The following is a 50,714-nucleotide window of genomic DNA, read 5'->3' as shown; positions in this document are numbered from 1 at the left end:
TCACCGTCACACTGTTGCCCGACTCGGCACCCGAACCGGCGATCAGCACATCGTTATCTTCCGCGGCATTCACAATACCATCGGTTTCAATTGGCGTGGTGATGGTGACCGCAGATGGTGCTGCATTATCTAGGGTAATGGTTTGTGTCGCAGCCGTGGAGGTGTTGCCCGCCGTATCCGCCTGGGTGGCCGACACCGTCAGGGTGCCATTGTTCAGGCCACTGACATCCAGCTCACTGCCACTCAGCGTCCAGTTGCCTGAGCTGTCGGCGGTCACGGTGCGACTGACAGATGAATTGTTATCCGTGATGGTCACCGTCACACTGTTGCCCGACTCGGCACCCGAACCGGCGATCAGCACATCGTTATCTTCCGCGGCATTCACAATACCATCGGTTTCAATCGGCGTGGTGATGGTGACCGCAGATGGTGCTGCGTTATCCAGGGTAATGGTTTGCGTGGCAGCCGTGGAGGTGTTGCCCGCCGTATCCGCCTGGGTGGCCGACACCGTCAGCGTGCCATTATTCAGACCACTGACATCCAGCTCACTGCCGCTCAGTGTCCAGTTGCCTGAGCTGTCGGCGGTCACCGTGCGACTCACCGAGCTGTTGTTGTCGGTGATGGTCACCGTCACGCTGTTGCCCGACTCGGCACCCGAGCCGGCGATCAACACATCGTTATCTTCCGCGGCATTGACAATACCATCGGTTTCAATCGGGGTGGTGATGGTCACTGCTGACGGCGCTGCGTTATCCAGCGTAATCGTCTGGGTCGCAGCCGTGGAGGTGTTGCCCGCCGTATCCGCCTGGGTGGCCGACACCGTCAGGGTGCCATTGTTCAGGCCACTGACATCCAATTCACTGCCGCTCAGCGTCCAGTTGCCAGAGTTATCGGCCGTCACCGTACGGCTCACCGAGCTGTTATTGTCGGTGATGGTCACCGTCACGCTGTTGCCCGACTCGGCGCCTGAACCAGCGATCAGTACATCGTTATCTTCCGCGGCATTGACAATGCCATCGGTTTCAATCGGGGTGGTGATGGTGACCGCAGATGGTGCCGCGTTATCCAGGGTAATGGTTTGTGTCGCAGCCGTGGAGGTGTTACCCGCCGTATCCGCTTGCGTGGCCGACACCGTCAGCGTGCCATTATTCAGGCCACTGACATCCAGCTCACTGCCGCTCAGTGTCCAGTTGCCAGAGTTATCGGCGGTCACCGTACGGCTCACCGAGCTGTTATTGTCGGTGATGGTTACCGTCACACTGTTGCCCGACTCGGCGCCCGAGCCGGCGATCAGCACATCGTTATCTTCCGCCGCATTGACAATGCCATCGGTTTCAATCGGGGTGGTGATGGTCACTGCTGAGGGTGCTGCATTATCCAGGGTAATGGTTTGCGTGGCAGCCGTAGAGGTGTTGCCCGCCGTATCCGCCTGGGTGGCCGACACCGTCAGCGTGCCGTTGTTCAGACCACTGACATCCAGCTCACCACCGCTCAGCGTCCAGTTGCCAGAGTTATCGGCGGTCACCGTGCGGCTCACCGAGCTGTTGTTGTCGGTGATGGTCACGGTCACACTGTTGCCGGCTTCCGCACCGGAGCCCGCAATGAGTACGTCGTTGTCTTCCGCGGCATTGACAATGCCATCGGTTTCAATCGGCGTGGTGATGGTCACTGCTGAGGGTGCTGCGTTATCCAGGGTAATGGTTTGCGTGGCAGCCGTGGAGGTGTTGCCCGCCGTATCCGCTTGTGTAGCAGACACCGTCAGGCTGCCATTGTTCAGGCCACTGACATCCAGTTCACTGCCGCTTAGCGTCCAGTTGCCAGAGTTATCGGCGGTCACCGTACGGCTCACCGAGCTGTTGTTGTCGGTGATGGTCACCGTCACGCTGTTGCCCGACTCGGCACCCGAGCCGGCGATCAGTACATCGTTATCTTCCGCGGCATTGACAATGCCATCGGTTTCAATCGGCGTGGTGATGGTGACCGCAGATGGTGCTGCGTTATCCAGGGTGATGGTTTGCGTTGCTGCGGTCGAGGTGTTACCCGCCGTATCCGCCTGCGTGGCCGACACCGTCAGGGTGCCATTGTTCAGGCCACTGACATCCAGCTCACTGCCGCTCAGCGTCCAGTTGCCAGAGTTATCGGCGGTCACCGTACGGCTCACCGAGCTGTTGTTGTCGGTGATGGTCACCGTCACGCTGTTGCCCGACTCGGCGCCCGAGCCGGCGATCAGCACATCGTTATCTTCCGCGGCATTCACAATACCATCGGTTTCAATCGGCGTGGTGATGGTCACTGCTGAGGGTGCTGCATTATCCAGGGTAATGGTTTGCGTTGCTGCGGTCGAGGTGTTACCCGCCGTATCCGCCTGCGTGGCCGACACCGTCAGGGTGCCATTGTTCAGGCCACTGACATCCAGCTCACTGCCACTCAGTGTCCAGTTGCCAGAGCTGTCGGCCGTCACCGTACGGCTCACTGAGCTGTTGTTGTCGGTGATGGTCACCGTCACGCTGTTGCCCGACTCGGCGCCTGAACCAGCGATCAGCACATCGTTATCTTCCGCCGCATTGACAATACCATCGGTTTCAATCGGGGTGGTGATGGTCAGCGTCGAAGGTGCCGCGTTATCCAGGGTAATGGTTTGCGTTGCTGCGGTCGAGGTGTTACCCGCCGTATCTGCTTGCGTGGCCGACACTGTCAGGGTGCCATTGTTCAGGCCACTGACATCCAGCTCACTGCCGCTCAGCGTCCAGTTGCCTGAGCTGTCGGCAGTCACAGTACGACTCACCGAGCTGTTGTTGTCCGTGATGGTTACCGTCACACTGTTGCCCGACTCGGCACCCGAACCGGCGATCAGCACATCGTTATCTTCCGCCGCATTCACAATGCCATCGGTTTCAATCGGCGTGGTGATGGTCACGGCAGAAGGTGCTGCATTGTCCAGCGTAATGGTTTGCGTCGCAGCCGTAGAGGTATTACCTGCGGTATCCGCTTGCGTGGCCGATACGGTGAGCGTGCCATTATTCAGGCCGCTAACATCCAGCTCACTGCCGCTCAGCGTCCAGTTGCCTGAGCTGTCGGCGGTCACGGTACGACTGACTGACGAATTGTTATCCGTGATGGTCACCGTCACGCTGTTGCCCGACTCGGCACCCGAACCGGCGATCAGCACATCGTTGTCTTCCGCCGCATTCACGATACCATCGGTTTCAATTGGGGTAGTGATAGTGACCGCAGAAGGAGCTGTATTATCCAGCGTGATACTTTGCGTTGCTGCGCTAGAAGTATTGCCCGCGGTATCAGTTTGAGTCGCCGAGACCGTGAGAGTCCCATTGTTCAGACCACTGACGTCCAGTTCACTGCCGCTGAGCGTCCAGTTACCTGAGCCGTCGGCAGTCACGGTGCGACTGACAGATGAATTGTTATCCGTGATGGTCACGGTCACACTGTTACCCGACTCAGCGCCGGAGCCCGCAATCAACACGTCGTTGTCTTCAGCCGCGTTGACGAGCCCATCTACTTCGATAGGCGTGGTAATGCTAACAGCAGCCACACTGGTGTCGACGGTTACAGAGAGACCTGAACCATCGGCAGTATTACCAGCTGTATCCGTTGAGCGAGCTGTCATGGTATGTGTGCCTGCTGATAAAGCAGACGTTGTGATAGTCCATGTACCCAACGTTGCAGTGCCGGTGCCCACAGTACCATCAATGCTAGAAATCAGCGTGATGTCACCGCCATTGGGGCCTGAACCGGTAAACGTCGCTGTCGTATCGTTGGTTATATTGTCCGTATTAGATGTACCAGTATCACTGCTTGCATCTAGATCAGGTGTGCCAGGCGCAGAAGGCGCGGTTGTATCTATTGTGACACTTAAGCTACTGGATGCCGTACTCTCGTTGCTGCTTGCATCCGTTGCTTTTGCTGTGATGGCGTGCGTTACACCAGCAGTGAGCGCACTTGTAGTAATCTGCCAGTTGCCGCCTGTTGCAGTACCAGTTCCTATTACGGTTGTGCCACCACCTTCCTGATCACTGTACAATCTAACTGTTGAACCGCTTTCAGCTGTGCCACTGAAGGTTGGAGTGGTGTCGTTAGTGTTGTTGTCACTGTCTGACGAACCAGTGTCTGAGCTGGCGTCGAGGTCAGGAGTCGATGGTGCGTTAGGTGCAACATCATCATTCACAGTGATCGTGAACGCTTCTTGGAATGTTGTTGTAGAATCGCTCGTTTGTATACAAACAACGTAACTTCCAGCCGATAAGGCAGCTTGTGTTTCCAGGTTAGACCCATTGATCTGGAAGCTACCGTTGTTGGTGTCAGCACTACAAGTCCCATTGGCACTGGCGCCACTACTAACAATAGAATAAGTATGACTATCGCTGGTATCGGGATCTGTGGTGCTCAAAGTACCTATATTGGCGCCTGCGCCAGTCGCTGACTGATTGATTGATGCCGTATCCAGGCTAATATCGGTTGGATCATCATTTTGCGCAGTAATGGTAACAGATGCCTGATTAGTACCCGTACTATTTGCTGTGCCATCGTTAAAGGTATAATCGAGCGTTACAGATGCCGGTGGCGCTTCTGAGCTGTTCTGATAAGTAATATTTTGCAACACAGAATCAACGATTGCAGATGTTGCGCTGGTGTTGAACGTCAACACTAATGTGCCGGATGAGTTAGTGGTAACTGTACCGACCGTCGTCGAGTTGTAAGTAAAGGTACTGCTCTCAGTCAGGGTGCCCAGCAGGCCATTATTACCAAAAACATCCTGCGAGCTGGCACCGCCGTTGCGGGCAATAGTCAGGGTTGCGTTGTTGTAGTTACCTGCACCGCTGTCGAGCGCATCCAGCTCAGTGTCTGCAATCAAAACATCTGAATCAATCACCACAGCCGAGCCGTTTTCAATGAACGTTTGCCCACCATTGAGGTTACTAAATACAGGAACATCATTCGGCGTAATAAAGGTGATATCGGTATTTGCGCCATTGTCCGCCACCGTAAAATCAAGTGAATTGGCTGGCGCATTTGACAAGCTAATTGCCACTTCAATGGAGCTAAAATCAGTTGCATTGGTATCAACCTGAAGTGTGCTGGTACCATTAAAACGTACATTGCTGGTTGTCAGGCCCGTGACACTATTGATAGTAATAATGTCACCCACACTCAAATCGGTAATGGTGTCGCCATTGAGATCCGATGCGTCGCCAACAAAATTATCGTTGCCGGCGTTACCTGTCATCGAGTCTGTACCACCACCCGGGCGAATGGTGTCGGTCCCGCTACCACCTGTAATGGTGTCGTTACCGTCAAAGTCAGTGGCGGTCATATTAATGGTATCACCGCTAAGCGCGCTGGCATTCAGCGTAATACCACCGGCAAGCGCAAAGCCCGCGGCATTTGAGATAGTGACTGAATTACCATTGGAGTCAAAGTTATCTGTCAGTGTAATGGTAAAGATGTTATTGGTACCAATTGCCAGGTTTTCGATTTCGGAAACGCTGGTATTAGTAAAGTTAAACGTGCCCCCGTCCATGAGCTTGAGCGTTTCAGAGCCTGCAGCACCGGTGATCGCCGTAGTAAAGTTATTTGCCACATTTGCCGCATCAATCGCGACAGTTGCACCACTGGCCAGTGACAAGGTGCCAATATTAGTAAAGCCACCACTACTGACATCTGCACCATCTGAGGCACTCACTGTATCACCGGTAGTCGGGTCGCCGACCAACGAGCCATTGAACGCACTACCCGCTATGTCGAATGTGATTGCATCATTTGACACGGTTGCATCTATGGTGGCCGACGCATTGGTAACTGTAATTGTCCGCGTATTGGTGCTGTCGTCATTTACAGAATAGGTCTCTATGCCTGTGAGTGTTGTAAAATCTCCGTCACCACTGATGGTGATGGTCTCTGAGCCTGCTGCTGTCACTGTGCCGGTAAATGCTGCATTTTGCGCCGGGCTCATGGTCACTGATGCACCACTGGCCAGAGTCAGATTAACGATATTCGAAAGCGTACCGCCGGAGATATTTGCCCCTGAAGACATAGACAAAGTATCTGCCGTTGTGCCATCCCCCGTGAGTGTACCAGTGTAACTCAAGGTGCCGATATCAAAAGTAACCGCGTCTGTAGATGAAGAAGCCGTTACTGAAGTACCTGCAGCTGCAACGGTGACCGTTCTGCTGTTGGTGGATGAATCTCCAACCGAGAAGCTTTCCACATTCGACAGCGTGGTAAAGTTCCCATCACCCGAAATGTTGATAGTCTCAGTGCCTGCGGCCGTGATTGTGCCACCAAACAATGCTGGCTGGGAGGCCGTCATCGACACACTTGCCCCACCGGCCAGTGTCAGGTTTTCAAAGTTAGACACGGTTGCACCAGCTATACTGGCGCCCGAACTCATCGAAAGCGTGTCTGTGCCACCTGCGGCATTGAGTGTTCCGGTTGCGGTTAAGGCAGCTATGTTTATGGTGTCGTTACCACTGCTTCCCGTCACACTCTGACCAGCTGAGCTAAGCGTAATACTGTTCGCCGCGCCTAAAACATAAGTTTCGATGGCGCTTGCAGCTGTTAAACCGTCGGTTGCTGCAGAGATAGTTATACTTTCCGTCGCACTGCCGTTAATCGTGCTAAAGGCATCATGTTGTGCCTCAGTCATTGTTACCGATGCATTCGCATCCACAGTCAGGGTTTCAAAGCCGCTTACAGTAGCACCGGCAATGCTGGCCCCGTTACTCAATTGCAGTGTATCGGTACCGCCGCTACCAGCTAAAGTGCCTGTTGCGGTTACAGAGCCTGTTACCAGGGTGTCAGCCGAGCTGCTGCCCGTCACATTTTGTGCAGCACCACCCAATGTAAAGGTAAACCCAGCACCCAGCACGTAGGTTTCAATGTCAGCATCACCAGAAATCGTCGCATCCCCATCGGCACTGCTGAGTGTAAATTGGTTGGTCCCCGCACCATTAATGGTGGTAAATGACTCATGCTGAGATTCGGTCAGCGTTATAGACGCCCCGCTATCTGGTGTGAGTGTTTCAAAGCCACTCAGAGACGTTAAATTGGCCAGGTTAGTGCTGGTTGGCACCGAGAGAACATCGGTACCTGTTCCACCGCTTGCCGTAGAGCCAGTGGTATGGCTGGCATTAGCGATTGTCAGGGTTTCGTCTCCTCCCGCAAAAGTTATGGCTGGCGAGAGGTTGGTGCCGCTGCTTGTGTCAAACCCAGCGGCGCTTGAGCTGGCAGCAGTGACATCTGTCACACTGATAGTAGCAGTGCGCGTTGTACTGTTGGTCGACCCATCATTAATCACTACGGTTACCGAACGCGCAGTTTCATTTGGCGTGCTGGAGGTGTTATTGTATGTGATCGCCTGTAAAAACGTAGCAACTTCAGCGGCCGTTGCGGTGGCCCCCGTGATAGAAATCGTATCTTGAAGTGTAATGTCCGATGCCCCGGATACGCCTGTTAGCGCGTTTTGCGCAGAAGCGCTCACATTCAGACCTTCGGATGCACCATCCTGATCATTGGTCAGTGTAATTGTTATGGTTTTTAATGTATCACTGTCCGCTTCGGTTACTGACGCGCTGCTGGCGATATTGACCGCGCCACTGCCCTCCGAAAAACTGGCTGTGTTGTCATTGCCACCAGTTCCCGAGTTCAAATCAACCTCAGGCGCTGTATTAGGTGTACTGAAATTAAATGTGGTGTCGTCACTGATCCCCAGGAACGAATTTCCTGCCGAATCCTGCACTGCCGTTGCATCAATGCGGATAGCGTAAGTGCGATTACCTGTCAGGTCACTGGTAGGATTTAAATAGACTTTGTCGTTGGTGATACTGACACGCCCAGCACCTGGTGAAGTCGTTGTACCATCGCTTTCACTTGCAACGTCAAATACTTCAAAATCAGTGCTGTCGGTGACATTGCGAATGGTGATATTACCGCTACTCAGCGCAATATTCTCATCAAAGGCAATCTCAATATTGTTGCTCACAGAAACATTGGTTGCATCGTCAGTAGGTGTTGAGCTCGCACTGACAAAAGTAGGCGCGGTTGAATCTGAAGCCGCGGCGTCATCAATCTTGATACTTCTGATAAGATAACGAGAGTCAGCACCCGGACTACGGGTAAACGCCATAGTCACTGTATCAACGTCCTGCCATGCAGCATCAGTAAAATCCGTACCACGGGCCAGAGTAAACAGATCCTGTAACCCCGAGTTTGCTTCACCCCCTTTTGGCAGGGTGATGGTTTCTGTCACTGTTTGAGTACTATTAGAAAAACCAGTTAGTATCAGTTGATACGTTTTATCTGAGTCTCGGGCCGACCCCTGCATAAAGGTAATTTCGTCGAAACTGAAGTTAGTGCTGGATTTTTCATAGAAGCGGAAGCCACGATTATTGAACTCATTAATCATGGTATTTGAGTAAACAACGCCAGCCACAAACCCGAGATCATTCAGGCCTGTATACGCAGGGCTATCCGAGCTAGTGCCCGCATCTAACACCAAAGACACAGCACCCGCATTGGTCAGGGTAACCGAGGGCATACTCCCTGTAACACCAGTCTCCACCTCACTAAAACTCGAGCCTGACCCATTGGAATAGTTGATCGTCTGTTGTGCTGCCCATGCCTCACTAGAGAGCAATGCCGCCGACACCCCTGCTGATGTAACCGCTTTAGCAACCTGACTTAATCTCATTCTTCTCTCCTGACGTTATCTATCCCATTTTTGATGACATCGTCTATTTGTTTTAATCAACTAAAAACGTACGACTATAATAGTCAAAGAGTTAGCACCAAACAATGCTAACCCTTTGTTTTTTGGCTAATTACGCGGTGGAAAAACCCCTTCGGTAGCAATTAACCAATTAACCGGCAATACCGGATTCAAAATATTAAGTGGCGCTGAGCCGCCTGTGTTAGTCACAGTAACAGTCCCACCTGCCGACCCACCACCAGATACAGTAAGCCCTTTAATATCTGTCAAAGTAGCTTGCCCGAAAGTAGGCTTAAAGAAAGCAGCATTCGAGCTTTGTGCAATATACGAATCGCTGTCTGGCGTTGTTGTATTTGCGGCATTAGTTGCGACCTGCATGGTACCTGATACCGGATTTGACCCCCCAAGAGGTGTAAAAATGGCAGTATGTGAGTGCGCAGGCATATGAATGATCTCAATACCTACCAGCTCAGTACCTTGTCTTTCACCCTGACGGTAGTCCATACCACCTGGGCGTACACCTGAGCCCACAGGGCTGCGGCCACGCAGGTCTGGCAACGCGTATGTAGTACGTGCGTCACCACCATAAATAGTCCCTATCAAAGCAAATAAGGCCTGGTTTTGTGAAATGGCCATAGTCTGACCTAAACACATTGCGAAATTTCTGATTGTAAAAGCACCGCCGAAGGTACCCATTGAGCCAATATACGGGTCAGTAGACATATGAATTCCTCTTTAATTGTAAACATACCCTTTAACGATAAATGCTCAGTACAACTCACCTCACAAAGAGATTTATCAACATGTTGCGAATTACTCGCACCTACTACTTTATTTGTTACGCTGCCGAGACGGCATCAAGCTGTTGTAGAGCTGTCTATGCTCAGGGTTAGTCAGGATTTCCTTCTGGCAAATGTGCTGTAAACACGGGTGGAATGAAGAATTCAGGCAACTGCACCCTGCGTGCTTCTCCGCTCAAAACTTTATCAAGACAAACAGTGCCGATATCGTTAATACTGATATCCAAAGCTGCATCGGAATCTTCTTTTGGAAAACGCCAGTACAGCTCTGTGGTTTTATAGCGCAGTAGTGCCATCATCTCGTATTGATCGAACTCACTGGGGCTATCGCAAAACCGCTCGTGACAGTCTTCAAGCTTTTGCTCCCCTAAAAACTGTACTAACAAGCTGCCCATCCCCGGGACTTCAAGGATACTGCTCTCTCCTTGCGCAACGACTAATTCGCCCGTTCCCTCTAACTTCGCAATACGCTGTCCTTCACCACTGGGGTTGACGCCACCATCATAAGGATAGAGCGCTAAATCATAGCCATAGCGGTTCGTTAGATTGATCTTTATGTTCATATCTATCTCGCTTCTGAGTTTAAGTTCAGAGCATAGTTAGAAATGCAGGATGATAAGTACATCGGCCAGGCCACTCACGAGTCCTTCTCAACTAAGCTACCATTGTAAAATTTAGTACAAAGGTATCGGTTTGCAATTGATATATCTCAATCAAACCACCTATATTTTTGCCGTTACATCCGGCTTTGTTGCGAGGCTGCAACCTCTAGTCCCGGTTCAAGCCCGAATAAAATTGCAAAGCGGTAACCGTCGAATACCCCCTGCTCAGTTAACACTGCGTCCAGACGAATGGCGCCATCTATGGTTTTCACCAGTAACCCTTTAGCTCTGTCGAGTTCCAACACTGTACCAGGCTTAATACCAGTCAATTGGCAATCCATAGTACTGGCTTGCATAAGCTGGAGTAGTCCTTCACGAAATTTAAAGCGGGCACCACCAAGTTCGGCATTACCAGCGCGCGCCAGATTAACAATTTCGCCTCCTGTGTGGCGTTGCCAGTCAATCGTTAAGTCTTCAATCTGTACATGGGAGGCATAACGGGGTTCATACCGCTTCCCGTTTACTTCTATGAACTCTTGCTGAGCATGCCAGGTAAGCGTGCCTGCGGCTTGTTGTTGAGTAAACTGTTCAAGCAGTGCGGGTACCATCTGGGCTATCTTTTGATGAAAACACTGCGAGGTATCAAACGGATGCACGGGCAAATCGATGTGTGTGCCAATCTCTCCGGTATCTAGCTTTTCGGCCACCTTGTGTAACGTTACCCTGATAGTCTCTGCGCCATTTTTAAGCTGCCAAAATACAGGCATTGGCCCGCGGTAATCCGGTAGAGCGCTCGGGTGAATGTTAAACAAACGACCAGCAAAATAGTCGATTAGTCTGGCGCGTATTTTGTGTTTAAACAGATAAGCCAAACCACTGTTCGCGCCCAGCCTGTCGAGACCGGCAATCAAGTCTTCGTCTGATGCGGTATTGTATTGCAACATAGGGATCTGGTGATGATGCAAAAATTGCTGCAACTGAACAAGGTCAGGGTTGGGCTCGGCTTCAATCAAAACCACGCAACTTAACTGGCCTCTTTGCAATAAATACTGTACCGCAGCCAGACACAAGCAACTGCCGCTAAACAAAGCATATTTAGGTTCCATGCTGGCCTCCTATACTTTCACAGGTACAAACCCAGGCATACCGCTGAGTTGATAATAAAACTGTACAGTATCCCCGCTGTTGGCAACAAAATGCGTATGTTCCAGCTCTTTAGGTTGCGCATCAACATAGAAATTCATGTCAGGCCTGGGGTGGGTAATCCCCGAATCGTATTGGTCTAAGCCTTCATCATCAAACGTATTTATCTGTGCGTATACCGCCAAAATACGGGACGGCATATCTTCAAAGCCGGTCGGCAAAGTAATCGTGTTAGCAGCAACAACCCTTATGTCGTCTTCCAGCTCAATCTCTTCCATCTTCAACAGCGCTGACTTGTCAATGCGCATCAGCTCGCCCAGCTCAATTCGCTCCTGCAAGGCGCTGCTATTGAGATTGTCCGAATGACAGTACTGCGTATCTTTCCACTGCTGATTAAATTCCGTTTCACCATGAACCATCATACCCTTGATAGATACAGAGCGCGGTATCATCCATCCATCAAGCGTCAGGAATTTAACCAGATGCTTTGCAATAGCCAGCTGCCCTTCGCGGGTAAAACCATGTTGCATAGCCTCCAGGACCAGCAAGTCGATACTCTCTTGGGGTTCATAAACAGTCGCATCTTCTTCAATGATGTCTGCAACAAACTCACCCAACTGCAGATCATTGATGAGCTGTCTGAGCGTCACAATAGCGCCTGGGTGTGTATCAACAAATAACACCTTAATTTGCTCATGATTAAACTCGTTCTGGTCTTTATAGTAGCTCAGCAAAGGCAATAGCAAAGGCGCAAACGGACCACAAGCGGGATACAAAACAGTAATAGAGTCCTTATGAGAGAGCATGCCACGTATTGCCTTGTCAATGCCCTTTGCATAACCCTGAATACGGTATATGTCTTTGATTGTATGGCGACAGTTATATGGCGACATGACCAGGCCCGTCGGAGAAATATACTGACGGGTTAAAAGCTCTTCGCTTAACTCGGCCATAGACATTGACTGAACAGCCTGATCATACATGGCCTCAAAAGCAGCCGTCAGCTGAGCGTGAGTAGCAACCGTGGTGCCGAGGGTTAATGCCATGGCATTTACGAAGCTTTGGGTTAGCGCTTGTTGACGTTGAGCGGTGGTAAGTTTCGCCTTAAGTAAAGACTCAAGTTGGTTACGGACGGTGTGTTTTAATAGTTGATCGACTTTTGGATCTGCATAATCAGCCTTTAGCACATTATGCGTTTGATGTTTTTCCATCGGCGCTACCTAAGTATGATAATTCCATAATTACAAAGCGTTAAGTGCAACTTTACCGCTGTGCACTTAACCCCGTCAGCGTTCATGATTCAGTTTAGTTGAGTGCCGTCAATTTGCGAGCTTCTAGGTTAAAAATCCACTTTCTATCGCCCAGTTGCCCACCCGTGATTACAATCTGCTCTGTACCATCCAGTGCTTTATATATAGGCTGCTTACCCAAACGGGTTTGACCATATGAATATAAAAACGCGCCGTTATTGCCAAATACTTTAACGCTGGAAGTACCTGACTCAAGCACATGCACGCGGCCATCACCGTCAAGCGTCAAACTTTTTGGCCCATTTAACTGCGACACCACTTCAGTACCAAACTCGCCGATTTGGGCAAGTTGTTCACCGAAAAAGTTCGCCACAATAACCTGGTGATGACCACGCTCAATAAAGTAAAGCAGCTGCTGGTTGGGTTCGACCGCAAAATCGCTCACATTGGAGAACCCCTGAGGCAACTTAATTGTGCCAATGGTGGTGCCAGACAGATCAAAGACCGTTATTTCATTACTCATTTCAAAATAAACATATATAAATGTGTTGTAACGCCTGACAACAGAGGGACGCAAAGTGACCTGAACACTTTCTCCACTTGGTGCTTCCATTGAGACAGAAGGCGCATGGCGAGCAATCTCTTCAAGTAAGTTGCCACTAACACGTTGGGTATTCTGTTCTGAATTTGTAAATGCAATGCTATCTGCAGCAAGTGCACTGACAGGCAGCACACCACTCGCACACAAGTACGAGCTTGTTTTAAGAAAAGTACGACGTTCCATCTTTAACCACCTTAAGCTACCTAAAAACTGGCTCATTATCACAAACTACTGAATAATTGAACATTACACTATATTACACGGCAAACAACATCTACCAATTTAGTACTGGATTACCTTAAAAACATAGGAATTTAGCGCTTATTAACCATGATTTATTCCAATCCTTAGCCAGAAGCAATTGACCCTCTATTGATAATCGGTAAAGATTACCAGCCGAGAACTACAGCATGCTTCAGACTAATCAGTAACTATTGAAATTATTGAAATTTACTCAAGTGACGAGATAAGTTGCCGATAATCAATACGACCTTCATCTTAGTGAAATCTGTCTGATGTCAAATAAAACGATGCTAATGGCAAGGATGTTGAAAAAACATTGTAATAATCGTAATTCTTAACAATAATTTAGAGCTTAGGTTCGAGCCCTGTTAACAAATTAGATAAAAATAAAAGACTATGCCACTAACTCAATTTTCTGATCCTTACATTCAGGATCGCTTTCAGTCGACGCAATATGAGCTCATCCACAAGATAGGCGAAGGCGGCTTTGGTAAGGTTTACAAAGCGAAGAATAAAAACACGGATCAGGTCGTGGCAATCAAGTTTCTGGCACTTGAGCCTCACCTTGACGAAGCCAAAAAGCATCGATACGTTGAGCGATTCAAACGCGAAACCTCTCTCAGCAGCCAGCTGCAGCACCCGCATATTGTGCGCCTGCTGGATAAAGGTCAGGTAGACGAAAACCTGCTGTACGGCGTGTTTGAATATGTGGAAGGTCAGTCACTGCGCGAACACCTTATCCAGGAAGGCGCGTTAGACGCAGTAGACGCCACCGACATTATGTTGCAGGTACTGGATGCCCTGATCCATGCACACCAAAAAGGCATAGTCCACCGGGACATTAAACCCGCCAATATCATGCTGACCCAGGCAGGCGCAAAAACCTACGCTAAAATTCTCGACTTTGGTATCGGCACGCTCAGTCAGGAAAGCCGCCATCAGGACTTTGCCACACTGACACTCACCCAGGAAACTCTGGGTACACCTTCGTACAGCGCCCCCGAGCAATTGCGCGGTGAACCAGCTTCTGCCAAAACGGATATCTATGTTTGGGGCCTAGTATTTTTAGAGTGTCTGACGGGGTTACCAGCCGTTACCGGCTCCAGTATTGCCTCGATTTACCACAAGCAATTGAGCGATGTTCATATTCCGCTACCCAGTGCCTTGCTTGGCCACCCGCTATCGGGATTGTTGCGTCGTGTACTACAAAAAAATGCCACAGAGCGGGTTATCTCAGGGGAAGAAGCCTTCACCGAACTGAACTCTATGAATGTGTCGAACCTGGTGGGCGTGCTGGCAGACGTACAGGCGCAACATGGTTACGACGATGCCACTGTGGTGCTGCGCACCGATGACCCTAGTCACCCCGGCCAGCAAGATTACACCACGCTGACAGAGCGCAAACAGATCACCGTTATGGCACTGCGCCTCAGCGCTAAAATGCTCGATGAAAACGCCAAAGATCTGGATGTAATCGATACCCTGTTTAAATCACAGCGCAACACCTGTATTGATATAGCCACCCGCTTTGGTGCTTATCATGTGGGCAATCTGGCCGATACTGCGCTGTTCTACTTTGGTTACCCCATTGCCAGCGACAACGACACGCGGCTGAGCGCACGTACCGCGCTGGATGTGATCAGCGAACTGGGCAAGCGTAATGCGCTGATGCAGGAAGCCCACGGCGTGCAACTCAACGCCCATATTGGCCTGCACTCGGGTATTTTTGTCACTTACGCCAATGCCGTACCAGAAGGCCATATTGCTAACACAGCCATGCAACTGGCTCGCCATGCTGGCGAACGTCAAATTTTGTGTACCGCAGAGTCACGCGCCATCCTTGAGCCTTACAGTGAGTTCGATTATTTCGACAATATGCAACTGGGTATGGCGTTTGAACAGCAAGCCATTTATAACCTTAAAGGCGAAAAACGCGTCGAAGCCTTTGGTTTTATGCGTGGTACGCGCCATCACCACAAGCTGATTGGCCGTCAGAGCGAGCTGGATAAAACACTATCTATCATTAATAACGAACAACAAACCACTCGGGTTGCCCATATTTACGGTGAAGCCGGCATTGGTAAGTCGCGATTACTGCAAGAAATTCGTGCCAACGCCGGCAAATACCAGCATCTGGTTGCCCAGTGTTTGCCGGAGCACCAGAACAACGCGCTCTACCCTGTTCTGACGCTGGTACGTTACCTGTTTAATACCAGCAATCTCAGCAATACCGAGGTCATAGACCTGTTTGTTTCGCTGCTTAATGAACAGGACAGCACACTCAACACAGAGACCATTTTGCCAATCCTGCTGGTGTGGCTGAACATTGAGTTGCCCGAAGACATGCAGCCATCGTCACTGGCGCCGGATGCACAGAAAGAGTTACTGTTCAAAGGCCTGAGTGCCCTGCTGCTGTCGCACAAATTCAGCCTCAGCAATCATAAGCTGTACATCATTGAAGACATTCACTGGGCAGATTCCACTACTTTGGAGTTTATCCACCACTTTGCAGCTAACCTGAGCGATGGCAGCGTGCTGATCAGCACCTCGCGCCAGCCTAAGCCAGACAGCCTGCACGACCTGACATTGCTGGAGCTGGAGCTACACAAGCTCACCGCCAAAGCAACCGAAGACTTTATCGAGCAACTGTTCGAAGGCAAAGCCGTCTCGAAAAACGTACGCGATATCCTGGTTAGCCGCACCGATGGCATCCCGCTGTTTATCGAAGAGCTGGTTGACATGCTGAAACAAAAAGCACTGGTCAGCGAGCAAAGCGGCGAAATCAACTTCGTCAGCCCGGATAAACTCGATCAGGTCCCCAGCAGCTTGCGCGAATCGCTACAGCAAAAACTCGACAGCCTGGTGCACGCCAAAGAAACCGCACAACTCGCCGCCACCATAGGCCGCGAATTCGAATACGACCTGCTCGTCGCCGCGTCATCACTCAGTGAAGATCAGATCCAAAACGACCTGAATGAACTGATCGAGAAAGACCTCATCATTCAACAACGCCGGGTTGAAAATGATAGCTATATCTTTAAACACGCGCTGGTAAGGGATGCGGCTTATGACTATGCAAGCACTAAAAGTAGAGAGCAAAACCACATAAGTATAGCTAACAGCTTTTCAACTTTATCCAAAAAGTCCAAAGAGGAAATATCTTATATAGTAGCTATTCATTACGCCAAAGGTATGGAATTTGAAAAAGCCGTCACAAATGGGATTATTGCTCTAACAAGCATGAGCAGAAATGCTGCCTACCGCGAATCCGTAATATACTTTGATACATTGGCAGAGTGGAATTCCAAAAGTGAATCACAAGAGTTTAAGCTAAATTCAGAGCTAGAGTGCTTAGAATTAATTTTACCCGCAGTAATGACTTTGGATGGTTATGGTGGAGAAAGAGTAAAGTATATTAGCGGTAGAATTGAGAAGTTAATAGCTGACAACTCAATGCTTGAAAGCGAAGATATTGACGAGCTTATAATGAAAGTTGAATGGTCACTATTCTTGAATGCACATTATAGCTCTAAGAGAAGCCAAGCTATTGAAATTGGGAATAGAATTATTTCTCGCGCACAGGCCAGTAATGACAAGCAAAGAGAAATGCTTGTTTTAACACACTTGGGTCAAGCTCATTTGGTGGATGGTGACCTAGAAAAATCGATTATATGCCACCAGAAATCTCTTTCTATGTACGAAGATAAAAGAGATGCGAATTTGTTTCACCAATTTGGAACAGATCCAAAATCTCAAAATCTATCTATGCAATCACTTACATACTTACACAGGGGACAGCTTGAAGAAGCCTTTAATAGTGCAGAACTGGCAATGGTACATGCAGAATTAATAAACCATGATGTTTCTATTACTTTTGCTCATTTATTCAAAGCTCTGCTTTCATACTTTGTGAATGACAAAGAAACCGTGAAAAAAGTGGTAGATAGGTATGAACGTAGTTACAAAGATAAAAAAGATCTCGTTTGGATCAACACTTTCCTATATATGCTTTATGATTGGGCAAATGGTGAAACTGAATATGCTGAAAATAGTATTGAGCAGCAGATTAGTTCAGGCCAATACTTCGCCCTAGGGTGGTATGAGCCCTCCTTGGCGGATACTTATATTGAAAAAGGGTACTTAGATAAAGCCATTAAATTAATGGAAAGCTCCCTCGAGCGTATATCAAAAAATAAAGAACATTCAGCGGCTCCGTTTATAATCAATAAGCTTGTGGAATGTTATATTAAGAAAGACGGTTACTTGACCGAAAAAAGCGAAAAACTACTAAATTCATCAATAGAACTAGCTGATTCTCAAGGAGCATTATTTTTCCATATGATGGCTTATTCCACTTATTGTCATGCCAAGAATGAAAAGCGTGTTAAGGAAAAATACCTAGAGCTGTTCGAAAAAATTTCTCATAGTAAAGAATCCAAGAACTTATTACTTACACTTAAATTATAGGTGACACATGAAAAATACTAATTTAGGCGCTGAGATTGGCGATCCAAGTACAGTCGATAACATTAGAGCAATACAGGATTGGCAATTAGCTTGGTCAAGACTTGTTGCTTATGCTTGGGAAAACTGGGAAAAAGAAGAAAATGGGGAAAATATAGTTGATAAAATAACTAGCAACCCTGAGTTTTACTTGAAACAGTTCGGTTACTCGGGCAATTTTGATACAACAAGAATAGTGGTTGTAAGAGAGCAAAATGGCGGGAAGAAATCGGTTGAATTAAACAACTGGACAGAGAACGACCAACAAAGTTATAAATCTCCAACTGTAAACAATAACGTAAACGAAGAAGCTGCTCCGGAAACACTCACAAATGGGTGGAATGAGGCATATCAAAACAACCAATTAGCCGGTGCGTTAGTAGTTGTTTTGCCATCACCTCCGGAAAAGGACCAAGCTTTGGCGCTTTCTGACTATATGGCTATTAGCAACTATCAACCGTTTACATGTACTTAATTAAATAACTAAGTAACTGCCTCCTCCAAGACCTATACTGAGGAGGCAAATCCTGAAAACGACTACGGAACATTAGTTTGAGTAAAATTATTGATTGTGACAGACATGTCATTGAGCCCTTGGAAATATGGGATAAGTATACAACAAGCAGTACAAGAGAATCTTTTCCTGTTTCAATGACATTCGATAATGAAGAAAAACGAGAAGAGAGACTAAATAAATACGGTATAGATATACCTTTGCCTCCGACTTATATGCTTAAAGACTCTCAAATTCTTAGTAATTGGGACACAAGACATCAAATAGCTTCAGCACTTATTAATAATAACAGTAAGTCAGAAAGAGCAAAAGCTATGACCCCAGCCGGTCAAATTGACTCTATGAATACCTCAAATGTAGACATTGCTATGATCTTCCCCACATTTGCTGGTTATATTGTCAACCATAAACATATTACGCCTGAAGCCTCTTTAGATTATGCTAATGCTTACAACCGCTGGATTGCAGACTACTGTTCGTATGAATCAACACGTCTCAAACCAGTAAGCCTCATTAGTAGGCATGATCCAGCAACTCTTGTAAGCCAAGTAGAACAAACAGTGCGTCGAGGATGGTCAGCAATCACCCTTAGACCTGAGCCGATTTTAGGAAAAACACTTGGAGATCCCAGTTACGAGAGATTCTGGCAAGCATGTGCTCACCATGAAATAGCGGTCTCATTCCATGGTGGAACCCACTTACAAGGGCAAACAGTTGGAATGGACAGGTTCAACAATCGCTTTTCTTTGCATGCTTGTTCACACCCTATGGAAGCGCAAATGGCATTCGTGACTCTTTTAGAGTCTGGTGTATTTGAGCGAAACCCCAATCTAAAAGTTGCATTTCTTGAAGCTGGCTGTTCATGGGTACCACATTGGCTATGGCGCTTGGACAATATTTGCTATGACGAATTTCCTAGCTTAACAAAAGACAACATTAAAGTATTACCATCCGAATACTTTATGAAAAATTGTTGGGTAGGTGTAGAAATTGGAGAGCCATTAAATGATACACTGGCGATGATCGGTCATAGTAAGCTGATATTCGGCAGTGATTATCCCCACCCAGATCACCTTCACTTCGACCTAGCAAATATATCTGAAGAAATGCCTAGTTTGAGCAACTCTCAAATTTCTGACATTCTAGATGAGAACCCTAGAAAATTATTTAATTTATGACTATAAATTTAGAATCTGTCATAAAATGGCAACCTCAAATAAGAGCTTTTTCACTCGATGGTGGCGACACTATTGTTGTCTCAACAGATAATGAAATACTTTTTGATAAAAAAAACTTTCCTTTATTTCAATATATTGATGGTATTCAATCTGTTAAGGAAATTATAGGAAAAGCAATAGATCAACGAGATGTGAGCTTATTTTTGTACAAAGCTGGTCGCTTTTTGAATGACAATGTATATCTAACACTTCAAAATTCAGATAAAACACATCTAGTCGCAAATTCAGTTTTGCCTGAAAAATTAAGCCGTAATATCTACTCGAACATATCACAGAAGAGGTTAGTTGAAGAGCCTTCCTTTATATCAAAACTAACTGCTGACTTTTCGCACATTACAATCGTTTTCACTACAGATATATTCACGATTTCTTTTGATTCCTGGTTAAAAGAACGCAATGTTCCTTTTATATGTATTGAGGCAGGGCTAAGCAGTCTTAAAGTTTCTCCAGTATTCCGAAGTTTTAATTCTTTCATCAGTTACAAAAAAGCAGTATTCAGAAATAAACCAGTCGCTCAATACCTGTCCAACAAGTTTCCTGGCATATGTACTCGCCCTAAATTCAGCGAGTGTAATGACAAAGTCATACCCGATGCTATATCAGTTATGCTACATCAGGCGATATCAGAGCAAGTCTCTTCATCCAAGAATCTTTTACTTCAAATTCACTTAGACTCTTGTGAACTGCAAGCCCACCAGGTTAGTGACGATTTAAGTTCCAATAGCAAACTTTCTACAGCAATTAAGTTAAAGTCATCGCCAGCACCTTATAACAATGATGGAGGTTCTCGAACTCAACAAGCTGCGGAAACTGTTAGCAGGTTAATAACATATGTAAGTCCTTTATCTGGATTGATCACTCATATAGAGCCTGTCAATCAGCATACTCCAAGTCCAGTGACCATATATAGAACAGCATTCTTCAAAATACCTTCAACCCAGATTTCAAAACCCTTAGATACAGACAGCTTTGTCCAGGTCTGCCTTGGCAAAGGCGTCACGCACGAACAGTCCAAAGCCAGCGCTTTGTGTGAAGCAATAGAGCGCAAGAACGCTCAGTATATCGGCGATGAGCCCAGTCATGTAACGCAGGCTCAACAGCTGGATGCACGCAGTTATGACTTTGCGCAGTTGTTGCCCTACAGCGAGCAGCAATACGCACGTTTCTCAGACCCCGCTGATTCTGAATCTCAGCGTAAACAAGCTGCGTTGCCTTATACTGAGGAAGCCGTCAATTGGACCGCACTGTGGTCGCTCACGCTCGATGAAAAGGTTTACGTACCTACCGTTTGCTGCTTTGCCAACACGCCGTTTGAGGAAGACCGCTTTGGTAAATGGCATTCCAATGGCTGTGCCGCTGGTAATAATCTGGAAGAGGCCATTTTACAGGCTTTATTTGAGTTGCTTGAGCGTGATGCAACCGCTATCTGGTGGTACAACCGCCTGCCGCGCCCACAGTTTGAGTTAATCGGTCTGGACCCGAATTATCTGGCACCGCTGCACGAAACCATCACCGCTGAACACGACTACTGGGTGCTGGACCTCACTGTGGATACCGGCGTGCCCGTAATGGCAGCGATTGGCCGTAACAAAACAACCCAGGGGTATGTATTTGGATTTGGCTGTCATTTAAAACCAGAAATGGCGGCACAAAGAGCGCTCACTGAGTTATGTCAGCTTATTCCTATCCGCGACCAAAATGGTGCACCGTTTGATTTTGATGCCATTACAGATGACAGCTTTCTTTTACCAAACGAGCAGGCACCAAGGGGAAGTTATAAACTGACTCAAAGCGGTGACCTGAAAGATGACATTCTAGCCATTGTTGAACACCTACACAGCCTGAATATGGAAACACTGGTACTGGACTACTCCCGCTCGCCCATTCCGCTGAGTACGGCTAAAGTCTTTGTACCCGGACTGTGCCATATCTGGCCACAACTAGGTAATTCAAGGCTTTACCAGACACCGGTAACACTAGGTTGGTTAGAGCAGGCATTGACGGAGCAGACGATTAATCAACAAGGGTTGTATATATAACCCACTACTTTCATAGAAAACAAGGATATAAAAATGAAAAACAGCCTCAATAAGCTCGGAACACGGTATGGGTTTGCAAGCACCAAAGAAGGAGAAGAAATAGAAAAACAAGGTGGTCCAAACCCAGTCGAAAATATGCTGGCAATTAGTGCCTGGCACTCGGCACTGAGCAGAATGATAGCCTATGCGTGGAAAAACTGGGAGAATGACAAAGAGCTAGAATACATTGTCAAATTCCCAGAGTATTACTTAGCAAAGTTTGGCTTTTTTCCTCAAATCCCTGCATACCAAACTAAAGTCCGTTTTGTCATCAAAAAGGGCGATTCTGTTACATTCACTTATGGCAGTCAGGAGGAAGGTGGATTTATCCGAGCCTCAGTGCAAAACGACAGCGAGACAAAAGAGATTATCGAGCAGCTCAGCCCCTCACCCACTTACATGGTGGAAGAAGAAGAGAACCCAACGAGCAGTGATATAAAGTCTGTAGCCTCAATCTGTGGTGATTCAAATAAAACTCCTACAGATCAAGAAATAAGGGATAAACTGAGAGAAGAGCTAGGCTTGGAAAACCCAGAAGGGAACTTTGATGACTCGGCCTTATCACTCTACAACGGATGGAAGTTCGAAAATATGAGTGAATTAACAGGCTGCTTCATAGTAACTATTCCACCAAAACCTGATCTGGGACATGTTGCATGTGCGGACCAAAAGGCCATGGTAGAAACTCAAGCGATTAATGACTTCATGGATATATGTCGAAGCCACCCTTTCACATCTTGCTAAAATAAAAAGGAGGGTTTCCCCTCCTTCACACCCGTATAATTATAATGAAAAGGCATCAGAAATGGCCAATTTTATAAACGCTGGTTTTGATATATTCAGTGACGTTTATATAGATGAAGACCTCCTTGACTCAGCCCACCAACAAATTGGTCGCATAATTAATGGACACAGCGATACTGGACAATCACATTGGGGCATTGTAAACGGCATCGACAATAACTCGTTGACCAGAATTGCTCAGCCTCATTTTTGTAGCCAGGCGTTTTATCAGCTCTTAACTGAAAGCGACATAGGACCTTTGATCGCTGACGTTTTAAAATGCCGCAAGTTAAAGGTTTGGGGCAGCCAGCTTTATATTAAGCCACCAGGTCACTCTCCTTCACTCAACGTTGGCTGGCACCGAGATTCTCAGCATATGCCCTTTTTTAAATCAGGCGTTGCAACTTTGTGGATCCCATTTTGTGCGACCTCTTTGGATACGGGCTGTTTGAAATATATTGGCGGTTCACAAAACACAAAAGAGTACGTTCAGCCTTTGGGAGGTCAGGAGCTTAATCTGAAAGCAGAAACTCAACGCCTTGCACATTTTTCAACTGGAGAATACTCAGAGACACCTGTGGAAGTTCCTCTTGGTGGTTTCTCGTTACACCACTGGGATCTGATTCATGGCAGTGATGCAAATACCGCTGATAAAGCTCGAATCGCTTTATCCGTTGGCGTGTATACAGAAGATTTATGTGTAGACAGCAGCGCTCCCGACTATGGGTATAGTGACATACTAAATAACCCTCGCTTTTGCCCATCATTAATATAAGAGAAAAAGACTAATGAGCAGCTTTATAATGTGGAACCCTAAGTTTACCGTCATCACGGACAAACAAGGGAATGTATTTCTAACACATTACAATCAAAATTATGTCTTGGAACGCAATCGGTTTCCACTTTTTCAGTACATTGATGGTAAACACACCACCCAAGAGATTGCTCTTAAATCTAACGATCCACAAGAATCAGCCTTGTTCTATTATTATCTTGATAACCTGATCCAAGCAGGGCTTGTAATATCACTGCAAGGACCAGAAGAAGTATGGGAACAGGGCATAGAGTGCTCCGAGGTTGCGCTTGTTGAAAACCGTGATATCAGAAAAGCCGACTTATCTGGTTGTAATTTAGTTATAACAAAAGATATTCTAGAACTATCGGCACAAACGTTTCAGGCACATAATAAATGCCTGGTTATAGTCGAAGACTTCTTCAATCTGCTTGTTATTAGCCCGCCCTTAAAATCAGCAAGTGATTTTGAATATTATGTAAAACTCAGGGCCAATAACCTGCCCATGAATTCCTATTTTTTAAAAAACTCTGATAATGCAACAACACGGTACTATCGCAAATCAAGCAACTTTATTGACAAGGCACTCGCGCTAGTTGTGTCCAAACAGCAGCTGTCCAATGATCAAGTATGTATCGTATCTGATGACTTAAAGATAGATACTTTTCCATTTAGCTCCTGCCATGAGAATGCAAAGCAATGGTCAACGAAAATTGCACTAGAAAACTGCCCGATAGTTTTTGGTCGTGATGGCGGCTCGAGAAGCATGAAACCAGAGCTAACAAACAGCAAAATCTCTCCCTATATCAACCGATGCATTGGCCTAATTAATGAGCTTTCAACTCTGAGTGATTCACAAACAATAAAAATATACCGTAGCGCATTTTTCAAATGCCCGAATAAAAGCTTACCCACGCTCAATGTCGATGAATTCAATCAAACCTGCCTTGGCAAAGGCGTCACGCACGAACAGTCCAAAGCCAGCGCTTTATGTGAAGCAATAGAACGCAAGAACGCTCAGTATATTGGTGATGAGCCAAGTCAGGTGGCGCAGGCTCAACAGCTGGATGCGCGCTGTTATAGCTTTTCTCAGTTGTTACCCTATAGCGAGCAGCAGTATGCCCGTTTCTCGGACCCCGCTGATTCTGAATCTCAGCGTAAACAAGCTGCGTTGCCTTATACTGGGGAAGCTGTCAATTGGACTGCTCTGTGGTCGCTTACACGCGATGAAAAAGTCTTTGTGCCCACCGTTTGCTGCTTTGCCAATACACCGTTTGAGGAAGACCGCTTTGGAAAATGGCATTCCAATGGCTGTGCGGCCGGTAATAACCTAGAAGAAGCCATTTTACAGGCTTTATTTGAGTTGCTTGAGCGTGATGCAACCGCTATCTGGTGGTACAACCGCCTGCCGCGCCCACAGTTTGAGTTAAACGGTCTGGACCCAGATTATCTGGCACCGCTGCACGAAACCATCACCGCAGAACACGACTATTGGGTGCTGGACCTCACCGTAGATACCGGCGTGCCCGTCATGGCTGCCATTGGCCGTAATAAAACCACTCAGGGGTATATATTTGGGTTTGGCTGTCACCTAAAACCAGAAATGGCGGCACAGCGAGCGCTCACTGAATTATGTCAGCTTATTCCTATCCGGGACCAAAACGGTGCACCGTTTGATTTTGATGCTATTACAGAAGACAGATTTCTACTGCCTGCTGCGCATGCACCAAGGGGAAGTTATAAGCTGACTCAAAGCGGTGACCTGAAAGATGACATTCTGGCCATTGTTGAGCAGCTAAAAAGACTGGATATGGAAACACTGGTACTGGACTATTCCCGCTCGCCCATTCCGCTGAGTACGGCTAAAGTCTTTGTTCCTGGTCTTTGCCATATCTGGCCACAACTAGGTAATTCAAGGCTTTACCAGACACCGGTAAAACTGGGTTGGATGGATACAGCTTTGACAGAGCAGACTATTAATCAACAGGGATTGTATATTTAATTACTTTGGCCCTGGTGGACGGGAATAACCCAAACTGAAACACCCACTCGCCATTGAAAAGATACCGGCTCACGGCCGGTATGACTGTATAGAATGAGTATATTTGAAGTGAAAAAGGAGCGTATTTGTAGCGAGAATACTCTGTTTACATAGCCCCAGAGTCCAGGTTCGATGGACCCCAATTTCAGTGCTCTACTCTCAATACACAACTAAAGCCCGCAGGTAGTTCACCTACCGGGCTTTAGTAACACTTGGCTACCTATCCCTTGGCAAACTTAGCGCGTGCGGCGTGTAGCTTTTTGTAGCTGTCGATTAAGCGCAGGTGCTTGTCCAGGCCTTCCAGTTGCATGTTGGTTGGTGTCAGGCCATAGAATTTCACATCACCATTGATTGAGCCGATCACTGCATCCATCACTTCTTTGCCGAACATGCGGGTAAAGCTGTGGATGTAGTCTTCAATTTCCAGCTCTTCGTCTAGCGCTACTTCCAGCGTCGCGTGCATTGCCTGATAGAACAAGCCGCGTTCAACGGTGTTATCGTTGTATTGCAGGAAGGTTTCGACCAGCTCAATAGCGGCTTCAATGTCGCCCAGCGCCAGATAGATGAGGATCTTCAGCTCTAAGATGGTCAGCTGGCCCCAAACCGTGTTTTCATCAAATTCCACGCCGATCAAAGTGATGATGTCGATGTAGTTATCAAGCTGGCTTTCTTCCAGGCGGTTAACCAAATTGGCCAGTGCTTCGTCTTCCAGCGAGTGAATATTCAGAATATCTTCGCGGTATTGCAGGGCTTTGTTGGTGTTATCCCAGATTAAGTCTTCTGCCGGGTAAACCTCTGAGTAACCAGGTACCAGAATACGGCAGGCGGTGCCCATATCGGTAAACTCAGCGATATAAGCTTCTTTACCTAAGTCTTTCAAAATGGCGAACAGTTTGTCGCACTCTTCTTCGTTGGTACCCGTGAAGTCCCACTCCACAAACTCATAATCATGCTTGGCACTGAAGAAACGCCAGGAGATTACACCAGTAGAATCAATAAAGTGCTCTACAAAGTTCTCCGGCTCAGACACTGCCATGCTGTTAAAGGTCGGCTTTGGTACGTCGTTCAGACCTTCAAAGCTGCGGCCCTGTAACAGCTCGGTCAGGCTGCGCTCCAGCGCAACTTCCAGACTTGGGTGAGCGCCAAAAGAGGCAAACACACCGCCGGTTTTCGGGTTCATCAGGGTCACACACATGACCGGGAACTGGCCGCCCAGAGAGGCGTCTTTTACCACAACCGGGAAGCCCTGCTCTTCAAGCCCTTTAATGCCCGCCACAATGCCCGGGAACTTAGCCAGTACCTCTTCAGGTACGTCCGGCAGCACGATTTCCTGCTCTATGATCTGCTTTTTCACCGCACGCTCAAAGATCTCAGACAAACACTGCACTTTGGCTTCAAACAGGTTGTTACCTGCGCTCATACCGTTACTCAAGAACAGGTTTTCAATCAGGTTGGACGGGAAGTAAACCGTTTCACCATCGCTGTGACGGGTGTAGGGAATAGAGCAAATCCCACGCTCCACGTTGCCCGAGTTAGTGTCTATCAGGTTTGAGCCGCGCAGCTCGCCTTCCGGATCGTAGATCTCGCGCGTGTAGCCGTCGAGGATTTCGCTTGGCAGTTCATCGTTGTCACCCGGTTTAAACCACTTTTCATTGGGGTAATGAACAAACTCAGCGTTGGCAATTTCTTCACCAAAGAACTGATCGTTATAGAAAAAGTTACAGTTCAGGCGTTCAATAAACTCGCCCAGTGCCGAGCACAGCGCGCTTTCTTTAGTGGCACCTTTACCATTGGTAAAACACATAGGTGATGCGGCATCACGAATGTGTAAAGACCAGACGTTAGGCACAATGTTACGCCACGACGCCACTTCGATTTTCATGCCCAGATCAGACAAAATGCCGGTCATGTTGGCGATGGTCTGCTCCAGTGGCAAATCTTTACCCAGAATGAAGGTACTGGCATCTGAATCGGTGTTTACCATCAGCATAGCCTGTGCATCGTCATCTAGGCTCTCTACCGCTTCAACCTGAAACTCAGGGCCGGTTTGGATCACTTTTTTCACGGTACAGCGGTCAATAGAGCGCAAAATGCCCTGACGGTCTTTTTCAGAAATGCTCTCTGGCAGCTCTACCTGAATTTTAAAGATCTGGTTATAGCGATTTTCGGGGTCAACAATGTTGTTCTGTGCTACGCGGATACCGTCGGTCGGAATATCCCGCGCATTACAATACACTTTCACAAAGTAAGCCGCACACAGCGCAGACGAAGCCAGAAAATAGTCGAACGGGCTGGGGGCTGAGCCATCGCCTTTATAGCGAATAGGCTGGTCGGCAATGACAGAAAAATCGTCGAATCTGGCGTCAATTCGAAGATTATCGAGATAATTTACTTTGATTTCCATGGGGAAGGTTCCGGTGTATTGCAATCGAAAACCCACATTGTACTTGAGGTTGCAAGGCGGCGCCAATGCTGATGCAACAAATCTACAAACCGAAGTAAATTAAGTCGCTAAATGCCTGTTATTAGATGCACAGGCATGTTACTTTCTTGGCAATTAAACTCATCCAACAACACACGAGATAACAAGGATTTATTATGCGCAGCTATGTGTGGTTAGCACTTGGTTTAGGGCTGTTCTCAGGCTCAGCTTTGGCATCTAATATGGGCTTTGGCGTCACTCTTTACGGTGGCCAAAACAGTAGTCAGGATTTACATACCAGTCAAAAAGCAGTGGTTGAGCTGGCCGATAAAAACCACTTTGGGATCAGCTTTGACCGTTATTTGGATAAAAAACGCTACGGCTTTTTTTACAGTATGGTCGAAACTGAGTTCGAGGATTCCCCTATCTACAAGGTGGATATGGAGTATTTGATGTTTCAAAGCGCCATAGATGTGGATATTACGGATAATCTGGACAGCTACATTGGTGCGCAGATTGGTGTGAACAAGGTCACCCCTAACTTCGAAGAGCCTGACCACTTTTTTGCCGCGGGTTTTTATGGCGGTCTTAAATATGATTTGGGTGCCGGGTTCAGCGCTCTGACAGAGATACGCTGGCTGGCTTCGTCTATCAAAAACTCCTCTAAGGTTAGCTGTAATGGCAGTGACGAGGATGTCTGTGCGTGGCATTTTGACGGCGATGTGCTCAATCAGTTCCAGTTAAACATTGGTCTGACTTACCGCTTTTAACCCATTTGGCCGGCGTTATTTTGTCGGCCAGTTCTGTCACCACGCATGACATATGTGTGCCTCCGACAGCTGCTCTGGATGCGGTTCTCCTGGCCATCCGCTCCCAATTACCTTTACAGCTAAGTGGTTCCCGGCTCGCAGGCCGGGATGACGGAACAGGCTGGGAGTTAAAGCGGTTTAACTGAAAAATCGACGAACTCTGTTACAAGATAGGATTCACAATCCAGGCATGCCCATTCGCAAGCTTTCATGCGTTTCATTTAATCACCTTGCACTTAATACGGGAGGCCGGGGTCATTTTACGCCTGAAAAACGTTCACCTCCACAGTATTACAATGCAGCCTTAAGGTGCTCAATAAACAACCTGGTTTTACGGGGGGTATAGCTGGCCTTGGGGTAATAAGCCCAGAGCTGTTTTACCTCGGAGCGAATATCCGGCAAGATGGGGACCAGTGCCCCGGAGCTTAGCTCCCGTTCAATATAGCTTGGCGCGATAAATAACAGACCTATTCCCTGCACAGCGGCCTTTAAAATGGCATCCAGATGATCGGTCACAAAATTATAATTTGTGAATTCAAACAGCCGGCCATCTTCCAGCACTACCCCACCAATTTTGTGGTAATAGCTACTCAGCAACATTTTGTGCTGCGCCAGGTCATCAACACTGGCAATCTCCTCACAGCGTGCCAGATATTCAGGCGCACCGAATAACTGCATCTGATAGTCGAACAAACGAGTCCCCTTGTGTGACACTGAATCAAATGACTCATTGTACCTGGTGATCACCACATCGTGCTGAAGATCAGGTGGCTCTCCTGGTGCCAGAACATTCAGATGAATCGTGATCTTCGGGTATTGCGCCAGAAACTGCTCTATTTTAGGCATTAACACACTACTGCCCACTGCCTGTGTGGCGGCAATCTTCAGGCTTCCCTGCAGCTCGCATGGTTCAGACTGAGCGCTTTCAACCAGTGCTTCAAATTGCGCCAGCCAATCTCTGGCACGAGGAAAAAAGTGCTGTCCTTGCTCCGTCAGATTGACCTGCCGGGTGGTGCGAATAAACAAACTTTGTCCCAAGTGCCTTTCCAGCCAGTCAATGCGTTTGCTCATAGCAGACGCTGATACACCCTGATGTTCCGCCGCTTTAGTAAAGCTTCCCAGCTCCGCCAGAACGCAAAAACTCCGTGTTGCCGTTAACCAATCCACTTAATTGATTCCTGATAGGAAATAGTATTTTAATTATTACCTTATTTTTAGGACAATGAAAGCGGCGTATAGTGCGCAGGTCTAATCAACCTCAGAATGGAGCGCCAGTGCATCTGTTGACCTACCTTTCAGTATTACTTATGTCCTGCTCGCAGCTGGTCAGTCAGGTCTATATGCCTGTTCTACCCGATATTGCAGATAACCTGTTGCTATCAAACAGTATGAGTCAGGCCATGATAATCAGTTACTTTATTACGCTTGGTGCGTCGCAATTGGTTGTCGGTCCGCTTCGTGATAAATACGGTGATCGGCCATTGTTCATAGCTGGACAAGTGCTCTTGCTGATCGGTACGCTGTTATGTGCCGTAGCACCAGATAGCAGCACCTTTTTAATCGGTCGAATTCTGCAAGGTGCCGGCTCCGCATCGCCTGTGTTGATAAGCCGTACCTTACTGGCCCAGCATCTATCTGGCGCAAAGCTAAAAAGTGCCATGGCGACGGTGGCAATCTCTGCCAGTGTCACAGCCATAGTTGCCCCACTACTGGGTGGCACATTGAGCAGCTGGCTTGGCTGGCAGGGGCTGTCTGTCGTGCTTGCAACTTATTACCTGTTTATTACGGTGTTTGGCCTGAGCCTGCTAAAAGCAAGCAAGCCTCAGTCATTGGCTATAAACCCGCTAAGCCTGCTCCGACACTACCAAAGTATGGTCAGGTGTCAGGTGTTTCTCTCTCTGGCCAGTCTCAAATGGGTACCTACCTTTTTGTATTTAACGCTCCAACTGTATTTGCCGTTCTTGCTTCAGGATCGTTTTGGCTTTACCACCGGTCAGACCGGGCAAGCTATGATGCTACCTATGGTCGGCTTGTTATTGGGCGCGATATTCGCGAAGGTTTTGCAGCGCCACGTGAGTTATCTAAAGATTGTTTTATGGCTTTGGCCGGCATTATTACTCAGTGCGTTGACTTTTGTGCTGGCCAGCGACAGCGCACTTGCCATACTGCTGGCGTATGCCGCTATCATGCTGGTGTTTGGCGGGTATTTTCCCAGCTACATGCACTTAATCGGCTTGCTCCACCCCAATCAGGCGGGTACGGCAAATGCACTGGTCGGGGCCATCGAATTATTGATTTTTTCTGTGGTAGCCTGGCTGGTTAACCAGTGGCTGACGGACAACACACACACTATCGCCCTGTTGATCGTATTGTGCGCCGCACTGTTGTTAATAAGCTGGCAAACCATACGCACTCAGCGGCCTCACTTTGAACACATTTAAGGACGTTATTTTTGGGATCAGTTATGTTCAATAAACTCTACTTTAACACTCCCCGCCTCGAGATCCGCCCGTTACAACAACAAGATCTGCACGCCGTTTACGAGAGCAGACGTAACCCGGATACATCCAGATATATTGGCGAGCCGGCGACACTGGCAGATGCCCAGAGCCGCATTGACCAGGCCAGCGCCCCCTGGCAGGCAAAGGAACATGAACGGCTGCTGCTGGCCATTATCAGACGCGAAGACAATGTTCTGGTTGGCGAGCTCATGTATAAGTTTTTGTGTCACAACGCTAAAACAGCTGAGATCGGATATCGTCTGAACGAGAAATATATCGGCCAGGGCTATGCCTTTGAGGCTGCAAACGCGCTTATAGAGACTGCTTTTGCGCAGTTTGGGCTAAACAAGATCTGTGCATTCTGCGCGGTTGAAAATCAGGCTTCGTGGCGGCTGATGCAAAAACTGGGTATGCAACAGGAGGCGCATTTACGCCAGCACTTCAAATTCAGCCATGGCTATTGTGATGGCTATATGTATGGTCTGCTGCGTAGTGAGTATAAAATGGCAGCAACGGCGTAATACCAATTTCACTAAATACCTGTTCAATTTGACGGAGCAAATATTACGCTAACGGCGTTAAAAATTTCTCATTTAGAACCTTTACCTAAGGTATAAGTTCGCAAATTTTTGCCTCGCCTATATGGATGTAGGTGCCTCAGCGGTAGCAGGACGCGGGAGCGGTGTTATCGACAATATTTTCTCGCCCCAAAATAGAACACTTAATTAAGCAAATTGGTATAAGAAACGAAAAAGGCTCCCTTATCAGGAGCCTTGGCTCATGGAAGGATCCATGAAGACTGTTGCGTAAAAAAATACAAAATTGGGAGTATGCCTGTGTTATATCAGGCAGTTACAGGCGAAACTCCTGCTTAGACAGTTTGCCATCGCCATTGCTGTCGAGTTTATCGAATTCAGAACTCAATTCAGTTGATACTGCCGCTTCCGACTTACTGATAAATCCATCGTCATTTTTGTCGAATGATGAGAATGTGCTTGCGGCATGTGCACCCAGGCTGGCCATCATCAATACTGCTGTGATCATGAGTTTGTTCATACTTAGCTCCTTAGCGTAAGGTTTTAAGGTGTATTAGGTGAATTTGGGAAGTAGCGCGAAACGCGCCACTTAATTTATTCTGTTACTGACGAAATTCCTGCTCGGAAAGCTTACCGTCGCCATTGACGTCAAGCTTGTCGAAGATGACTGTTAACGTTTCTGAACCTGCCGCTTCAGATTTTGAAATAAACCCATCACCATCGGCATCAAAGGATGAAAATGAGCTGCTTGCTGCATGTGCGCCCAGGCTGGCCAGCATCAATACTGTGCTTAACATAAGTTTGTTCATCATAATTTCCTCACTAAATTGGCTTAAAAGTGACTAAACTCTTTGGCGCTCAGCGCACCGTCGCGATTTCTGTCCAGGCGTCTGAATGCCTCAGCTACCTGAGGGACCTGTTTCGCTTCTGACATACTGATCAACCCATCACTGTTGGTGTCCAGTAGTGCAAAATCTACCTCAGAGGCAAACGCAAATGCGCTGGTGAGCATACCGATTGTCAGTGCAAATACATGTTTTAGCTGCATAATAGCTTCTCCTGTGTGAGCATCTGTTAGCTGTTAAAGCCTGAGAATTCACTTCTGCTCAGCTGACCATCGCCGTTGCTATCCAGATCTTTAAACTGTCCCATCAATCTGGGATTGGCTTTTGATTCACTCAGACTGATAGTGCCATCGCCATCTGTGTCATACTTTTCGAAGTCACTGCCTGCAATCGCACCGGTTGCCAGTACAGTCAGACCCAAAGCCGCAATCATTGTCATAGATGTTTTCATGTTACTTTCCTTCTGTTTTTGAATGTTTGCTGTTAATTCAGCTGCCGAGAAACCGCTTGGAGTTTGTTGGCTGCGTTTGACATGACTATTCCAACTTTGGTGCCAATTTAATTTTATTTATTTATTTCATACACTTAGATATTGATGGGTAAAAAAGTTCAGGTGGGATTAAGGCGGTTTGTTGCTAAATGGCAACACTGTTTAACCTGCGTTTTTGGCTCAAGTATAAAAATCAACAAGTTACGTCTGTTGCTATTTGGCAACAGCGAACCAAAAACGCCCATAATAGCAAAGTCATTTATGCAGCAAGCCAGTTCAGGACAGCGCTCTTCCGAGCCACTCCAACAATTTTTTTCTCAGGCACTTTGGAAGCAGGCACTGATGGCACTGTTGCTGGCCCTGATCCCTCTGTTATTGCTTACTCTGTGGTTTATTCAGTCGGTCGCCTACCAGCAGCAACAGGTTCAAAATATTTACTCTAATAATCAGAAAGTTATATCTGAGTTCAATGAGCTACGAAATGCCCTTATGGCGCTCGAAAAAGCCCAGTTGAACAATCAGCTGCTACAAAGTGAAAAATTACAAATTAGCATCAACGAAAACTGGCACAAGCGTAAAAATGCGCTCAAAACACTGCTGATCACACTGGAAAAAAGCGCAGCCGTTGCAAATTGGCAACAGCCCCTGTCACAGGCCCAGGCTCCCGACAGTAAAACCTTGTCAGCCATGGTCGCAGTTCTGGCCAGTGAGTCACAATCGCTACAGCAGGCCCTCGACAAAACGCTCGACGAAGCGTTGGCACAACAAAGTAAGATCCGCCAGCGCTTTTTAATCGGACTGAGTCTATCGTTACCCGTCTTAATTGCACTCAGTATCTGGCTGATCAAACGGATCTCCCGCCAGTTATTTCAGCTGGAGAAGGCCATTGCAGTCGTTGGTGACGGTCAATTTGCTACTCCCATTCGATTATCGGGAAGCCATGAGTTCACACAGTTGGGGGAACGTCTTGAACAGGTTCGCAATGAGCTGACCGCCAGCAAGCAACAAAAAGAGACCTTTTTGCGCCATGTATCGCACGAGTTAAAAACCCCGCTGGCCTCCATCAAAGAAGGCACTGAGTTACTGAATACACCTCACCTGGGGCAGCTCAACGACAAGCAGCGGCGCGTAACCGGCATTCTGAGCTCCTCAGTGACAAAGCTCACTCAACTGGTTGAAGATCTACTCACATTTAGCGCTGCCAGCCATCCGCATAGTCAACAGGCGCGTTGTAGTGCCCAGGCAATCAAAGAGCAGCTTGAGGAGCACTTTGCACAGCGACTACAAGGCACAGGTATTCAAATTGACTGGCGCTTTAACCCCGCGCTCACTCAATTGCCCGAAATGCCTGTCAAACTGGCACTGACACACCTGCTTGGCAATGCCATTCAGTATACCAAGACCCAAATCAGCATAGAGCTGACAGACACGCCAGACCACTGGCAAATCAGTATCCGTGATGATGGACCCGGGCTCGACCCACAAGAAGCCAATCACCTGTTTAAACCCTTTGTCAGAGGCAAACAGAGTGACCCGATTGCAGGCAGCGGACTGGGACTGGCCATTGTCGAGGAATGTGTGAACCAGATTGGTGGCCAGTTAGGGTGGCAAAATACCCACCCGGGCTGTGAATTTAGTTTAACTTTGCCAAAACAAGGAATAAGCAAATGAGAATCCCGTTGTTGAGCTTAGTGCTCGTTGTCAGCCTGAGTGGCTGCCAGCTGAGTCCCAATGCACACAAAAGTAGCTTTATCGGGCCAAGCAAAACGGTAAGTCCGGACTATGCACCACTGACAGTTCTGCTCGAACGTTATTTACAGATATGCCAGCAGGCTTTGCCTGCGAAGCATAACAAATCGGAGCGCTATATCGGTCAGGCTGCTATTGAGACCTTTATGTACGACTACTGCAACACAGTGTCGACTACCAAGCAGTTGCGGGCAATTACCGCCATAGAGCAAAGCCAACCCTGGCCACAGCACTATCAGCTGTGGTTTAGCACGCTTAAACAACAGACACAGGTGCTGCGGGGACAAAAAATCCGCCTGCATCGCAGCAACGCCAAACTAACCCAGATCCAATCACAACTGAGCCAAACCAGTCAGGCACTAATGACGCTCAAACAGGAGCTGGCCGACATAGAGCAGCAAAGACTTCAGGACGCGCCCCTGATTGACCCCCCTCAAGCACCTAAGGAGCAACAATAATGTCTTATGCAGAAATCGATATCACAGGTCCTCTGCCCGCAACACGCAGCACCTCCATTTTGCTGGTAGACGACGACCCGGCCCTGAGCGAGTTGCTGGCAATGCGGCTGGAAAGCCATGGTTTTGAGGTTACACTTGCCAGCAGTGGTCATGCGGCATTGCGACAACTTGCAAATACGTCCATCGATTTGGTGCTCACAGACTTGCGTATGGATAATATGGACGGCCTGGCCCTCAACCAGAAATTACAGGCGAACTACCCGGGCCTGCCCGTGATCATGATGACCGCACATGGTTCCATCCCCGATGCCGTTGATGCAATTCAGCAGGGGATCACCGCCTTTATCACTAAGCCTATCGACAGTGATGAACTGCTTGCAGCCATCAACAAAGCGCTGCCTGAAAAAAGTACGTTACACGCGCCAGATCCAGATAATTTCCACGGTTTGTACCACCAAAGTGCGAGCATGCGCCAGCTGGTGCAACAAATCAAAGCCATCGCCCCCAGTCAGGCCAACATTCTGATCCAAGGAGAAAGCGGTACGGGTAAAGAAGTGACGGCTCGGGCTATTCATCGCGCGAGCAGCCATGCTGAGGGACCATTTATCGCCATAAACTGTGGCGCCCTGCCCGCGCATCTGCTGGAATCTGAATTATTTGGCCATAAGAAAGGGGCGTTTACCGGTGCAATTACAGATAAACAGGGACTGATCCAGGCCGCCGATCAGGGCACATTATTACTGGATGAAATCGGAGATATGCCGCTCGACTTACAAGTCAAATTGCTGAGAGTCTTGCAAGAAAAAACAGTTCGTCCAATCGGTGGGCAACATGAGCAAGCCGTTAATGTTCGGATCCTCTCGGCAAGCCATAAAAATATTGCTCGGGCCGTGAGTGAAGGAGCGTTCAGAGAAGACCTTTATTACCGGCTTAACGTTGTGCAGTTGTCTCTGCCAGCGCTCAAAGATCGTGTTGAGGACATTCCCTTACTCGCCAGCCTGTTCTTAAAGCAACTCAGTAAAGCACCCAAGCGCCTCTCGCCGGATGCTGTCACTGCACTGTTAAACTATGCCTGGCCCGGTAACATCCGCCAGTTACACAATGTGATTGAGTATTGTGTAGCAATGACGCCTGGTACTCATATTCCAGAGGACAGCGTGCTCAATGCCTTGCCAGCACAGGATGACCGCCAGGCGTTTGTCGGCCTCAATGATGCCAAACGGCAGTTTGAGCGAGATTATATACTTAAGGTGCTGGCCTTGTGTCAGCATAATGTGCCGCAAGCCGCTAAACTGGCACAACGAAACCGCTCTGACTTTTATAAGTTAATGAAAAAACACGATATCAAATAGTTTAGTAAAAACATTTGATTAATTATTATACATGCGTTTAAATAGCTATGGAGGACGCAAGGAGCGCCTGTACCATTTGATAATGGATTTGCTTGGATGCTGGTTACACCTGGCAAGCATTCTTAGTCAAGGACAGCATCATTTCTATCACTATTTAACAGGGTTACAGCATGAAAATAAAAGTAAAAAAAACGAGTTTGAAGCGCCTGACGCAGTCTCATTCACTACCACAGCAAGCCACGCCACAGGTTGGCGGTGGTGAAGCAACCGCGTCATTATCTGGCAAAATCTGTGACATGTTTTCGTTGTATCACTATTGCCCCAGATGATCCGCTAGTATCGTCGCATCAAAGTAGAGTTCTGCTTTTAGAGCTCTACATCGATTGCAAAGGGGTCAACCTTTTGCCACTTCTCTCTTGTTCAGCCGCACGAAGTTTGTAATATTAATTCAAAGCCCATAAATTGGGCTAATTCGGAGCAATCTGCTCCGTTCACAACTACACTATTATTACAATAAAAACCGAGGTGGTTGCCCATGAGAATGCGTAAAAAGCTGATTTTAAGCTTTGTAATGACCGTTATCATTCCAATTCTAGCAATATCCATCATGAGTATCTCGCGCACCAAACAAGAGTCACTGGACCGATTCTTAGAGACATCAGTCAACGAGATACGACAAATAGAAAACGCATTTATCATCTTCTTTGACCAGATGAAAAGTAATGCCCGATTCTTAGCACAAAGTAAAACTGTGCAATCCGTCAACAAGGACACAACCACCTATTTTGGTGCAGAGAAAATGATGACGCCGGAGGCCTCAGGCCAGGCAGAAGCAGAAATTTTTGACCTGTACACCACCTTTGGCAAAACTCACCCCGAGTTGCTATTCGTTTATCTGGGCACTCGTGATGGTGGCTTTATTCAGTATCCTGCTGAGCCTTTAGGCAACTATGATCCGCGTAAAAGGCCCTGGTATCAGCAGGTCAGCTCCAATCCATCTCAGGTGGTGATCACTGAGCCTTATCAGGGCGTTACCGGACAGGCAATGGTTTCCGTTGCTACCGGGATCATGAAAAACGGCCAAATGCTCGGCGTTCAGTCGCTGGATGTGACCTTGTCGACACTGACCGATATTGTCAGCAACATTAAACTGGGCAACACCGGCTATTTGTTGTTACTCGACAATCAGGGCACTGTGCTGGCAGACCCCAAAAACGCCGAAAATAACTTTAAAAACATTCGTGATTTGAGTGACGCCCGATATCAGGCTATCCGAAACGCGGGGGATGCACCTTTCATTACACTGGAACACCGGGATAAAACCTTCAACGCCAAGTTTTATCGCTCTGAGGAACTCGGTTGGACCTTTATTGCCATCATTGAAGAAGATGAGATCCTCACCTCGTCTTACAACATGACTTACAGCATCAGCATCATCGCAGTGATAATGCTGGCTTTGTTCGTCGTCATCGCCATTGTGCTGGCCAACAAAATTGTCTACCCCATAGAAATGGTTTCAGATGGCCTCAAGGAAATAGCTCAGGGCGAGGGCAACTTATCTAAACGACTACAGGTGATAGGTAATGATGAGATCAGCGAGCTGGCAACCTGGTTTAATCAGTTTCTAAACTCAATAAATGCGCTGGTTAAGGACATCCAGAACAACGCCAGAACACTCAATGGTGAAGCGCAAACTTCTCAGTCACGGATAAACGACATCCGGGACCAGTGCCGCCATCAGGAAAAAACCTCACAAACCGCCACGGATACCACGCAATCCATGGCGAGTATGGCGATGACGGTCAGTGATAACTGTGGCGATGCACTCAACGAAATTTCGACCACAGAACAACACACTCAAACCGGTAACCAAATGATCCAAAGTACAGTGACTCAAGTGGCTAAGCTCAATGATTCACTTGGCGATTCGGCCACCGCCATGAGCAAGCTCGAAAACGAAAGTAATAACATCACCAACATTTTGGAGGTGATCCGTACCATTGCCGAGCAAACCAACTTACTTGCTTTGAATGCAGCCATTGAAGCCGCTCGTGCCGGCGAACAAGGCCGTGGTTTTGCTGTCGTGGCCGATGAAGTACGAACACTGGCTCAGCGTTCTCATGATGCAACTCAGGACATTGAACAAGTCCTGACTAAACTGATTGAACAAACCCGCAGTGTTTCTGAGCGCATGACCGCCAGTGTTGATGAGTCTAAGCAAGCCATCGAACAGTCGGAGCTGGCTCATCAGGCATTCGACGACATCGCCAGCTCGGTCTCTCGCGTTAAGACCATCATCGCTGATATTTCCCGTCAGGCCAACGCTCAGGGTGAGGCCGCCGAGGAAACTCAGTCTCGTATCCAGGGCGTCAGTCAGTCGGTGCAGCAAGTGGGAGACTCAGCCGATGCTCTGCATGCCGGGGCAACGCAATTAGTTGAACTGGCAAATAACCTTGACCAACTAGTGGATAGATTTGATGTTGACGACTGAAATGGAGATTTCACATACACCACCCGCAGCCACTGAGTTCAGCGCGCTGCGCGCCAGTGTCGGTTGGCAAAACCCACCTTCTGAGCAAGTTGCAGCCAGTATTGCAGCTTCACTGTACTGGGTGCAGTGTCGCAAGGGGCAGCAACTGGTTGCCTGTGGTCGGATAGTTGGCGATGGGCATATGTACTTTTACATTCAGGACGTCATTGTGCACCCGGATCATCAGGGGTGTGGACTAGGCAATATCATTATGGATAACATTGAGCAATACTTATCAACACATTGTCAAAGTGGCGCAACCGCAGCATTGCTGGCGGCACACGGCAAAGAGGCTTTCTACCAGCGCTACGGCTACGCATTGCGCAACGGCGAAACGCTGGGACTGGGAATGTGTAAGTTTTACTAATTAGTCCGCCAGCTCATTACTGAAACATAGAGGCCCATTATTCACTTGCTGCGGCCTGCGCACGTCTATACTCACTCGGCGTCAGTCCCGTTTCCTTTTTAAATGCCTTATAAAATGAAGAGCGGGCGTTAAACCCAACCTCAAGCGCAATATGTAGCACTGAGTCTTTACTAGTCAGTAAACGCGCTTTCGCCGCCTCGATGCGCCAGTGATTCACAAAATCGAAGAAGTTCACATTAAGTGTTTCGTTTAACACCTGAGAAAGGTAGTTGGCTGATACGCCGCTTGCATCGGAAAGCTTTTGTAACGTCAGATCGGCATCCAGATAGAGCTTATCATCCTGCATCGCGGAGGTTACTTTTTTGACTATCCGGGCGGAGCGGTCCTTATCCAGAGCCGATTTATGGTACTTATTGAGTGTGTCTTGGCTACTTGGTCTATCCAGAGCATTCACCCTGTCTATCTCATTATCCAAATCAGGAATAAGCAATGGGGTGGTTTGTTGCATGGCAAAAAAGGTCAGGCTCCAGGTAAGTATCAATGCAGTCAGTATTTCAGCGCCAAGCGTCAACATGGCATGTCCAAACAGGCTGGACAGAAAAGCGCAGCTCAGCGCTAAAACCCAGATACACATGGCCATAAAAATAAGCCGTTTTGTCGCGAATATCCTGGGGTCATCAAGGTTAGAATAGTGGGCTTTTAGTTCAGATCTTAATACCATCAGACGTTTTGTTATTACCACTATGGTCAACCCACATTCAACCAGCCAGGCACATATCAGGGCCAGCATCGCGCCAGCCACTACCACAGCAGGCAACCCCGAGGGTATTTCATCGGTGACAAATAGTGCCTTATGCTGATGTGATGGCAAGATAGAAATGATGCATGCAACCACTATTGCGGGCCATAACAAAACAAACTTTTTTGGATTCAGTTTATATAAAGTCCGGCTTTTTTGTGTGGTGACCCCCTGAATGTACAAACGTAAGGCAGGGCAAAGCACAAAGAGCATAGGAAAACCAATAACCGTATACGCCTGATACCAGTCAGGTAAAACAACCGGCACGATCACATTCAGGGCAAGCATGCCACAGGCACTGAGGAATATCACCAGCGGTATTCGATAAGCGCGTGTTGACTGCTTTATTAACAACACAGGTACGCTCAGGGCAACTTGCCCAATTAGCATCGCCGTAAGTACCATCACAATAGGTTCAGCCACTTCTCTCCCCTGACACTTGAAACAAAGTTATCCATAGTTAAATGTTTTATTTACTTTTAATTTTTCTTTCTTGCAAATCTGTCCGCGCCTTTACGCTAGGACGACGCCTTAGCCCAGAGCAGTTAGTCTGAGTGCTACCTGGATATAACCGGGCAAACCTTTTTACATGGACCCCAATATGAACTAAGGAACCACGTATGACAAACCCAAATTCAACCGCTGGCGAAATACCCGATGGCCGTATTCGCATTAAACTTGCAACGCTTTGGTTGCTGGTGATGCTCAATATGATTTATGCCGATATCCTGGCCTTTGTCTCGGCTTTTATCACGCCTGGCGTAATTGAGACATTGATGAGTGGCTATTCCGGCTCGGTCAAACTATCACAGCCACTGCTACTGATCAGCGCCGTACTCATCGAAATTCCCATTATGATGATTTTTTTATCCCAGTTTCTCGGCTACCGAATAAACCGGTTATGTAACCTTGTGGCCGTCCCGCTCACCTTTGTGTTTGTACTGGGGGGGGTGGAAACCGATCCTTTTTACCTGTTTCTGGCCGCCATTCAACTTAGCTTACTTTTGACCATTGCCTGGACGGCCATCCGTTGGCATGCCCCTGCCGCACACCCAATCGGAAGCCCCGTCAATTAAGTCGCAAACCAGCGCGTTCACTGAGCGACAGGTTAAAAAGTAACACTATTTATTTTAGATACTTAGAAGGAAACATACACATGAATAACACACTACTTATGCCCCTTGCACTGCTTATTTGCAGCACTACAGCCACTGCCAGTATTGAACAGGGACGAGCAGAATTTGAAAAAGGCAATCTACGCCTTGCACAGTCTCTTTTGCTGCAACAACAGACCTCTGATTATCATAAGCCGCTGCTTCTGGCACGTATTGCGCTGAAAAGTGATCAGGATGAAGTCGCGCTGCAACATATAGAAGAAGCACTCGCTCAGCACCCAAACAATCCAGAGCTCTATTTTGCCCATGTTGAAGTGGTCGCCAAAATTGCCGAGCAGGCAAGCATTTTCAGTGTCTCTGGTTATATTAAAAAGCTCAAAGCATCGTTCATCAAAGCTGTGGAATTGGCCCCGGATAATACGGAGTATCGCACTGCACTGATCAAGTTTTATATCAATGCCCCGTCCATGTTTGGTGGTGATGAACAGGCCGCTTTGGCACATATAAACGAATTAGAAAAAATCGCCCCGTTTGAAGCCTTCCTGACACGCTTGCTCTTGCTTGGTAAAACAGGTGAACAAGATGAGTTCGCTCGCTTCATCGCTATCGGACAGAAGCAATATGCTGCAGAGCCCAGATTCTTTTACACCCTGGGTCAGGTATATCGCGAGCTCGACCAGAGCGAAGAAGCATTAAACCAGTTCCGCAAAGCTGCGACCATGAAAACAGCGACTACTCAACAGGAAAAAGCCAGAAACCATTCACTGGTGCTTATTGGTGTACTCAGCAAACAACTAGGTAAACACCATGATGAGGGTGAAGCGGCATTACAGCAGTACCTGGATGAAGCGTCGCACCACTACGATATGCCAGATAAAAGCCAGGTCAAATTCCGACTGGCCGAAATAGCGATAGACCGCAGCAAAACCGCAGTTGCAAAACAGCTTTTGAACGAAGTCATTACCGAAACACTGAGTGAGCGCCTCAAGAAAAAAGCCCGCTCTGCGTTGAAGAAACTGGCCAGAGCATGATGTCATCAACCATCACAGGCTCCATAATGGAGCCTTTTTTCAAACTACAGTAACCCCGATACAAACAGAAACATGGAACCGCTCCCGATTAATATCGCAGGAATCGCGTCTTTGAATGTGTCATATTTGAAATGGAAGTAACATGCGCCAACAGAGGTTATCAGGATAAAAACCGAACCAAGCAATTAATTCATAGCAAGGTCGGTAAATTTTACACACTCTGTAAAACTCTCCTACGCTGAAGTCTGGATAAGCTGTTTTCGTAGCCTGAGGGGCGGAATGAAAATTGAATAGTGTTTATCAGTCTCTCAATTAAGGAGTATTCATGAGCACTGCGCACTACTACCTTATTTTACTGCTGTTCACCCTACTACTAACCACATTGAGTCTGGACAGCTTAGTGCTGTTGCCATCTCTGTGGCTCAGCGCGTCTGTTGCCTGCGTCTACGTAGCCTATGCGCTGGACAGGCCAGAACTGTTTCGTAAACGCACCACCGGGCAAGTGCCATTTTATATCAAAGTATTGCTGCTGCCCTATTTTTTAGGGGCGCAGCTTTATAATGCCTGGCAACGATACCAGGACAGTGTGCCACCTGTACAAGAGGTGAAAGACAATTTGTTTTTGGCTTGTCGTTTGTTTCCCAGCGACATTCCTATGCTGCAATCCAAGCAAGTTGAAGCAATACTGGATGTTACGGCCGAGTTCGACGGTCTGAACTGGTCTGCCGAAGAGCAAGGCTTGTATTATCTCAATATACCCATTTTAGATCATCAAACCCCCAGTGACGCCCAATTGCGACATGCGCTAAGCTGGCTTAGAGTGATGCATCAGCTCAACAAAAAAGTGGTCGTCCACTGTGCGCTGGGGCGCGGTCGCTCGGTGTTTGTCGTTGCCGCCTACCTGATGCTGCAAGACCCGTCCTTGTCCGTGGCTGATGCCATGCAGTTTATCAACAGTAAACGTCAGACAGCACGTTTAAACCGCTATCAGCACCATCGCCTTAAAGCACTGATGCACGATCTGCGCGATACGCCGGGTTCGCGCCTGGATTTGATCATTAATCCCGTTTCTGGCGGCGGAAAATGGCACCTGTACGACAATCAGGTGATTGGCCTGCTGTGTAGCAAGTACACCCTTGTTCTGCATTTTACCGAACAGGACACGGATGTTGCAGCACTGGCCGTTGAGCTAAGCCAAGACGCCGAGCGCCTGATTGCCTGCGGCGGTGATGGCACACTGACCGCCGTTGCTCATGCACTGGTCAACAGTGAATGTAAACTGGGGTTTATTCCGCTTGGGACAGCCAATGCACTGGCACATGTACTGCTGGGGATACGCAGTAAAGTGGATCCAATCAGTAGCGCCTGTGAGGTGCTGTTAAGTGAACATTACATACAAATAGATACCATGACCTGCAACGGCGAAACGGGGCTACTGGTTGCCGCCTTTGGGTTTGAAGCGCAGATGATTGAGCACGCCAGTCGCAGCGAGAAAAACCGCAGTGGCCAGCTGGCCTACATCAGTGGCTTTATTAATGCCGTCTCCGATGGACAAAAGCAGCGCGTGACGTTGCGCATTGATAATCAACCTGCACAAAGCCTGGATATTGCCAGTCTGGCGGTGGCTAACGCAGCCCCCATTACCACAGTGCTGGCGCAAGGCGGTGGTGAACCGGATTATCAGGATGGCTTGCTGGATCTGACGCTGATCCATCATGAACCAGAGTCTGCGTCTCGTGCTCTGAGTGTGGCACAGTTGATCGCAACCGGGATATCTGGCCCTTCTGCAGCACAGGAGAGCGCCGTTTCACACACCCGCTGCCAGCGAGTTGCTTTACACGCAGACTCAAAGCAAATACAGTATAGTATTGATGGTGAAGTAAAAAGTGCCGACAGCCTTAACATTGAAGTGAATCAGGCTTCCTTGTGGATCATGGCCCCAGAGTCGACACGTTCAAGCTAACAAGGATCCCGAATGAAGACCGTTCTGCTGGTTGATGATGACCATGAATTTACGACTATCGCCGCTCGGATCATTGAGTTTATAGGCTGTGACGTATACACCGCTGGCAGTATAGGCGAAGCAAAACAGTGGCTTGCTGATATGCGTTTTGACCATCTGTTTCTCGACTTTATGCTTCCCGATGGCAGTGGTTTACATCTTATAGATCATATACGTAGCCTCAAACTCACGGCACAAATAACCCTGATAACAGGCCATCCTTCGGTTAAGGCGGCACTGGCCAGCATGTGCGATGAGCAAATCAATTACCTGACCAAACCCATAGAAGCCGATGACGTTAAGCGCGTTCTCAACACCAAAACCGCCACTCACCATGCCCAAACGGATCCCTTTGAACGCCATTTTGGCTGCCTGATCGGCCACTCTCCCGCCATGAAAAAACTGGTTACTATGATAGAGCGGGTCGCGAAAACCAATGCCAATGTATTGTTAATGGGAGAAAGTGGTTCAGGTAAAGAAGTGGTTGCTCAGGCCATCCACAACGCCAGTCAGTGCAGCGGTGAGCAGGTGTCGGTGAACTGTGGCGCAATTGCCAAAGATCTGATCGGCAGCGAATTGTTCGGTCATGAAAAAGGGGCTTTTACCGGCGCAATCAACCAAAAGAAAGGCGTATTTGAGCTGGCACAAAATGGCACTTTATTTCTGGATGAAGTCACAGAAATGCCTATTGAAATGCAGCCTAATCTACTCAGGGCACTGGAAACGCAAACCATTACCCGGGTGGGAGGGGCTAAGCCCATTGAAGTCAATTGTCGCGTGGTGTCTGCGACCAATCGAACACTGGCCGAAATCGCGCAAAAGAACGTACTGCGTGAAGACATTTATTTTCGTCTGGCCGTATTCCCCATTGAAATCCCGCCGCTGCGGGCACGTCCTCAGGATATACCGCTGCTGAGTGAGTTTTTTGTCCATCAGCTCAATGATGAATATAAAACACAATATCAACTCACCGAGCAGGCTCATGCTGTACTGACGGCACACAGCTGGCCAGGCAATATTCGAGAGCTGAAACACTGTATTCATCGCGCATTTATTATGGCAGATCCCGATACAACCGCACTAACGATAGACGAGATTGTCAGCTCGCCATTCGCGAGTGCTCAGGCGTCTGACACTCAAGCACCACCTCGGGCGCCTGCCACATCAGCCACAACCCCGTCCGCACCAGTTAAAGTCGGCGAAACCATCGAAGAGGTCGAACGAAAGCTAATTTATCAGACCCTGGATTCGGTCGATGGCAATAAAACTTTGGCCGCAAAAATGCTGGGGATCAGCACCAAAACACTGTACAACCGCCTGAATGCATACGAGCAGTCAACACCCGAAGAAACAAAGTAAAGCGAGGGGAAAGATGACAGACAAATCTGATATCGCAACACTCATTCATGATGCCAGAAAGCCACTCAACCATATTTCTATGCACGCAGAGTTGATTAAGATCCTGAGCCAGAAGCCAGGTTCAGAAGCCGAAATTCAGCAATCAGCCGAGGATATCATTAAAGCCAGCAAGGCGTGTAGCGAATTGCTACAAACCTTGATGATACAAGATTGACAGGAACGACTGTGCACACATTCAATCACTCCCGGTATATACAAAGTATGGTGTGGCTAATCCCGCTGTTGATCCTGGCAGGGGTCATATTAGTGGCCACTTTGGGATTAAAAAACACCGATGAAATCGCCAGAATTCAACGCAGTCTACAAAATACCGGCGAAGTCATGCTTAGGGTCGATCAATTGCACATTGACATTCTTAATGCCGAATCCGGGCAGCGAGGCTATCTTATTTCCCAGCGCGAAAGCGATCTGGCTCCCTATAAAATTGCACTGAAAAAATTTGAACATAGCCTGAGTGAAGCCCAGACAATCCGCTCGGAAAGCCCTCCTCAGCAGCGACGCCTGGAACGTTATATTCAGCATGCCCGGATTAAATTTGAGTCTTTGTCTGCCAGTGTAGCGCTGGCAAGGGACAATGAGCAGCTTGAACCACACAGAATGCTGGACGATGTGCGAAGTACCGGGGTTGACTTACGCACCCTGTACGCCACCATCATGACTGAAGAAACCGAGATCCGAAACCTGTTAATGGCGCGTCTGACGCAGGCACGGGAAACCGCAAAAGACAACCTGATCTGGTTCACGGTGTTAAGCACCCTGATCAGCACCCTGTTTTTAGGGTTTTTAATTAAACACCTGCACAGTGTTCGTCGTTCAAAAGAGCAGCTTGAACGCTACAATGAGCAACTCGAAGACAAAGTGACAGAGCGCACTCAGGCACTGGAGCTTTACGCGGATGAACTGACCCGCAGCAATCGAGAGCTCGAAGACTTTGCGTTTATCGCTTCTCATGACTTACAGGAGCCACTACGGAAAATCCGCGCGTTTTCTGATCGTATCAAGGCTAATTACGAAGCGCAGCTAGATGACAAAGGCAAAGATTACCTGTCCAGAATGGACAACGCTGCCAAGCGGATGTCGGTGTTAATCACCGATCTGCTTTCTTTATCCAGAGTGACGACCAAAGGAAAAGAGTTCGAAGACGTCGCACTGAATCCACTCGTAGAGACTGTGCTGGATGACCTGGAGATCACCATCAGCGACACCAATGCCCGTATTCAGGTTGACCCCTTGCCGACCATTGAAGGCGACCCTGTCCAGCTCCATCAATTATTTTTGAATTTGTTATCCAACGCCATGAAATTCCGTCGCGAGGGCGTGCCGCCAGAGATTGCCATAACCATGAGCAAAACCACTGCCCCCAGCAAGCTACTTGAAGACATTGAATGCGACTGGCTGGAAATTGATCTCACCGACAATGGTATTGGCTTTGCCGCCGAGTATAGCGAAAAAATCTTTACCCCGTTTCAACGCCTGCATACCCGTAAATCTTATGAAGGTACGGGCATTGGTCTTGCCGTATGCCGACGCATAGTCGAACGTCATGGCGGGCAGATCAGCGCACACAGTATTGAAGGCCAGGGCACCACTTTTCGCATCCTGTTGCCTGACCTTGCTTCCACTCTCACATTAAAGGACACCGCCGATGAGCAGCTTATCAACCAGACGCATTAATATTTTGATGGCAGACGACGATGAAGACGATCGTTTGCTGACCCAGGACGCCCTGCAAGAAAGCCGGGTACTGAACAATCTAAATTTTGTGCACGATGGTGTTGAGCTGTTAGCTTATCTGAACAATGAGCCGCCGTTTGAAGATAAAACGGCATATCCCCGGCCCAGCATTATTTTGCTGGATCTCAACATGCCACGAATGGACGGTCGTGAAGCGCTACAAAAGATCAAGGCGGATCCGACACTGCGCTCAATCCCCGTGGTGATCCTCACTACCTCTAAGGAAGAAGAAGACAAACTCAGAGGCTATGATCTCGGTGCCGCGTCGTATATTTCCAAGCCAGTAAACTTCGATGGACTGGTCGAGCTGATGCGTCAACTGGGCAAGTATTGGATTGAAATCGTCGAATTACCCTAGGAGACACAGATGCAAAATGCGCAGGTGGTTAAGCTACTGCTGGTAGAGGATGATGAAGACGACTATGTACTGGCACTGGATTACTTACAACAAGTGCCCAACTATCAGTTTGATGTCACCTGGCTCAGTGAACATGATGAGGTGCTGCAGGCACTGGAATCTGATCAGTTCGACCTCTGCCTGCTTGACCATCAGCTTGGCGGACATACCGGCCTGACCATTCTTGAAGCCGCCAAAGCACTGCCCATCAATACCTCGTTTATGATGCTCACAGGCCAGGCCGACGAGGTGCTGGACGCAGATGCACTGGCACTGGGCGCAGAAGATTTCTTACTTAAGTCTGAGATCAGCAGCCCGCGATTTATCCGCGCGATCCGCTATGCCCTGTCCCGTCGGGAGCTTGAAAGTGAGCGCCTGGAGCGGCTGCGGGCACAGGCCACCAGCCGCGCCAAAGACCGCTTTCTGGCCCACCTGAGCCACGAGTTGCGCACCCCACTAACCTCTATCATGGGCTATACCGATCTGTTGCTAACCCGCAGCGAGCTGGACAATATCAAACCTGAGCTGTCTATCATTCACAATAACAGCCAGCACTTGCTGAACCTGCTTAATGACGTGCTTGATTTGTCGAAAATCAACGCCAACAGCCTGCAGGTTGAGCCCAGTGAGATCTGCCTGGCCTCGTTACTTGCCGATCTGCACAGCCTGTTTTCCATTGCAGCGGATAAAAAGGGCATTCAGTTTGCCATTCACACCAACTCACTCTTACCCGCTTATATCGAGTCTGACGAAAAACGCCTGAAGCAGGTGCTCATCAACCTGGTTTACAACGCCATAAAATTCACGCCAAGAGGACAGGTTTCAATTGAGGTGCGGCCAGCCGCAGAAGGTAAACTTTATTTTGCGATTGAGGATACCGGCATTGGTATTCCACAGGATAAACTAACACACATTTTTAAGCCCTTTGAGCAGGTGCAGGACAGTACCACACGCTCCGAGGAAGGCGCCGGGCTTGGACTGGCCATCAGCTCTGCCCTGATCCGCTTGCTTGGTGGGAATTTACAGGTTGAGTCAAGCGTGGGCAATGGCAGTACCTTCAGCTTTACTATCGAGCCGGGCCAATGTTCCGGCCAGCTTGGCCAGCTGGATCTGCTCGCCACCACTGTAAATCGGCCTTCGTCAAAGATAACGAATTTATCCGGTAAGGTGCTCATCGTTGAAGATTTGCCCGAAATTCGCCAACTGCTGGGGCAATTCATTACAGCCACCGGTGCCCAGGTCTGCTATGCGGAAAATGGCAAAGTAGCTTGTGACTTACTCACTCAAACTGATGCGGATTTTGACCTGGTGTTTATGGACTTGCACATGCCGATATTAAACGGCAAAGACGCCATAGTTAAATTGCGCGCACAGGGCAATAGTACGCCGATTATCTCACTAACAGCCGCAGCCCAGAAAAGTAATCTGGACACCCTTAAAGCCCTCGGCTTTAACGATACCCTGACCAAACCTATTAACGTTACTCAGCTTGAATCCTGTTTACAGGATCATTTGTCCGCACAACCCGCACAAGACACGCTCACCACACAGCCCAGCGACTCAAACGTCAAAAACAAGCGAATTTTATTGGTTGAAGATGACCCGGATGCGCGCAACTTAATGAAGCTCTTGCTGGAGTCATTAGAGTGTGAAGTCGTTGCTGCCGGCAGCTGCACTGAGGGCCTGAGCGAGCTGGACAAACACGCTGATTTTAATGTGATAATGCTGGATTTAAATTTACCCGATGGCTCCGGACTGGCACTGGTTGCAGCAGTTCACAAGCGCCAGAGCCCGGCTAAACTGGTGGTGGTCAGCGGCAGTGAACCCGACCCCGACGCCCTGCTCTCTTACCCGGTCAGCCAGGTGTTACTTAAACCTGTCTCACTCCCCGACCTGACCGCCATTGTACAAAACGCATAAAAAAGGCACGCTAAGCGTGCCTGTAAGTCAACGGAGTAACTGTGTTGCTCTATGAGCGTTCATCAACAACGGTCAGCTTATTGTTGACACGTTTTACATCGTCTGCGTTCGCTGCAATATTTACCACCAGCTGCTTCTCAGCGTCTGACTCAACTTCACCGGTAAGCGTCACGGTTTGATTGTCGACATCAACGTCGATGTCGGTACCGCTGATGTCAGTATCAAATAGCAGACGGGTTTTAATCACCGTCGCGATTTTGGCATCAACAAAGTCAGACTCAGCATCGCCTTTGTCATCTTTATCTTTGTCCTCTGATACCACAGTCAACCGGTTGTCTACCTCTTTTACACCGTCAATACCGATCAACAGCTCAGTTGCCAGTTTTTTATCAACGCTGTGGTCGGCCTTACCTGTGAGGACCACCACGCCGTTTTTCACATCTGTGTTGATGTCGAACGAATTCAGGTTGCCATTGAACAATAAAGTGGCTTCAGCTTTACCGTCTATCCAGGCGTCGCTGGCCTCTTTTTCCCACTGATTGTCAGCAGCGTTAACCGCTGAAGTTGAAAAAGCCGTAGCAAAAGCAAGTGTTAGAATTGTGCGTTTCATAATCATTCTCCTTGTGGATGAGTTCACTTTAACAGGTGCAGCTTGCATGCCAGTTATCTTAACCATTTAAAATCATACAGTTAGATAATTCCCTCTGCCTTTTGCCTGTATCTTTTACATACCGGTGTGGAACTATTTACTGGCAATTTCTACACAGGCCACCGCAAATTTTACTAACCTATTGAAATTAAACATATAGCCCAATGGCACGCTCCCTGCTGCTATCACCAGATACAAATAAGGAGGCGTTATGTCATTTACATTTACCCCACAAGACTTCTGGTCGCTGCTCAATGAAAAGCTCGTGAACTGGGCCG

At 48.0% G+C, this 50,714-nt stretch carries 39 protein-coding genes (1 of these 39 only partly in view); 25 read left to right on the top strand and 14 right to left on the bottom strand.

Features of this window, described 5'->3' with window-relative positions; all coding sequences use genetic code 11:
• The 6 genes from ACXAH1_RS09815 to ACXAH1_RS09790 all read right to left on the bottom strand — a co-directional run.
• Positions 1–8,704, bottom strand: an 8,704-nt coding sequence (locus ACXAH1_RS09815) for an Ig-like domain-containing protein (protein ID WP_475196368.1), incomplete at its 3' end; no start/stop codon positions are given.
• A gap of 126 nt (positions 8,705–8,830) precedes the next feature.
• Complete coding sequence (locus ACXAH1_RS09810) at positions 8,831–9,445, bottom strand: phage tail protein (protein WP_475196367.1); 615 nt, start codon at positions 9,443–9,445, stop codon at positions 8,831–8,833.
• 166 nt (positions 9,446–9,611) lie between these two features.
• Positions 9,612–10,085 (bottom strand): hypothetical protein, encoded by a 474-nt coding sequence (locus tag ACXAH1_RS09805; RefSeq protein ID WP_475196366.1) that lies wholly within the window; start codon positions 10,083–10,085, stop codon positions 9,612–9,614.
• A 173-nt stretch (positions 10,086–10,258) separates the two neighbouring features.
• Positions 10,259–11,230, bottom strand: a complete 972-nt coding sequence (locus ACXAH1_RS09800; protein ID WP_475196364.1) for a methionyl-tRNA formyltransferase — start codon at positions 11,228–11,230, stop codon at positions 10,259–10,261.
• Between the two features lie 9 nt (positions 11,231–11,239).
• Positions 11,240–12,478: an SAM-dependent methyltransferase gene (locus ACXAH1_RS09795; RefSeq protein ID WP_475196363.1), complete on the bottom strand. Its 1,239-nt coding sequence runs from the start codon at positions 12,476–12,478 to the stop codon at positions 11,240–11,242.
• A gap of 94 nt (positions 12,479–12,572) precedes the next feature.
• The gene (locus ACXAH1_RS09790) at positions 12,573–13,301 is read right to left on the bottom strand and encodes a beta-propeller fold lactonase family protein (protein ID WP_475196362.1); all 729 of its coding nucleotides are present in this window, start codon (positions 13,299–13,301) and stop codon (positions 12,573–12,575) included.
• A 456-nt stretch (positions 13,302–13,757) separates the two neighbouring features.
• Between ACXAH1_RS09790 and ACXAH1_RS09785 the strand changes: the two genes are divergently transcribed.
• The 7 genes from ACXAH1_RS09785 (at position 13,758) to ACXAH1_RS09755 (ending at position 25,272) form a co-directional block, all read left to right on the top strand.
• Positions 13,758–17,828: a TOMM system kinase/cyclase fusion protein gene (locus ACXAH1_RS09785; RefSeq protein ID WP_475196361.1), complete on the top strand. Its 4,071-nt coding sequence runs from the start codon at positions 13,758–13,760 to the stop codon at positions 17,826–17,828.
• Positions 17,829–17,835: 7 nt separating this feature from the next.
• Entirely contained in the window at positions 17,836–18,339 is a 504-nt protein-coding gene (locus tag ACXAH1_RS09780) for a hypothetical protein (protein WP_475196360.1), read from the top strand.
• Positions 18,340–18,416: 77 nt separating this feature from the next.
• Positions 18,417–19,556: an amidohydrolase family protein gene (locus ACXAH1_RS09775; protein ID WP_475196358.1), complete on the top strand. Its 1,140-nt coding sequence runs from the start codon at positions 18,417–18,419 to the stop codon at positions 19,554–19,556.
• Complete coding sequence (locus ACXAH1_RS09770) at positions 19,553–21,655, top strand: YcaO-like family protein (RefSeq protein WP_475196357.1); 2,103 nt, start codon at positions 19,553–19,555, stop codon at positions 21,653–21,655. Before ACXAH1_RS09775 ends, ACXAH1_RS09770 begins: the two co-directional genes overlap by 4 nt.
• A 33-nt stretch (positions 21,656–21,688) precedes the next feature.
• Positions 21,689–22,438, top strand: a complete 750-nt coding sequence (locus tag ACXAH1_RS09765) for a hypothetical protein (RefSeq protein ID WP_125779312.1) — start codon at positions 21,689–21,691, stop codon at positions 22,436–22,438.
• On the top strand, positions 22,392–23,252 hold the full coding sequence (locus tag ACXAH1_RS09760) for a phytanoyl-CoA dioxygenase family protein (protein WP_475196356.1): 861 nt from the start codon (positions 22,392–22,394) through the stop codon (positions 23,250–23,252). The genes ACXAH1_RS09765 and ACXAH1_RS09760 overlap by 47 nt, the downstream gene beginning before the upstream one ends.
• Positions 23,253–23,265: 13 nt before the next feature.
• Complete coding sequence (locus tag ACXAH1_RS09755; protein WP_475196354.1) at positions 23,266–25,272, top strand: YcaO-like family protein; 2,007 nt, start codon at positions 23,266–23,268, stop codon at positions 25,270–25,272.
• Between the two features lie 259 nt (positions 25,273–25,531).
• On the opposite strand, the gene ACXAH1_RS09750 is transcribed toward ACXAH1_RS09755, so the two are convergent.
• Entirely contained in the window at positions 25,532–27,715 is a 2,184-nt protein-coding gene (locus ACXAH1_RS09750) for an OsmC domain/YcaO domain-containing protein (protein WP_475196352.1), read from the bottom strand.
• A gap of 194 nt (positions 27,716–27,909) precedes the next feature.
• Here ACXAH1_RS09750 and ACXAH1_RS09745 point away from each other — a divergent pair, with 194 nt between their 5' ends.
• Positions 27,910–28,503, top strand: a complete 594-nt coding sequence (locus ACXAH1_RS09745; protein WP_475196351.1) for a hypothetical protein — start codon at positions 27,910–27,912, stop codon at positions 28,501–28,503.
• A 330-nt stretch (positions 28,504–28,833) separates the two neighbouring features.
• Here the strand turns inward: ACXAH1_RS09745 and ACXAH1_RS09740 are convergent, their stop codons facing one another.
• Entirely contained in the window at positions 28,834–29,709 is an 876-nt protein-coding gene (locus ACXAH1_RS09740; protein WP_475196349.1) for a LysR family transcriptional regulator, read from the bottom strand.
• Positions 29,710–29,816: 107 nt separating this feature from the next.
• Between ACXAH1_RS09740 and ACXAH1_RS09735 the strand changes: the two genes are divergently transcribed.
• Together ACXAH1_RS09735 and ACXAH1_RS09730 are read left to right on the top strand one after the other, a co-directional pair.
• Positions 29,817–30,983, top strand: a complete 1,167-nt coding sequence (locus tag ACXAH1_RS09735; RefSeq protein ID WP_475196348.1) for an MFS transporter — start codon at positions 29,817–29,819, stop codon at positions 30,981–30,983.
• Positions 30,984–31,006: 23 nt separating this feature from the next.
• Complete coding sequence (locus tag ACXAH1_RS09730; protein WP_475196346.1) at positions 31,007–31,564, top strand: GNAT family N-acetyltransferase; 558 nt, start codon at positions 31,007–31,009, stop codon at positions 31,562–31,564.
• Between the two features lie 331 nt (positions 31,565–31,895).
• On the opposite strand, the gene ACXAH1_RS09725 is transcribed toward ACXAH1_RS09730, so the two are convergent.
• The 4 genes from ACXAH1_RS09725 to ACXAH1_RS09710 all read right to left on the bottom strand — a co-directional run bounded on the left by ACXAH1_RS09725 (position 31,896) and on the right by ACXAH1_RS09710 (position 32,875).
• Entirely contained in the window at positions 31,896–32,099 is a 204-nt protein-coding gene (locus ACXAH1_RS09725) for an EF-hand domain-containing protein (RefSeq protein WP_253047277.1), read from the bottom strand.
• 82 nt (positions 32,100–32,181) lie between these two features.
• A complete protein-coding gene (locus ACXAH1_RS09720; protein WP_475196345.1) occupies positions 32,182–32,391 on the bottom strand; it encodes an EF-hand domain-containing protein in 210 nt (69 codons plus the stop codon).
• Between the two features lie 20 nt (positions 32,392–32,411).
• A complete protein-coding gene (locus ACXAH1_RS09715) occupies positions 32,412–32,627 on the bottom strand; it encodes a crotonobetainyl-CoA--carnitine CoA-transferase (RefSeq protein ID WP_475196344.1) in 216 nt (71 codons plus the stop codon).
• A 26-nt stretch (positions 32,628–32,653) separates the two neighbouring features.
• Positions 32,654–32,875 (bottom strand): EF-hand domain-containing protein, encoded by a 222-nt coding sequence (locus ACXAH1_RS09710; protein ID WP_475196343.1) that lies wholly within the window; start codon positions 32,873–32,875, stop codon positions 32,654–32,656.
• 300 nt (positions 32,876–33,175) lie between these two features.
• Here ACXAH1_RS09710 and ACXAH1_RS09705 point away from each other — a divergent pair, with 300 nt between their 5' ends.
• The 6 genes from ACXAH1_RS09705 to ACXAH1_RS09680 all read left to right on the top strand — a co-directional run bounded on the left by ACXAH1_RS09705 (position 33,176) and on the right by ACXAH1_RS09680 (position 39,370).
• Complete coding sequence (locus tag ACXAH1_RS09705) at positions 33,176–34,585, top strand: HAMP domain-containing sensor histidine kinase (RefSeq protein WP_475196341.1); 1,410 nt, start codon at positions 33,176–33,178, stop codon at positions 34,583–34,585.
• Entirely contained in the window at positions 34,582–35,121 is a 540-nt protein-coding gene (locus tag ACXAH1_RS09700) for a hypothetical protein (RefSeq protein ID WP_475196339.1), read from the top strand. Before ACXAH1_RS09705 ends, ACXAH1_RS09700 begins: the two co-directional genes overlap by 4 nt.
• Complete coding sequence (locus ACXAH1_RS09695; RefSeq protein ID WP_475196337.1) at positions 35,121–36,473, top strand: sigma-54-dependent transcriptional regulator; 1,353 nt, start codon at positions 35,121–35,123, stop codon at positions 36,471–36,473. The genes ACXAH1_RS09700 and ACXAH1_RS09695 overlap by 1 nt, the downstream gene beginning before the upstream one ends.
• A gap of 170 nt (positions 36,474–36,643) precedes the next feature.
• The gene (locus ACXAH1_RS09690; protein WP_171045324.1) at positions 36,644–36,802 is read left to right on the top strand and encodes a hypothetical protein; all 159 of its coding nucleotides are present in this window, start codon (positions 36,644–36,646) and stop codon (positions 36,800–36,802) included.
• 206 nt (positions 36,803–37,008) lie between these two features.
• The gene (locus ACXAH1_RS09685; RefSeq protein WP_475196335.1) at positions 37,009–38,964 is read left to right on the top strand and encodes a methyl-accepting chemotaxis protein; all 1,956 of its coding nucleotides are present in this window, start codon (positions 37,009–37,011) and stop codon (positions 38,962–38,964) included.
• The gene (locus tag ACXAH1_RS09680) at positions 38,951–39,370 is read left to right on the top strand and encodes a GNAT family N-acetyltransferase (RefSeq protein WP_475196334.1); all 420 of its coding nucleotides are present in this window, start codon (positions 38,951–38,953) and stop codon (positions 39,368–39,370) included. Before ACXAH1_RS09685 ends, ACXAH1_RS09680 begins: the two co-directional genes overlap by 14 nt.
• Before the next feature lie 37 nt (positions 39,371–39,407).
• On the opposite strand, the gene ACXAH1_RS09675 is transcribed toward ACXAH1_RS09680, so the two are convergent.
• Positions 39,408–40,592 (bottom strand): helix-turn-helix domain-containing protein, encoded by a 1,185-nt coding sequence (locus ACXAH1_RS09675; protein ID WP_475196332.1) that lies wholly within the window; start codon positions 40,590–40,592, stop codon positions 39,408–39,410.
• Positions 40,593–40,789: 197 nt separating this feature from the next.
• Between ACXAH1_RS09675 and ACXAH1_RS09670 the strand changes: the two genes are divergently transcribed.
• From ACXAH1_RS09670 to ACXAH1_RS09635, 8 genes are all read left to right on the top strand, one after another.
• Positions 40,790–41,245, top strand: a complete 456-nt coding sequence (locus tag ACXAH1_RS09670; RefSeq protein ID WP_475196331.1) for a DUF6326 family protein — start codon at positions 40,790–40,792, stop codon at positions 41,243–41,245.
• An 80-nt stretch (positions 41,246–41,325) separates the two neighbouring features.
• Positions 41,326–42,315, top strand: coding sequence for a tetratricopeptide repeat protein (locus ACXAH1_RS09665; protein WP_475196330.1), 990 nt, complete (start codon positions 41,326–41,328; stop codon positions 42,313–42,315).
• A gap of 325 nt (positions 42,316–42,640) precedes the next feature.
• On the top strand, positions 42,641–44,278 hold the full coding sequence (locus ACXAH1_RS09660; RefSeq protein ID WP_475196328.1) for a diacylglycerol kinase family protein: 1,638 nt from the start codon (positions 42,641–42,643) through the stop codon (positions 44,276–44,278).
• 12 nt (positions 44,279–44,290) lie between these two features.
• The gene (locus ACXAH1_RS09655) at positions 44,291–45,676 is read left to right on the top strand and encodes a sigma-54-dependent transcriptional regulator (protein WP_475196327.1); all 1,386 of its coding nucleotides are present in this window, start codon (positions 44,291–44,293) and stop codon (positions 45,674–45,676) included.
• Positions 45,677–45,689: 13 nt separating this feature from the next.
• Entirely contained in the window at positions 45,690–45,890 is a 201-nt protein-coding gene (locus tag ACXAH1_RS09650) for a histidine kinase (protein ID WP_475196324.1), read from the top strand.
• 11 nt (positions 45,891–45,901) lie between these two features.
• Positions 45,902–47,410, top strand: a complete 1,509-nt coding sequence (locus tag ACXAH1_RS09645) for a sensor histidine kinase (protein ID WP_475196322.1) — start codon at positions 45,902–45,904, stop codon at positions 47,408–47,410.
• Positions 47,382–47,828: a response regulator gene (locus tag ACXAH1_RS09640; RefSeq protein ID WP_138544164.1), complete on the top strand. Its 447-nt coding sequence runs from the start codon at positions 47,382–47,384 to the stop codon at positions 47,826–47,828. The genes ACXAH1_RS09645 and ACXAH1_RS09640 overlap by 29 nt, the downstream gene beginning before the upstream one ends.
• A gap of 9 nt (positions 47,829–47,837) precedes the next feature.
• Entirely contained in the window at positions 47,838–49,787 is a 1,950-nt protein-coding gene (locus ACXAH1_RS09635; RefSeq protein ID WP_475196319.1) for a response regulator, read from the top strand.
• 49 nt (positions 49,788–49,836) lie between these two features.
• Here ACXAH1_RS09635 and ACXAH1_RS09630 read toward each other — a convergent pair whose 3' ends face one another.
• Complete coding sequence (locus ACXAH1_RS09630) at positions 49,837–50,397, bottom strand: BON domain-containing protein (RefSeq protein ID WP_475196318.1); 561 nt, start codon at positions 50,395–50,397, stop codon at positions 49,837–49,839.
• A gap of 250 nt (positions 50,398–50,647) precedes the next feature.
• Here ACXAH1_RS09630 and ACXAH1_RS09625 point away from each other — a divergent pair, with 250 nt between their 5' ends.
• On the top strand, positions 50,648–50,714 hold the beginning of the coding sequence (locus ACXAH1_RS09625; protein WP_475196316.1) for a mechanosensitive ion channel family protein. Its footprint extends 884 nt past the window's final position; 67 of the gene's 951 nt are visible here — the first part of the coding sequence; its start codon is at positions 50,648–50,650; its stop codon lies off the right edge, out of view.

This window comes from Pseudoalteromonas sp. AWH4_217, assembly GCF_056161105.1.
The sequence above is the reverse complement of the archived record's forward strand: the minus strand, read 5'-3'. Positions and strand labels throughout refer to the sequence as shown.

Excerpts from the sequence above, each read along its gene's own strand:
- ACXAH1_RS09750 (WP_475196352.1), bottom strand. The coding sequence starts at position 27,715 with ATGGAAATCAAAGTAAATTATCTCGATAATCTTCGAATTGACGCCAGA.
- ACXAH1_RS09630 (WP_475196318.1), bottom strand. The coding sequence starts at position 50,397 with ATGAAACGCACAATTCTAACACTTGCTTTTGCTACGGCTTTTTCAACT.
- ACXAH1_RS09680 (WP_475196334.1), top strand. The coding sequence starts at position 38,951 with ATGTTGACGACTGAAATGGAGATTTCACATACACCACCCGCAGCCACT.
- ACXAH1_RS09655 (WP_475196327.1), top strand. The coding sequence starts at position 44,291 with ATGAAGACCGTTCTGCTGGTTGATGATGACCATGAATTTACGACTATC.
- ACXAH1_RS09795 (WP_475196363.1), bottom strand. The coding sequence starts at position 12,478 with ATGGAAAAACATCAAACGCATAATGTGCTAAAGGCTGATTATGCAGAT.
- ACXAH1_RS09805 (WP_475196366.1), bottom strand. The coding sequence starts at position 10,085 with ATGAACATAAAGATCAATCTAACGAACCGCTATGGCTATGATTTAGCG.
- ACXAH1_RS09730 (WP_475196346.1), top strand. The coding sequence starts at position 31,007 with ATGTTCAATAAACTCTACTTTAACACTCCCCGCCTCGAGATCCGCCCG.
- ACXAH1_RS09785 (WP_475196361.1), top strand. The coding sequence starts at position 13,758 with ATGCCACTAACTCAATTTTCTGATCCTTACATTCAGGATCGCTTTCAG.
- ACXAH1_RS09715 (WP_475196344.1), bottom strand. The coding sequence starts at position 32,627 with ATGCAGCTAAAACATGTATTTGCACTGACAATCGGTATGCTCACCAGC.
- ACXAH1_RS09635 (WP_475196319.1), top strand. The coding sequence starts at position 47,838 with ATGCAAAATGCGCAGGTGGTTAAGCTACTGCTGGTAGAGGATGATGAA.
- ACXAH1_RS09685 (WP_475196335.1), top strand. The coding sequence starts at position 37,009 with ATGAGAATGCGTAAAAAGCTGATTTTAAGCTTTGTAATGACCGTTATC.
- ACXAH1_RS09640 (WP_138544164.1), top strand. The coding sequence starts at position 47,382 with ATGAGCAGCTTATCAACCAGACGCATTAATATTTTGATGGCAGACGAC.
- ACXAH1_RS09765 (WP_125779312.1), top strand. The coding sequence starts at position 21,689 with ATGAAAAACAGCCTCAATAAGCTCGGAACACGGTATGGGTTTGCAAGC.
- ACXAH1_RS09665 (WP_475196330.1), top strand. The coding sequence starts at position 41,326 with ATGAATAACACACTACTTATGCCCCTTGCACTGCTTATTTGCAGCACT.
- ACXAH1_RS09670 (WP_475196331.1), top strand. The coding sequence starts at position 40,790 with ATGACAAACCCAAATTCAACCGCTGGCGAAATACCCGATGGCCGTATT.
- ACXAH1_RS09725 (WP_253047277.1), bottom strand. The coding sequence starts at position 32,099 with ATGAACAAACTCATGATCACAGCAGTATTGATGATGGCCAGCCTGGGT.
- ACXAH1_RS09770 (WP_475196357.1), top strand. The coding sequence starts at position 19,553 with ATGACTATAAATTTAGAATCTGTCATAAAATGGCAACCTCAAATAAGA.
- ACXAH1_RS09755 (WP_475196354.1), top strand. The coding sequence starts at position 23,266 with ATGAGCAGCTTTATAATGTGGAACCCTAAGTTTACCGTCATCACGGAC.
- ACXAH1_RS09710 (WP_475196343.1), bottom strand. The coding sequence starts at position 32,875 with ATGAAAACATCTATGACAATGATTGCGGCTTTGGGTCTGACTGTACTG.
- ACXAH1_RS09690 (WP_171045324.1), top strand. The coding sequence starts at position 36,644 with ATGAAAATAAAAGTAAAAAAAACGAGTTTGAAGCGCCTGACGCAGTCT.
- ACXAH1_RS09720 (WP_475196345.1), bottom strand. The coding sequence starts at position 32,391 with ATGATGAACAAACTTATGTTAAGCACAGTATTGATGCTGGCCAGCCTG.
- ACXAH1_RS09700 (WP_475196339.1), top strand. The coding sequence starts at position 34,582 with ATGAGAATCCCGTTGTTGAGCTTAGTGCTCGTTGTCAGCCTGAGTGGC.
- ACXAH1_RS09790 (WP_475196362.1), bottom strand. The coding sequence starts at position 13,301 with ATGGAACGTCGTACTTTTCTTAAAACAAGCTCGTACTTGTGTGCGAGT.
- ACXAH1_RS09650 (WP_475196324.1), top strand. The coding sequence starts at position 45,690 with ATGACAGACAAATCTGATATCGCAACACTCATTCATGATGCCAGAAAG.
- ACXAH1_RS09745 (WP_475196351.1), top strand. The coding sequence starts at position 27,910 with ATGCGCAGCTATGTGTGGTTAGCACTTGGTTTAGGGCTGTTCTCAGGC.
- ACXAH1_RS09705 (WP_475196341.1), top strand. The coding sequence starts at position 33,176 with ATGCAGCAAGCCAGTTCAGGACAGCGCTCTTCCGAGCCACTCCAACAA.
- ACXAH1_RS09760 (WP_475196356.1), top strand. The coding sequence starts at position 22,392 with ATGACTTCATGGATATATGTCGAAGCCACCCTTTCACATCTTGCTAAA.
- ACXAH1_RS09810 (WP_475196367.1), bottom strand. The coding sequence starts at position 9,445 with ATGTCTACTGACCCGTATATTGGCTCAATGGGTACCTTCGGCGGTGCT.
- ACXAH1_RS09660 (WP_475196328.1), top strand. The coding sequence starts at position 42,641 with ATGAGCACTGCGCACTACTACCTTATTTTACTGCTGTTCACCCTACTA.
- ACXAH1_RS09800 (WP_475196364.1), bottom strand. The coding sequence starts at position 11,230 with ATGGAACCTAAATATGCTTTGTTTAGCGGCAGTTGCTTGTGTCTGGCT.
- ACXAH1_RS09780 (WP_475196360.1), top strand. The coding sequence starts at position 17,836 with ATGAAAAATACTAATTTAGGCGCTGAGATTGGCGATCCAAGTACAGTC.
- ACXAH1_RS09695 (WP_475196337.1), top strand. The coding sequence starts at position 35,121 with ATGTCTTATGCAGAAATCGATATCACAGGTCCTCTGCCCGCAACACGC.